Source organism: Klebsiella sp. CSG-1 (assembly GCF_056521145.1).
The window spans coordinates 457,953-509,334 of record NZ_JBWNLD010000004.1; the positions used below are offsets into that span (position 1 = coordinate 457,953).

The following is a 51,382-nucleotide window of genomic DNA, read 5'->3' on the forward strand; positions in this document are numbered from 1 at the left end:
CCGAGAATCAAGGGATTATCCGTGCAGGCGTTCAGCTCGGTGTTAATTTGCCGCTCGGCATGAGCGAACTGATCGCGGCAGGCGCCGTGCACCTGCGGCATAGAACGCAGACTGAGCGCATCCTGGGTGCGTATCCCCTGGCTGGCGCTCAACAGCGGGCTATCGGCCAGCAGCTGACGTAATCGGGCTCCGCTCTGCTGCATTCCAGGACTGGCCTTCAATGCCAGGATCTCGGCGTCAAACGCCACGATTTGTCCGCGCAGAGCTTCAAAACTCATTGCGCCGGTGACATCGGCCCAGTCCAGCAGTTGGCTGGCATCGTCGAGGGCCAGACAGGCCATCCCGGTCATACACGGCGTCCCGTTGACCAGGCTTAATCCCTCTTTCGCCCCTGGCGAAATGGGGGCAAGTCCCGCCTGTGCCAACGCGTCGGCAGCCGGTACCACCCGCCCCTGCCAGCTCACCTCGCCGATCCCCATCAGCGCCAGACCGATATGCGCCATATGCGTCAGATAGCCCACCGAACCTTGCGAGGGCACCTGCGGCGTGATTTGCTGATTCAGAAAGGCGAGCAGCTGGTGCACGATGGCGCAGGAAATCCCGGATTTGCCATGGCTGTAGTTGGCGACGGCGGCGCACATAATGGCCCGCGTCTGCGCGTCGTCCAGCAGAGGACCGACGCCGCAGGCGTGGCTCAGCAGCGTATTGCGCGATAGCTGGCTCAGCTGCTCTTCGGGCAGAGTGATATTGCACAAGGCCCCGAGGCCGGTATTAATCCCGTAGGCTATCTGCCCCGCGTCGATAATATGCTGAACAATCGCCCGCCCCTGTGCGATGCGCTCCCAGGCGCCGGCGCTGAGCGCCAGTTGCGCCTGGCCTCTGGCGACCTGCACGACATCCTGCCAGCATAACGGGGCGTCGCCCCACAGCACCTGTTGATTCATACGGATTGTCCTGGTTGATGATGGCTGGAGATAAACTGTTGAAAACGCGGCGACCCATGCGCGCCGAAAAGCGCCTCCGGCGGACCGTCGCAGTCAATGGTGCCTTGATGCATAAACACCACGCGGTTGGAGACATGGCGGGCAAACCCCAGCTCATGCGTGACCACCAGCATCGTGCGCCCCTCTTCCGCCAGGCTACGCATCACTTTCAATACTTCCCCCACCAGTTCCGGATCTAACGCCGAAGTCGGCTCATCAAAGAGCATGACCTCCGGATCCATCGCCAGCGCCCGGGCTATCGCTACGCGCTGTTGCTGACCGCCAGAAAGCTGGGCCGGGTAAAAATCCTTGCGGTTCAGCATGCCGACGCGGTCAAGCAGCTGTTCTGCCTGTTCAATACACTCCTGCTTGCTGCGCTTCAGGACATAATGCGGCCCTTCAATCACGTTTTGCAGCACCGTCATATGCGACCACAGGTTAAAGCTTTGAAACACCATCCCCAGCCGCGAACGCAGACGTTCTATCTGCTTAGGGTTGGCCGCTAGCCGGTGGCCGCGCGCATGGTGCTTCATCTCAATGGTTTCACCCCCCACGCTGACCACGCCCGCATCGGGTGTTTCCAGCAGGTTGATGCAGCGCAAAAGCGTACTCTTACCTGAACCGCTGGCGCCCAGAATCGAGATCACATCGCCTTTTTGCGCCTGGATAGAAATCCCCTTCAGCACATCAAGTGAACCAAAGGATTTATGGATATCGCTGACGGACAGCGTCACGGGACGGGGATCGTGCATACTATTCTCCTTTGGTGGCCGGTTTGAGTGCTACGGTGGCAGGGGTTTGCCGGGTATGCGGCGTCAGATGACGCTCAAGCAACGCATAAAGCTGCACGATGATAAAGTTGAGCAGCAAATAGATAACCGCGGCGCAGAGAAAGACCTCCATCGTCCGGTAGGTTCTCTGGATAATTTGCTGCGCCACGCCGGTCACATCCCACACCGTCACCAGACTGGCCAGCGCGGTGGATTTCACCAGCAAAATCGCCTCGGTCGAATAGGCCGGCAGCGCATAGCGCAGCATCACCGGGGCGATGATGCGTCGCAGCAGCAGAAAACGGGACATCCCGCAGGCCTGTCCGGCTTCAATCTGACCAGAGGGCACCGCCAGCAGCGCGCCGCGCAGGATTTCAGCGGTGTAGGCGGCGGTGCACAGCGCCAGCGCCAGCACCGCGCAGATAAACGGCTCGCGCAGCAGCGGCCACAGAAAACTGTGGCGAATCACGCCAAACTGTCCCAGTCCGTAATAGATAAGAAACAGCTGGATCAGCAGCGGCGAACCGCGAAACAGCAGAATATAGCCTTTAGCAAAACTGCTGAGTAGCGGCCAGCGGCTCATGCGCAGCGCCAGAACCCCCACCGCCAGTACACCGCCGCAGAGAAAAGAACAGATAAACAGCCCCAGCGTAACCGGCAGCGCGGCGCAGAGCTTCAGGAACGTATCGCTGAGAAACGCAACGTCGATAAACATAAACTCTCCTTAAGCCTGAGCCGCGGCGCGACGCAGCCAGGCGCGATTCAGGCGAAGTTCCGCCCGAATAAACGCCCGGTTGGACACCAGGGTGAGTATCAGGTAGCAGCCGCCGCCAATCACATAGAACAGGAAGTATTCGCGGGTGGAGCCAGCGGCAATCTGGCTGGCGCGCATTAACTCCGCAATCCCCGTCACCGAGACCAGCGCCGAATCTTTGAGGCTCATCTGCCAGACATTTGACAGCCCAGGCAGCGAATAGCGGGCAATCTGCGGTAGCATGATGCGCTGAAAAATCCGCCAGCGCGGCATGCCGATTGCCGACGCCGCCTCGACTTCACCGGGCATCAGCGCCAGGCGCGCCGCGCGGTAAACTTCAGCCTGATAAGAGGCGGAAATTAAGCCGATAGCCAGCGAGCCAATCAGAAACGGCGGCACCTCAATAAAGCCATCGGCGCCAAACAGCTGACCAATCGCCGAAACCAGTCCAGAACCGCCAAAATAGAACAGGTAAATGACCAGCAGTTCAGGAATGCCGCGGAAGACAACCGAATAGGCGGAGCCTAACCAACGCACGGGGGCGTGTGGCGACAGCTTTGCTGCGGCAATCATGCCGCCGACCACCGCGCCGACCGCTAACGCGGCGAGAGACAACAGCAGCGTGGTCAGCGTCGCGCTCAGAATGAGCGTGCCCCAACCGTTCTCACCAAAACTCAGCAGACTAAGCATCTTCAACCTCACTTATGGCGTGACATCGCTTTTAAACCATTTTTCGCTCAGCTTTTTCACCGTTCCGTCCGCCAGCGCGGCCTGAATCGCGGTATCCAGCTTCGCTTTTAAATCGGCATCGGCGTGACGAACGCCCATCGCTTCGCCCTCGCCCCAGATGGGGCCACTCAGCTGCGGGCCGCTGAAGTTAAGGTTGCTGTTTTCCGGACGCGCAAGCGTGGTGTTGGCGAAGGTAATATCGTCGAAGACGGCATCAATACGTTCGGCCTGGAGATCCAAAATAGCGTCCGCTGAATTGCTGTATTCCCGAATATCGGCCACATCTTTGAAGTATTTGTCGATGAACGGGGTATACACGGTGCCGGAAGCGATACCGATCGTTTTTCCTTTCAGGGCCGCTTTTAATGGCGCAATCGCCGCCTGAATCTCTTTTTCATCATCGTTAAGCTTGATGGTGTGGTTGGCCCCGCTCGCCGGCGGCAGCAACGTGCCTTTTACCGCGATAAATGACGCCGGTGTTGCGGCGTAGGGGATCGTGAAGGAGACCACCTGTTTTCTTTCCGGCGTAATGACGATGGCATCCATAATCACATCGTATTTTCCGGCGTTGAGTCCGGCGATCATTCCGTCCCAGTTTTGCACGACCAGCTTGCACTCCATGCCCATGCGCTGGCAGAGATTGGCCATCAGTTCCGGTTCGAAGCCGCTGAGCTTGCCGCCCGGCAGCGTCAGGTTCCAGGGTTCATAACCCCCTTCCGTTGCGATGGTGATGGACTTCCACTCTTTGGCATTGGCCGAACTGCCGCAGAGCAAGAGTCCTGAAAACAGGGTTGTCAGACAGACCTGGCGAAAAGTGATGCTCTGCTTCATGATAATTCTCCTGATTTCATTTAAGTCATGCCGCTCTGGCGGTGCCAGCCGGGCGTAAAATTCAGATGACAGAGCATGTATATACAAGCATTGACAAATCAGCACACCCTCCTGATGATGGATTTGTGAGCTGCACTGTAAATAATTTGTGATCGAATTGAAAACCATGTGTAGCCAAAACTTTACACAAAGCGACAAGGCGATGGTGAAACTGCGATGATAACTCCCTTTAACTTCTCTTCCCTGCCGAGGACTCCGTGGAAAAACGGCGGCGGCGAAACGCGTGAAATTGTCAGCGTGCCCTCGCCTGACTCCGATGCCCCGTTTCTTTGGCGAGCCAGCGTGGCCACGCTGGAGAACGACGGACCGTTTTCCCGGTTCAGCGGTATTGACCGGGTCATTACCTTAATTGAAGGGCAGCCGCTCTGGCTGCGCGGCGACGGGATTCATCATCATCTGAGACGCTGGGAGCCGTGGGCATTTTCCGGCGAATGGGCGCTGGGCAGCGAAGGCATTGCCGCGCCGGGGCTGGATTTTAACATTATGACGCAACGTACCCGCGCGGCGGCGCAGGTCAGCGTAGTCTCCGGCGAACAGCATCCCGGCAGCGAAGGCATTGCCTGGGTACTTCAGGGATACTGGCAGCTTGCCGGCGAACGCTATGACGCGCGCTCAGGGCTCTGGTGGCAGAGTCAGTCGCCCGGCGCCCTGATTCCGCTCTCGCCTGATGCCCGGCTTCTGCTGGCCGGCATAACCCGTCGTTAGCCGACTCAACGCCGGGTAAGAGGCGTAAAACGAGCCTGATATCCGGTGATATACTGGAGTGTGTCCGGCCGTCATTACGCGTTAAGGCACGAAAATATCGTGACACAAGGGGTCGTCAGTGGGATATAATTCTCGGCTAAATTTGAGTTATTTTGAAATAACAACCTTAACCCCATGATTGTTAAAGTAAAAATAAGCAATAACGATAAGGATTAAAGCTATGGGTTTTCTTTCCGGTAAGCGCATTCTGGTCACTGGCGTTGCCAGCAAACTGTCCATCGCCTACGGTATTGCGCAAGCAATGCACCGTGAAGGGGCTGAACTGGCGTTCACCTATCAGAACGAAAAACTGAAAGGTCGTGTGGAAGAATTTGCTGCGGCACTGGGTTCTGACATCGTACTGCCGTGCGACGTGGCTGAAGATGAGAGCATCGACTCTCTGTTCGCTGAACTGACTAAAGTCTGGCCGAAATTTGACGGCTTTGTTCACTCAATCGGCTTCGCGCCGGCTGATCAGCTGGACGGCGACTACGTCAACGCGGTCACCCGCGAAGGTTTCAAAATCGCTCACGATATCAGCGCCTACAGCTTTGTGGCGATGGCGAAAGCCTGCCGCGGTATGCTGAACCCGGGTTCCGCCCTGCTGACGCTCTCCTACCTGGGCGCAGAGCGTGCGATTCCTAACTACAACGTTATGGGTCTGGCAAAAGCCTCTCTGGAAGCGAACGTGCGCTACATGGCGAACGCGATGGGTCCGGAAGGCGTGCGCGTCAACGCCATCTCTGCGGGTCCAATCCGTACGCTGGCAGCTTCCGGCATTAAAGATTTCCGTAAAATGCTGGCGCATTGCGAAGCGGTTACCCCGATTCGCCGTACCGTGACTATCGAAGACGTGGGTAACAGCGCAGCCTTCCTGTGCTCCGACCTGTCTGCCGGTATCTCCGGTGAAGTCGTTCACGTCGATGGCGGTTTCAGCATCGCGGCAATGAACGAGCTGGAACTGAAATAAGTTCCGTTCCCTCCTCACCCCGTGAGGAGGGATTGCCATCGCGGCATCCCGCTCTTCCCTGCATTCCCTGCATTCCCTGCATTCCAGAGACCTACATTCACCCCTGTTATTCCAAACAGCTATTTGTTAGCACGTATCAATATTTTCTCCCGCTTCAGGGTTACGCCAGGATAGTTATGCATATATGGCCCACGGAAGTGCGGCTCGCCACATACCGATCAAGGAACGCCCATGGAGCAACGCCGCGTTTATGGCAAAAACCACTGGTATCATGAAACCCAGTCAACAATCTGCCCGGTGGATGTGCTGCCGCTCGTCCCTGAAGCCGCCCATGTCGAAGATCGCTTTTTACTCGATCTGACGTTACCGGAAGAGTGGCTGCGCGCGCATGCGGGCTGGCTGGCCCCAGCGCGATGTCTGGCCGATGCGCTCTTCCCTGCCTCCGTCGTCGTCAATCGCCTACAAACCGTTAGCGCTTATGACCGTCTGAGCACGGCGCTGACCGTCGCTCAGGTGTATGGCGTGCAGCGGCTGTGTAATCACTATGCCGCCCGACTGGCGCCGCTGCCGGGACCGGACTCTTCACGTGAGAGCAACCGCCGGCTGGCGCAAATGACCCAATATGCCCGCCAGCTGGCCGGTTCGCCTTCGGTCATTAACACCCTTTCCCGCAGCCAGCTGGATGAGGTCGGATTAACCAGCCGCGATATGATTCTCATTAATCAAATTGTGGGCTTTGTCGGTTTCCAGGCGCGCGCAATTGCCGCGTTTCACGCCAGCCTCGGCTTTCCGGTGCGCTGGATGCCCGGCATGCCGCAGCAGGAAGATGCGCCGGCAGACGATTTTACGATCGGTCAGTTGACCTGGACACCTGACATCAACGATACCGATCTCCGCTATGCCAATGACGAGCGCCAGGCGCTGCTGGCCGACTGGCTACCGCATCCAGGTCTGTCTGAGCTGGCGCCGCTGCTTGCGGCCCACGAAACCATACTCAAAGCCCAGCACCAATTACTCGCCCAGTTGAGCGTGAATCAGCCTTTTGCTTCGCTGGTGGCGCTGATGACCGCGCGCATTAACGGTAGCGCCAGCTGTTTTAACGCCTGGGCTGAAACCGGGTCAGTTTCCCCGCTGCTTACTGAGACGTTACGCAACGATGAGCGCGCGCCAGAAGCCTGGGAACAAAGCCATCCCACCGAGCGCATCATCTTGCAGGCGGTACAGCTTTTAACCCGGGCGCCCGACCGTTTCAGCGCGGCGCAATTAACGCCCCTCGCTGAACATGGGCTTTCCCATGCGCAGATTATCGATATTCTGGCGTGGAGCGGCGTGTGTGGCTGGATGAATCGTCTGAAAATCGCCCTCGGGATGGTTCGTCAACAGACGTAAAATGCCAAACATCGCTTGCTGCAACAGGCATTATCGCGTAAAAATGTCAGCCGCTCTTTTAGCCACGAAAATACCTAATTATGTTTCAGGACAACCCGCTGCTAGCGCAGCTTAAACAGCAACTGCATTCCCAGACTCCTCGTGTTGAAGGGGTCGTTAAGGGGACGGAAAAAGGTTTTGGCTTCCTCGAAGTTGATGCGCAGAAAAGCTACTTTATTCCGCCGCCGCAAATGAAAAAAGTGATGCATGGCGACCGCATCAGCGCCGTGATCCACACTGAAAAAGAACGTGAAAGCGCCGAGCCGGAAGAGTTGATTGAACCTTTCCTGACCCGTTTCGTCGGTAAAGTGCATAAGAAAGATGACCGACTGTCGATCGTTCCCGATCATCCGCTGCTGAAAGACGCCATACCCTGCCGCGCCGATCGTAGCGTGAGCCATGATTTTAAAGAGGGTGACTGGGCCGTTGCTGAAATGCGCCGTCATCCGCTGAAAGGCGACCGCGGCTTTTATGCCGAATTAACCCAGTTTATTACCTTCAGCGACGATCATTTCGTTCCGTGGTGGGTTACCCTGGCTCGCCACAATCTGGAAAAAGAAGCCCCGGACGGCGTTGCGACCGAGATGCTGGATGAAGGTCTGGAACGTCGTGACTTAACGGCGCTGGACTTCGTTACCATCGACAGCGCCAGCACCGAAGATATGGACGATGCGCTGTATGTCGAAGCCGCCGCCGACGGCACGCTGCATTTGACCGTAGCGATTGCCGATCCGACCGCCTGGATTGCCGAAGGTAGCAAACTGGACAAAGCAGCAAAAATTCGCGCCTTCACCAACTATCTGCCGGGCTTTAACATCCCGATGTTGCCGCGCGAGCTGTCTGACGACCTGTGCTCTCTGCGCGCCAACGAAGTGCGTCCGGTCCTCGCTTGCCGCATGATCCTGACGGCTGACGGCACGATTGAAGACGATATCGAATTCTTCGCCGCGACCATTGAGTCAAAAGCCAGACTGGCCTACGACAACGTCTCTGACTGGCTGGAAAACACCGGCAGCTGGCAGCCTGAGAGCGAGTCTATCGCTCAGCAGATCACACTGCTGCAGGATGTCTGTCTGCGCCGCAGCGAATGGCGTAAAACCCATGCGCTGGTGTTCAAGGACCGCCCGGACTACCGTTTCGTGCTGGGTGAGAGAGGCGAGGTGCTGGATATCGTTGCCGAACCGCGCCGCATCGCCAACCGCATCGTCGAAGAGTCAATGATTGCGGCAAACATCTGCGCGGCCCGCGTTCTGCGCGACAAGCTGGGCTTTGGTGTCTATAACGTGCATACCGGCTTTGATCCGGCCAACACCGAACAACTGGCCACGTTGCTGAAGACCCACGACGTCCACGTTGATCCGGTTGAAGTGCTGACGCTCGACGGTTTCTGCAAACTGCGTCGCGAGCTTGATGCCCAGCCGTCGGGTTTCCTCGACAGCCGCATTCGTCGCTTCCAGTCCTACGCGGAAATCAGCACCGAACCGGGTCCGCACTTCGGCCTTGGCCTTGAAGCCTATGCCACCTGGACCTCACCGATTCGTAAATATGGCGACATGATTAACCATCGTCTGCTGAAAGCGATCATCAAAGGTGAAACGGCAACGCGTCCGCAAGATGAGATTGCCGTACAGATGGCCGAGCGCCGTCGCCTGAACCGCATGGCCGAACGCGATGTTGGTGACTGGCTGTACGCCCGCTATCTGAGCCCGCAGGCAGGTACCGATACGCGCTATGCCGCGGAAATTATCGATATCAGCCGGGGCGGAATGCGCGTTCGCCTGGTGGATAACGGCGCCGTAGCCTTTATCCCGGCGCCGTTCCTGCACGCCGTTCGTGATGAGCTGGTCTGTAGCCAGGAAAACGGTACCGTGCAGATCAAAGGCGAGACCGTCTACAAAGTTACCGACGTCATCGACGTCAAGATTGCCGAAGTCCGGATGGAAACCCGCAGCGTCATCGCGCGTCCGTTCGCCTGATAGCCGTCTTCAGCGGCTCCCGTTATCAGGGGCCGCTTATTTTTCTCCCGCGTGGTCTGATATTGTCCCGTTTTCCCTCGTTTTCCTGACTATCTATCGCAGATGATTTACGTTGTGCGTTTTTTTCTCTTCTCTTTTTCATCTGTTTTTTGCATCATTGATTTCATTCGTTTTTGTAACCAGGATAATGCTATGTCTGATCTGAATGCCCGCCTGCTCGCCCAACGTATCGATACCGTGCTGGATATTCTGGTTGCCGGCGATTATCACTCTGCGATTCATAATCTGGAGATCCTCAAAGCGGAACTTCAGGCGCTTTCTGCCGATGAGCCGGAAGCGAAACCCGGCCAACCCAAAGCGCCCTGGGAAATCTGATCGCCCATATCGCCACAATCGATCAATGATGTCGATTGTCAGCTAAAATAGCCCCCTAACTGTGATGTTGCTATGAACGCCCGACAACAAAGTATTTTACAAATGGTCATCGATAAAGGCCGCATGAGCGTGGCCGATCTCGCGAAAATGACCGGTGTCTCTGAAGTGACGATTCGTCAGGATTTGAATTTACTGGAAAAGCAGAGCTATCTGCGCCGGACGCATGGTTTCGCCGTACCGCTGGATAGCGAAGATGTCGAAACCCGTATGATGACCCATTTCTCGATCAAACGTGAACTGGCTACGCGCGCCGCTGAGCTGGTCAACGCCGGTGAGACGGTATTTATCGAAAACGGCAGCTGCAACGCCCTCCTCGCCCGTACGCTTGCCGAGCGCGGCGACATTACCATCATCACCGTCAGCAGCTATATTGCGCATCTGCTTAAAGAGACGCCTGGGGAGGTCATTCTGCTCGGCGGAATCTACCAGAAGCGCAGCGAAAGTATGGTCGGCCCGCTCACGCGGCAGTTTATTCAGCAGGTCCACTTCAGCAAAGCATTTATTGGCATCGATGGCTGGCAGCCGGAAACCGGGTTTACCGGCAGGGATATGATGCGCGCGGATGTGGTCAATGCGGTCCTTGAAAAGGGCTGTGAGGCGATTGTCCTGAGCGACAGTTCGAAGTTCAGCGTCGTGCACCCTTATCCGCTCGGTCCGATGGCGCGTTTTAGCCGCATTATTACCGACAGCAGTCTGCACGATGATGCCCGCCAACAGCTGACAGAAAGCGGGCTCACCGTCGATATTGTCAGTTTTTCCTGAATTCATCCCGACTTTCTTTTTCACCCGGCGTTTTTTCTACCCCGCCGCCCACTCGCGTGGGCGCAGGCCGCATGAAGCCCTGTCTGAGAGTTTTCCGAGACCGCAATTAAGAGTTTTTACCTGCCGGTAAAATTAAAAAAAAGTAGAATTAATGTTAGCGATATAACAGGAAGTGACTATCACCCGCGTGATTAAAGTAACACCTGCGCAACTTAAGTTTCATGGAATAGCCCTTAAAATCTGGCATCACGCTATGCTTTAAGGAAGTTGTATCCATGAATAGATTATTCAGGAGAAAATTATGATGACTTCAATGAGCAAAAAAATGGCTGCAGCTGTTCTGGCCGTTACCGTAGTAATGTCTCTGAGCGCATGTTCCAACTGGTCCAAACGCGATCGTAATACCGCAATCGGTGCCGGCGCGGGCGCACTCGGCGGCGCAGTATTAACCGATGGCAGCACCCTGGGCACCCTGGGTGGCGCAGCGGTTGGTGGGATTATCGGTCACCAGGTTGGTAAATAAGGCCTGAACCGGATCAACGATAAAAATAATCCGCATCGGTAGACTTACAGACTTACGCACCGGCTAAAAATCAAGGCCACGGTATTTACCGTGGCCTTGTTGTTCATTAACCGCCGGCCAGCTTAACTTTCATGCCTTTGGCTTCCAGCAGTGATTTAAGCAAATCACGCTTATCGCCCTGAATTTCAATTACGCCATCTTTCACCGACCCGCCGCAGCCGCACTTCTTTTTCAGCTCAGCGGCCAGTTTTGCCAGCGCATCATCATCCAGGTCGATACCGACGATCAGGCATACGCCCTTCCCCTTACGGCCGCTGGTCTGACGCTGAATGCGCACCACGCCATCGCCTTTAGGGCGCTCAACCACCGCCCTGGGTTCGTCAATACGGCCGCTTTCCGTCGAATACACCAGGCGACTATTGGAATCGGTCATTATGCCCCCTTAGTCAGTGACGCATTGATACTGCGTAAGGTCGCCGCCGGGTCCGCAGACTGAGTCACCGGACGACCAATCACCATATAGTCTACGCCGGCTGCCTGCGCCTGTTCCGGCGTCATGATGCGACGCTGGTCTCCGGCATCGCTGCCCTGCGGGCGAATTCCGGGCGTCACCAGCTTAAAGGCCTGCCCCAGCTCCTGCTTGAAGCGCGCCGCTTCCTGCGCAGAACAGACCACGCCGTCCAGCCCGCAGCGCTGCGTTAACGCCGCCAGTTTTGCCGCATGATCGGCGGGAGAAAGCGTGATACCAAGATCCTGGAGATCGCTGGCTTCCATGCTGGTCAGGACGGTCACGGCAATCAACAGCGGCGCATCCTGGCCAAACGGGAGCAGCGCTTCGCGGGCTGCGGTCATCATTCGCGCACCGCCAGAGGCATGAACATTGACCATCCAGACGCCCAGTTCTGCCGCAGCGGCTACCGCGCGCGCAGTGGTGTTCGGGATATCATGAAATTTCAGGTCGAGGAAGACCTCAAAACCACGCTGATGCAAGTCGCGAACAAACTGTGGCCCCAGCAGCGTAAACATCTCCTTGCCCACCTTCAGGCGGCAGTCGCGTGGATCAATGCGGTCAACAAAGGCCAGCGCTTTGTCGCGGTTATCATAATCGAGCGCAACAACAACGGGAGAGGATGTGACAACGCGAGGCGAAGATGAAGCAGTAGACGTCATGACCAGACCTTAATTGTTGATGGGCGCCGTTTTGGCGCAAAAAAGGTAAACGGGCAGCATTCTACCTGCGATGAAGGGAAATTGACAGGCTGCTTTTTGCCGCCTGCCGGGCGATGGCAGCGCTGGCGTTACAGGGAGCAAGTGTTAAAAACCGATAAGTATGTTGTAACTAAAGTGCGTTTTTTTAAAAAACTATTGTCCGTCGAGACCGCGAATCGGTTTAATCGTTGACCACGAACGGCAGGACGGGCAGTGCCAGTACAGGGTATGAGCGGTGAAGCCGCACTTTTGACAGCGGTAGCGCGGTTTACTGCGGACCTGCTCCCCCACCATATTGCGCAGCACGCCAAGGCTCTCCTTCGCGCGCCCCTCTTCGGCTTCATTGAGGTGGTAGTCCATCAGCTTATGGAAGACCCGCATCGTCGGATGTCGCTCCAGCTGACGAGTAACATAGCTCTGCGCAGCCTCCACGCCTTCGCGCTGTTCGAGAATTTGCGCCAGCATCAGCTCCGCGGTTGCCCCGGTGTTTTCATCAACGCAGCGGCGCAGGAAGAGCTCCCATTCATCGGGTTTACCCAGCTGCTGATAGCAGGTCTGCAGCATGTCGAGCGTTTCGCCCACCAGCTCTTTATCCTGATTGATGACCCGCTCCAGGCTCTCTACCGCTTTTGCGTAATCGCCCTTCTCCATCCATACCCGGCCCATCATAATCGACACGCGGGCGCTGTTGCGGTCAGCCGCGGCCCCTTTTTTCAGCAGCGACATCGCTTTATCCATATCGCTGTTCGCCATCTGCTGCAGCGCGAGCTCGCACCAGAAGTTGGCAATATCACCCCGGTGTTTTTCTTTACCCAGCTTCACTAACCGCTCGGCAACATCAATAGCCGATTGCCAGTCGCTGGTGGCCTGATAGATTTGCAGCAGCTGCTGCAGCGCGCTGAGGCGAAAATCGGTCTCATCCACCAGCTGCTTGAACATATCTTCCGCGCGGTCGTAAAGACCGGCGGCCATGTAGTCGCGCCCCAGTTGCTGAACGGCCAGCAGCCGCTGATCGTAGGTCAGCGAGGCGCTTTCCATCAGGCTCTGGTGAATACGGATAGCCCGGTCAACCTCACCGCGGGAGCGGAACAGGTTACCCAGCGTCAGGTGGGCCTCAACGGTACCGGTATCCTCTTTCAGCATGTCGAGGAACAGATCCACCGCTTTATCCTGCTGGTTGCTCAGCAGGAAGTTTACCCCGGTCACGTAGTCACGCGACAGGCGGTTAGCGTCGTCCTGTTTGGACTGTTGTGCACTTCTGCGCCCCATATACCATCCGTAAGCAGCGGCAACGGGCAAAAGCAGAAACAACAACTCCAGCATAAATGATTATTCCTTCACCGCAGGAACACCTGCGTCGGCCGGCGCGGCGTTGGTGGGCGCAATCTGATGTTCAAGACGCTTGATTTTACGTTCAGCGCGAACCAGAGAAACGCGAACCCGCAGCCAGAAAAGGCCGCAAATCAGCCAGCCAATAGCAAACCCTGCGGCAAAGAGCACTGCCAGCAACGTCGAAATACGGAATTCACCCTGCGCGAGCAAATAGTTGAACGTGACCAGTTGATCATTCTGTGCACCTAACGTCACGGAGATGACGAAGATGGCTAATACCAGTAAGAAAATCAGTAAATATTTCACACTACTTCCCGTTTTGTGGGTTGAGCGAAAAAATCCCGCGTTCAGCCCTATAAAGTATCATTTTCGCTGCAGCGGTGAAATGGAAAAGCATGACACCCTGTCAGGATATGCGTCCGTCTGGCGCGAAAATCAACGTTATCCCTGATTTATCGTCCGTGTCTTAATCTCCTGCGCCTCTTCTCCCGGCGGCGTAAGCGGACCGCACAGCCGCTGGGTGAGCCAGGTGGCCAGCGTCACCAGCAGCCCGGAAATAAGCGTGGCGACCAGCAAATCTTGCGGCCAGTGCATGCCAAGCGCCAGGCGGCTGCCCATTACGGCCGTCGCCCACGTCAGCAGCGCGGCGATGGTCACCCAGCGTCGCCGCGGCCACAGCAGTCCGACACCCAACAATGCCCAGCTGGCTGCAAACATCGTATGCCCGGACGGAAAAGCAAAACCGGTCTCTTTCTGCCAGTGCTTGCGCAGGAATCGAGGAATATCCTGCTCTTGCGCCAGCTGCTCATGCACCAGTTTAGCGCGTTCTTTGCGTTTTAACGCGTAGAATTGATCGACCGGCACCTGACGGGTCTTTTCCAGCCAAACCACAAAAGGACGCGGCTCCTGTACCTGCTCTTTGATCCAGGATTTTATGCCCTGCCCCAGCAGAATCGCCGCCCCCAGAATCACAAACAGCATCACCGCGGCGCGCAGACGAAAACGCAGGCACCACAGAAACCAGCCGCATAAAACCGTATGGGTGATGATGCCCCACGGCTGGGTCACGCTTTCGGTCACCCAATAGAGCAGTTTTAACCACGCTTGCGGAAGGTCTGGCTGCCACTTCCAGCCGGATACCCACACCATGCCGGGCATAATCATAAGCAATGCCGCACCGATGGCGGTTCGTCTGGCGATCGACAGCATCTTATCTCCTTATCTCTTCTTCCGACTATCATAACGGAAAGTGGTGCGTTTGTGCGCTTTACGCGCAGGCAGCCGTGCGTAATTAGGAGAACGTCGCGCCACTGTGGCAAAATAGCGCCAAACAGAAAGCACATTCAGGTGCTGACAGAATCTGGAGAATCACATGCAGCTTAAACGTGTGGCAGAAGCCAAACTGCCAACCCCCTGGGGCGATTTCCTGATGGTGGGATTTGAAGAACTGGCAACCGGGCAGGATCATGTCGCGCTGGTCTTCGGCGATATTTCGGGCCAGTCCCCCGTCCTTGCTCGCGTACATTCTGAGTGCTTAACGGGCGACGCCCTTTTTAGTCTGCGTTGTGATTGCGGTTTTCAGCTCGAAGCGGCGCTGTCGCATATTGCCGAAGAGGGGCGCGGTATCCTGCTGTACCATCGTCAGGAAGGCCGCAACATTGGCCTGCTGAATAAAATTCGCGCCTATGCGTTGCAGGATCAGGGCTATGACACCGTGGAAGCCAACCATCAGCTGGGCTTTGCGGCAGACGAGCGCGACTTTACGCTGTGCGCAGATATGTTCAAACTGCTCCACGTCGACCAGGTGCGTCTGCTGACCAACAACCCGAAAAAAGTGGAAATTCTCAGCGAAGCCGGGATTAATATCGTTGAACGCGTGCCGCTGATTGTCGGGCGCAACCCGAAAAACGCCCACTATCTGGACACCAAGGCCGCCAAAATGGGGCATCTGTTGAATAAATAAATCGGCAGAAATGAAGGGCCAGCGCTTGCTGGCCCTTTTTTTTACAGCATGTTGCGAATCACATAATGCAGAATACCGTCATTCTGATAGTAGGTCAGTTCGGTGGCGGTATCGATGCGGCAACGGCAGTGGATCACCTCTTGTGTACCGTCCGTCCGCGTCAGGGTCACCGGAACCGTCGCGCCAGGCTGCAAGGCCTGCAGATTGCTGATATCTATCCGCTCCTCGCCGTTCAGCCCCAGCGTTTTACGCGTGACGCCCTGCGGGAACTCCAGCGGCAGGATCCCCATCCCGATCAGGTTGGAACGGTGAATACGCTCGAATGATTCGGCGATCACCACCCGCACGCCCAGCAACCGCGGGCCTTTCGCCGCCCAGTCGCGGCTGGATCCTGAGCCGTACTCTTTCCCGGCCACCACCGCCAGCGGGATCCCCTCATTTTTATAGCGCATTGCCGCGTCATAAATCGCCATCGGCTCGCTGCCCGGCAGATGTCGGGTCATCCCCCCTTCCACGCCCGGCACCATTTCGTTGCGAATACGGATGTTGGCAAAGGTGCCGCGCATCATCACTTCATGGTTGCCGCGGCGGGAACCGTAGGAGTTAAAGTCAGCGCGCGCGACGCCGTGTTCCTGCAAATAGCGTCCGGCCGGGCTGTCCTGCTTGATACTCCCGGCAGGAGAAATGTGGTCAGTGGTGACCGAATCGCCGAGCATCGCCAGAATACGCGCGCCGTGAATATCTTCCACCGGCTCAGGCTGAACCCCCATCTCGTCAAAGAATGGCGACAGGCGAATATAGGTCGAATCCTCCTGCCAGTCGTAAGTATCCGAGCGATCGACGTGAATGGCTTTCCATTCTGGCGTTCCTTCAAACACCTCCGCGTACTCTTTGTGGAACATGTCGGTTGTGACCTGCTCAACCGCCTGGGCGATCTCAAAGCCGCTCGGCCAGATATCCTTCAGATAGACCGGCTGACCATTTTTGCCGGTGCCAAGCGGATCGCGGGTCAGATTGACGTTCATATTCCCGGCCAGGGCGTAGGCCACCACCAGCGGCGGTGATGCCAGCCAGTTGGTTTTCACCAGCGGATGAATACGCCCTTCGAAGTTACGGTTACCGGACAGCACCGCGCCGACGGTTAAATCCCCTTTTTTGATCGCCTCTTCGATCGGTTCCGGCAGCGGGCCGGAGTTACCGATACACGTGGTACACCCGTACCCGACCAGGTTGAAACCCAGCGCATCGAGATACGGCGTCAGCCCGGCGTGGGCCAGATAATCGGACACCACTTTAGATCCTGGCGCCAGAGAGGCTTTAACCCACGGTTGCGGCTTCAGTCCCAGCTCAACGGCTTTTTTGGCCAGCAGGCCGGCGGCCATTAGCACGCTGGGGTTGGAGGTGTTGGTGCAGGAAGTGATGGCGGCAATCGCCACCGCGCCGTCGGGCAGCGAATATTGCTGTCCGTTCAGCGTATAGTCGACCGGCTGGCGCTGTTTTTGCGTCAGGTTAACCTCCAGCTCGCTGCTGGCGGCGAAGGCTTTCGGCACGTCGCCAAGCGCCACGCGGTCCTGCGGCCGTTTTGGCCCGGCGAGACTCGCTTCGACAGTTCCCATATCCAACGCCAGGGTACTGGTGAAGACCGGCTCATCGCCCGTCTGACGCCACATTCCCTGCGCTTTGGCATAGGCTTCCACCAGTGCCACCTGTTCATCGCTGCGCCCGCTCAGACGCATGTAGCTGAGGGTTACCGCATCAATCGGGAAGAAGCCGCAGGTGGCACCGTACTCAGGCGACATATTGGCGATGGTCGCGCGGTCGGCCAGCGGGAGCGAATCCAGGCCATCGCCGTAAAACTCAACAAACTTACCCACGACGCCGTGCTGACGCAGCATCTGGGTGACGGTGAGCACGAGATCGGTGGCGGTAATGCCTTCACGGAGCTTACCGCTCAGTTTAAAGCCCACCACATCCGGGATCAGCATCGAGACCGGCTGACCCAGCATTGCGGCTTCCGCTTCAATACCGCCGACGCCCCAGCCCAGCACACCCAGGCCGTTGATCATCGTGGTATGTGAATCGGTACCGACCAGCGTGTCGGGCCAGGCAACCCATTCGCCATTTTGCTCTTCGCTCCAGACCGCTTTGCCAAGGTATTCGAGGTTAACCTGGTGGCAAATGCCGGTACCCGGCGGCACGACGCTGAAGCGGCTGAACGCCTGCTGTCCCCAGCGCAGGAAAACATAACGCTCGTGGTTGCGTTCCATCTCAAGACGGACGTTTTCTTCAAACGCATCGTCATTGCCGAAGCGATCGACGGTGACCGAGTGGTCGATAACCAGGTCCACCGGCGACAGCGGGTTGACCTTCGCCGTATCGCCTCCCAGGCGTTTGACCGCCTCACGCATTGCCGCAAGATCCACCACCGCGGGTACGCCGGTAAAATCCTGCATCAGCACGCGCGCCGGACGATAGGCAATTTCCCGGTCAGCATGAGCGTGTTCAAGCCAGCCTGCCAGCGCATGAATATCTTCGGCGGTGACCGAGTCACCGTCCTGCCAGCGCAGCAGATTCTCCAGCAGAACTTTAAGCGATTTGGGCAAACGGGTCAGATCGCCCAGTTCTTTAGCGGCCAGCGGCAAGCTGTAGTAATGGTAGGTTTTATCTTTGACCTGTAGCGTATCCTTACTGGCTGCTCGTAGGGTTGACGACATAGCTCCTCCTTTATCACAGGGATGGCATGCCCTGATCCTCCTCAGGGTTAATATTAAAGATAACACATACCAGGCATAACACTTTGATAACAACCCAAATTGCTAAAATCGGTAAAATCACCAGGGACAGAAAAGCTGAATAACAACAGGGGAGAATGTTGAAAGAGATTGATGGATCGGATAGAGAGCGGATGAAATTTATACGAGAGAGCAAAAGAAAAAGAACTAATCGCCGGTGGATTGACGATTAGTTCAACAGAATGGATTATTGATGAAAAAAAACCGTGGCGAAATAACTCCTCCTTGTTGCCGTTAGTATATTAAAGTGAATAATTCGTTGCGATTTCTCCGTCATAAAAATGACATATATTCATATTCAGAAAATGCAGGCTCAGCTGATGATCCAAACGTTACAGACGACGAGCGCGATGATACTCCAGAACATCGCCAGCCCAAGAATGACGGCACTCCAGGCCCTACTCCTTAACACAGGATCAATCTCCGTTTTGTCACTTTCCTGTGACATCGCAAACTTCATATAATCGATATCACTAATCATTTTATCACCACCAATCGCTAAAATTATCAGGTACGATTAAATCTTAATTATGGCTGTTCGATTAATCCAGTTAATTCTCTTAGAAATGGATATCTTTGACCATTATTTTGATCGCGATAGGTATATTTGAAATTGTGGTACGAGGAGTTAACGAAAATTGTGATTTATACGAGGTTTAGCGCTTCGATTATCGGCCATAATAGGTTTTGGCATCCCCGCAAGGATGCCATTATTATTTATAAGTCTACTTTTCTGGCAGTTTAATATCTTTGAACATCGCCTCGATATCTTCATTCGAGCGCAGAGCCACCGCGGTATCCACCACATCTCGCGTCAAATGCGGCGCAAAACGCTGAATAAAATCATACATATAGCTGCGAAGGAAGGTGCTGCGGCGGAAACCTATCTTCGTGGTGCTGTGGCTGAAAATACCGTTAGCATCAAGCTTCACCAGGTCGGGATCGGAGACCGGATCCACCGCCATGCTGGCAATCACCCCGACGCCAAGGCCAAGACGGACGTAGGTTTTGATAACGTCAGCATCGGTGGCGGTGAAGACGATACGCGGCGTCAGCCCGGCGCGGTTAAAGGCGGTATCCAGCTCGGAGCGGCCGGTAAACCCAAAGGTATAGGTGACCAGCGGGTACTGGGCCAGCTCTTCAATCGTCACCGAACCCCGGGAGGCCAGCGGATGTTCAGGCGTCACGACAATCGAACGGTTCCAGTGATAGCACGGCAGCATGACCAGATCATCATAGAGATGCAGCGCTTCGGTGGCGATCGCGAAATCAGCATTCCCCTTTGACACCGCTTCCGCAATTTGCGTCGGCGATCCCTGATGCATATGCAAAGAGACGCGCGGGTAGCGCTCAATAAAGCCTTTTATCACCCCGGGTAACGCATAGCGGGCCTGAGTATGGGTGGTGGCCACATACAGCGAGCCTTTGTCGGGCCAGGTATGTTCGCCGGCGACCGACTTAATCGCATCGACCTTCGACAGAACTTCGCGGGCGATGCGGATGATCTCCTGACCTGCCGGCGTCACCTGAGTTAAATGTTTGCCGCTACGGGCGAAAATCTGAATACCGAGCTCATCTTCCAGCATGCGTACCTGCTTGCTGATACCGGGCTGTGAGGTATACAGGCCTTCGGCAGTCGAGGAGACATTCAGATTATGGTTAACAACCTCAACGATGTAGCGGAGCTGCTGTAGTTTCATGGCTGATATCCGTTAACGCGTAAAATGAATTCGTTCATACACTTTACGTTCAGGCCGCCTGCCGGCAAGCTGCACGTTTGCCGTCCCTGCGACTCGCCGTTATGGCGCCACAAAGCATCCTGAACACGATGATGTATAAGACGATTTAATAATAAAAAAGAGATTAGCTATAACCACTATATCATTTATATCTACAGTGTATAGATACTAACGAAAAATAATAAGCTGGTTATAAGGCCGCCGTCCGGCGTCAGAGGATGGCGAATAAGGCAGGAAAATCAGTGAGAAAAAGGGCCGCATCGCGGCCCTTCACGGAGAGAACTACGCTTACTTCTTCGCTTCAGTCCATTTACCGTCGATATAGAAGGCGGACCAACCGGTCGCTTTGCCCTCTTTCTCTGACGCTACGTACTGCTGCTTAGTTTTACGGCTAAAACGCACCAGCGTTTTGTTACCGTCGGGATCCTGCTGCGGCGCGTCGGCCAGATAACGCAGTTTCTCCGGCAGACGATCGCGGAAGCGATACAGCTCTTCCACCAGCGGCGCACGCGTTTCACGCGATTTCGGGAAGGTGTTTGCCGCAAGGAAAACACCTGCCGCACCATCACGCAGAACAAACCAGGCGTCCGACTTCTCACACGGCAGCTCCGGTAACGGAACCGGATCTTCCTTCGGCGGAGCGACTTCGCCGTTACGCAGAATTTTGCGCGTATTCTTACATTCGTCGTTGGTGCAGGCCATGTACTTACCAAAACGCCCCATTTTCAGGTGCATTTCAGAACCACATTTTTCACACTCAACCACCGGGCCGTCATAACCCTTGATGCGGAACTCGCCCTCTTCGATCTCATAGCCATCGCAGGTTGGGTTGTTACCACATACGTGCAGCTTGCGCTTAGGATCGATAAGGTAGCTGTCCATCGCCGTACCGCACTTCTGGCAACGACGCTTGGCACGCAGCGCGTTGGTTTCGGCATCGTCGCCTTCCAGCACGTTGAGCACTTCGTTTTCCGGCACCAGGTTAATGGTGGTCTTGCAGCGTTCTTTCGGCGGCAGCGCATAGCCTGAACAGCCCAGGAACACCCCGGTGCTGGCCGTGCGAATCCCCATCTGACGACCGCAGGTCGGACAGTCGATGCTGGTCAGCACCATCGGGTTCGGCTGCATGCCCCCCTCTTCCGGATCCTTCTCCGCCGTTTCCAGCTGAGTCGTGAAGTCACCGAAGAAGTGGTCCAGTACCTGACGCCACTCGGCCTGGTGATTCGCCACCTGATCGAGGCGGTCTTCCATTTGCGCGGTAAAATCGTAGTTCATCAGATCGCGGAAGTTCTCTTCCAGACGATCGGTGACAATCTCACCCATTTTCTCGGCATAGAAGCGGCGGTTTTCCACCCGCACGTAGCCGCGATCCTGAATGGTCGAAATGATCGACGCATAGGTAGACGGCCGGCCGATACCGCGTTTTTCCAGCTCTTTGACCAGCGATGCTTCGCTAAAGCGCGCAGGCGGTTTGGTAAAGTGCTGTGCCGGGGTCAGTTCGACCAGGCTCAGGCTCTCGCCCTGGTTGACGACCGGTAAGGTCCGATCTTCATCGCCTTTACGCAGCGCCGGCATCACTTTGGTCCAGCCGTCAAAACGCAGGGTACGACCGCGCGCTTTGAGTTTAAAGTCGCCGGCTTTCACGGTCAGCGTGGTGGAATCGTACTGCGCCGGCGTCATCTGACAGGCAACAAACTGGCGCCAGATCAGCTGATACAGTTTCAGCGCGTCGGCTTCCATCCCTTTAAGGTCTTCGGCCATCACGTTCACGTCAGAAGGACGAATCGCTTCGTGCGCTTCCTGTGAGTTTTCTTTGCTGGCGTACTGGTTGGCGTTCTCTGGCAGATATTTTTTGCCGAAGTTATCGCCGATATAGCCGCGAACCATACTCAGCGCATCCTGGCTCAGGTTCGTTGAATCGGTACGCATATAGGTGATGTAGCCGGCCTCATAGAGGCGCTGCGCCATCATCATGGTTTTCTTCACCCCGAAGCCCAGGCGGGTGCTGGCTGCCTGCTGCAAGGTCGAGGTAATAAACGGCGCGCCAGGCTTGCTGCTGGTCGGTTTGTCTTCACGCTCCAGCACGCTGTAGCTGGCTTTCTCCAGCAGCGCAACGGCAGCCATGGTTTCATCGCGGTTAACCGGACGGAACGGCTTGTCGTGCTGATGCGTCACCTGCAGCGGCAGAGCATCGCCACCCGGCGTGGTGGTGCTGGCGTCGATTTCCCAGAACTCTTCCGGCACGAACGCTTTAATTTCGCGTTCACGCTCCACGACCAGGCGTACAGCAACCGACTGGACGCGACCTGCGGACAGACCGCGGGCAATTTTTTTCCACAGCAGCGGGGAAACCATATAGCCCACGACGCGGTCCATAAAGCGACGCGCCTGCTGAGCGTTAACGCGATCAATATTCAGCTCGCCCGGCTTCTCAAAAGCCTGACGAATCGCATTTTTGGTGATTTCGTTGAACACCACGCGGCTATAGCGTTTTTCATCTCCACCGATCACTTCCCGCAGGTGCCATGCAATGGCTTCCCCTTCGCGGTCAAGGTCGGTTGCGAGATAGATGTGGTCGGCTTTTTCCGCCAACTGCTTGAGTTCTGAAACTACCTTTTCTTTACCCGGAAGTACTTCATACTGAGCATCCCAGTCATGCCATGGGTCTACACCCATACGATTGACCAGAGCGCTACGTTCATCCTTTTTAGGCTTTTTAGCCCCTTTGGTGGAGGTAGAGTCGGCGCTCTTTTTGGAAGCTGAGCCACTGGTCGGCAAATCGCGGATATGACCCACGCTGGATTTCACCACGTAGTCATTACCCAGATACTTATTGATCGTTTTGGCTTTTGCCGGGGACTCAACGATAACGAGAGCTTTACCCATATTCACCTTTACCTAATTTGATTCATCCAGGAATACATCGCACATTTTGATTCACCATCCACTGACGACGTACGTCAAATGTTGCGACGCCGTCGATGGATATCAACCCTCTGCACGTCCAGTTTCACATCCATAAAACCAGATAGCTGAGTTTACTGACTTTTGCTCGTCAGGTGACATAGCACGAAGAATTTTTGGCCGAATGTCAAGCAAATCTGTTGCCAGATCGCCGAAAGCGTCACACTGTACCTGATAAAATTCGTTACGCAACTTTATTAGCATGCAAAAGCAAATCCTGCCAGTAAAGTCCTGTTTCTTAGAGCTTTGCCATTAACCCTGTACTCTGAATGGAAAATTTGCCCCATCTCGCCGCGCGGCGTAAACTACCGGACGAAGAATTACAGGAGTCACTTATGCAAGGTACAACCCAACCTATCGATCGCCAGTCGCTGCTTGAAATAGCCAACAAACTCATTCGTGAACATGAAGATACGCTAGCCGGGATCGAAGCTACTGACGTCGCTCAGCGTAACGGCGTTCTGGTATTCAGCGGCGAGTTTTATCTTGATGAGCAAGGCCTGCCGACGGCGAAGAGCACGGCGGTATTCAATATGTTCAAATACCTCGCGCACGCGCTGTCAGAAAAATACCATCTGACCGATTAAGCCCTCTTATATTTAGCGGGCATAAAACGCCAACGCGAGGCAGTTGCCTCGCGTTGTTTTGTTCACCTGCGCTGATTACATCAGCGGCTTTTCCCCTCGCTGCCACCAGCGTAGCAGCAGACGGTCGGCGCTTTCGGCGGCGCTACCGGTAAAACGGTCGAGCATTTTTTTACGTTGCTGGTAACGAACGCCGATGACATCATGATTGTCGATCAGCCCCAGAAGCAGTTCGTCACTGGTTTCGACCAGGTCCACCAGCCCTTTCTCCAGCGCCTGAACGCCGTACCAGTGTTCACCGGTAGCAACGGCCTCAATATCCAGCGAAGGCCGCATTTCGTGGACAAAATCTTTGAACAACTGATGAGTCTCATTCAGGTCTTCACGGAACTTACGCCGACCTTCGTCAGTATTCTCACCCAGCATCGTTAAGGTCCGTTTGTACTGCCCGGCGGTATGCAGTTCAATATCGATATCTTTGTTCTTCAGGAAGCGATGCAGGTTAGGGATCTGCGCAACCACGCCGATAGAGCCCAGAATGGCGAACGGCGCAGCCACGATTTTGTTCGCCACACAGGCCATCATGTAACCACCGCTGGCCGCGACTTTATCCACCGCTACGGTTAAGGGTATTTGCTTATCGCGCAGACGCTGCAGCTGTGATGCGGCGAGGCCATAACCGTGGACCACTCCACCGGGGCTTTCCAGACGGAGGATCACCTGATCGCGCGGTTTCACCGCCGCCAGGATTGCGGTGATCTCTTCGCGCAGGCTGGCGACTTCGTGGGCGTCCATACTGCCTTTGAAATCCAGCACCCAGGCACGCGGCTTGCTGTTTGGCTCCGTAGACCCGAGCTTAGCCCGCGCCCTGGCCGCTTTCGCCTCCTGCTTGTGCTTTTTCTTTTGCGCTTTGTGCCACACTTTTTGCTGCGGACCATCAAGCAGCGCGACCGCCAGCTCTTCCCGCATCTCTTTGTATTGCTCGCTGAGATTGGTTACCCGCAGTTCCCCGCGCTGTTTCTTCCGCTGGGTCAGGTTAACGATGAGGGCGGTAATAACCGCAATGGCGACGACAACGGTCGCGATTTTGGCCAAAAACAGGCCATATTGAGCAAGTAATTCCACGTATTCACCTTGTGCAAACCACTGACGTTGAAGCACAGTGTACATCAGCCCGCGTGACGAAGTCTCTGCGCTTTGTGTGGTGCGCGAGGCCCCTTCCCGTTTTTTTCAGCGACGATGAAATCGTTGCAAGATGTTCATTCCGCAAAGAGTTTCCCTTTCGCTGATTGCAATGCCCGGCTGTTTCAGGCATAAAACGCAAAAGTATGAGACCGAATACAACGCGCGATCGTCAGCAGATTGCCTAAGGAGTCGCCGTGCACTATCAACCGCAGCATCATTTATTAAAAGATCGCATTATCCTGGTTACCGGCGCCAGCGACGGTATCGGCCGCGAAGCCGCATTGACCTATTCCCGCTACAGCGCAAGCGTTGTGCTGGTCGGACGTAACGAAGAGAAACTGCGCAGCGTGGCGCAGGAAATAGACCAGGCCGGCGGGCTTCCGGCACGTTGGTTCACGTTGGATCTGTTAACCTGCACGCCGCAGGAGTGCCAGCAGCTGGCACAGCAGATCGCCGTCCACTACCCGCGCCTCGATGGCGTACTGCACAATGCCGGTTTGCTGGGCGATGTCTGCCCGATGGATCAGCAAAAACCGGAAGTCTGGCAGCAGGTGATGCAGGTCAACGTCAACGGCACCTTTATGCTGACCCAGGCACTGCTTCCTTTATTACTCAAGTCGGAGTCGGGTTCACTGGTCTTCACCTCTTCCAGCGTCGGCCGCCAGGGACGCGCTAACTGGGGCGCCTATGCGGCCTCCAAGTTTGCCACAGAAGGGATGATGCAGGTGCTGGCCGAAGAGTACCAGAGCCGTCATCTGCGGGTTAACTGTATCAATCCCGGCGGAACGCGCACCAAAATGCGCGCCAACGCTTTCCCGACGGAAGATCCGCAAAAGCTCAAAACCCCCGCCGATATTATGCCGGTTTATTTATGGCTAATGGGCGATGACAGCCGTCGCAAGACGGGAATGACCTTCGATGCCCAGCCAGGGCGTAAACCAGGAATTGCACAATGAGTGATGAACGCTACCGTGAACGCCAGCAGCGGGTAAAAGACAAAGTTGATGCCCGCGTGGCGGCAGCGCAGGAAGAACGCGGCATTGTTATCGTGTTCACCGGTAACGGAAAAGGCAAAACGACGGCCGGTTTTGGTACCGTCACCCGCGCTATCGGGCATGGAAAAAAAGCGGGCGTCATCCAGTTTATCAAAGGCACCTGGCCCAACGGCGAGCGTAACCTGCTGGAACCGCACGGCGTAGAGTTTCAGGTGATGGCCACCGGGTTTACCTGGAATACCCAGGATCGTGAAAGCGATACGGCGGCCTGCCTTGCCGTCTGGGAACACGCGCAGCGGATGCTGGCCGACGAATCCCTGGATATGGTGCTGCTGGATGAGCTGACTTACATGGTGGCGTACGACTATTTGCCGCTTGAGACGGTACTCACCGCGCTGCGCAATCGCCCGGTACAGCAGACGGTGATTATCACCGGACGCGGCTGCCATCGGGAGATTATCGAGCTGGCCGATACCGTCAGCGAACTGCGGCCGGTTAAACACGCATTCGATGCCGGTATCAAAGCCCAGATGGGGATTGATTACTAAGCGTCAGCCGCTCCAGCAGCGCATGATTCAGCGGCAGACACAGGCAATCCTCCCCCAACGCCAGCGCGCTTTCAATCATGTTCTGCCGCGAAACAAAGCGCTTACGGTATTCCGTAGGCGTCAGACCACAGTATTTATTGAAGGCGGCAATCAGGTACTTATGTTCCTGAAAGCCGCAGCTGTGGCTGATTTCGGTAATTGGCGTACGGGTATCGCGCAGCAGCGTTCTCGCCTTATTCAGCCGGACCAGGGTGAGATACTCTTTGAAATTATGCCGGCTGACCTTTTTGAACAGGCGCGAAAACCATGAATAGCTCATACCGCTATGGTTCGCCACCTCGCTCAGGGTCAGCGGCTGGTCGAAGTGCTGATTAATAAAATCGATCCCTTTCTTGATCATCGCCTCTTCGCGCAGTGAACTCTCCACCTGGGTGGCCGGTTCTCCGGCCTGTACCAGCGCATCGAGCAGCAGATAGGTCATCGCGATACGCTGGAACGGCGCGCGATTATCAATCAGTTGAGCCAGCAGGTCGCAAAGGCACTGCTGTACCTGTCGGTCTGCCGCGCTCTGGCGGCGCCCTCGAGTACACCAGGTCAGAACCGGCGCCGGGTGCAGCTCATCGAACAGACCGGGGGAAAACTGGACGGTCACCAGCGAACTCCCCGCCGCTTCCGCACGCAGCGAGTGCACCGCCTCGGCGTTGATATAGAGCATGTCCCCCTCAACCATCTCAACGCTTTGCTGGCCGACGACAATAGAAAACCGCCCGCTCAGAACGGTGATAAGCTCTGGCGCCGGGTGCCAGTGAGGTTCGCAGTAGCGCACCTCGGCCGCAAAGACATTTAGCTTTTCAGCATCAAAGGCAATCAGCTCATAGCCACTGTTCGCCGTATGGCGCCCGGTCTCTGTCGCCGAACGTGGATGTGTCACGGAAAATGGAAACACGCATCATCTCCTGTCACGGGACGATTATTCCGTCCCTTTAAGCGCGGCATTCAGCTCATCGCGGTCAATATCAAGCGCTAAAAACTCCGTCAGCGCGATCAGCAGCCCGCAGAACAGGTCCGGTGCCAGTTGGATCAGTCGTTCGCGGATTTGCGCCGGCGGCCGCTGACTCTTACGGGCAATCAGCGCCACCACCCGCGCGAACGCCTCCGGCTGCTGGATTAACTGCTGCAACGAATTATCATCACGTAGCGGGACATAGCGCGGCGGACAATCTACCTCGACTTCCGCACTCAGCGCCTGATCGCGAGAGGAGCTACCCAGCCGAATCTGCCAGCGCCCCGGCGTCACCACCCAATCCGCCAGCCCTGGATGATAGCAGGCAAGCTCAGCGACCGGCAGCTGCAGCGTGACGCGGCGAGTTTCTCCGGCTGCGAGCGACACCTTACAGAACCCTTTCAGCGCCTGCTCTTCACGAATCAACTCCCCGACCGGCGCGCTGACGTACAGCTGCACGATCTCTTTGCCTTCGCACTCGCCGCAGTTGGTCAGATCGAAAGAGACGGTGAGGGTCTCATCAGCCCCGACGCGCGACGCCGAAAGCCGGATATCGCGATAGGCAAATCGGGTGTAGCTCAGGCCGAAGCCAAACGGAAACCGCGGCGTCATGCGGCGTTTATCATAATAGCGATAGCCGACAAACAGTCCTTCGCCATAATGATGACGCAGGTTTTCCCCGGGATAATGCAGCCAGGCGGGCGTCTCTTCAAGGCTGTCAGGTACTGTGACCGTGAGTTTGCCGCAGGGATTACGTTTACCGAACAAAATCTCGGCCACCGCCCGGCCCATCCCCTGCCCGGCGAAGAAGGTTTCCAACAGCGCTTTGCACTCAGAGATCCACGGCATCACCACCGCATCGCTGTTCGCCAGCACCACCACGATATTGGGCTGAACCGTTGCCACTTCCCGAATCAGCTGCTCATGTACCGCCAGAATGTTCAGATCCTGACGATCGCCGTTTTCACCGTCTTCGCCGACGGCGGTACTGACAAAGATAATCGCCACGTCCGCCGCCTGAGCTACCGCTCGCGCTTCTGCCAGCGCCTGCGGGTCGCTACGCAGGTCGTCCGGGGCGCCAATGGCCCAGGAGATGCTAAAATCATCCCCGGCGAGGTCAAAAATTTCATCGAGCGGGCGATCCAGCAGCCAGGGCACCGTGGTCGCGCAGCCCGATCCCTGAATCACCGGTTCCTGCGCCGGTTTGCCGAGAACGGCAATCCGGCGGGTGCATTCCGCCCGCAGCGGCAGCAGGTTATCGTCATTCTTCAGCAGGACGATAGATTCTGCCGCCAGCTGCTGCGCCAGCGCATGATGCGCCGGGAAATCGGCCTGCGTCTGCGGGCGACGATGGCGCTGAACCTTATCCAACAGCGTCAACATCCGCAGACAGGCGCGATCGACAACCGCCATCGGCACTTCACCGGCGTGAATGGCCGCCAGCAGCGTCTGCTTGTCGCGGCGGGTTTCCGGCATCGCCAGATCGTTCCCCGCCAGCAGAGATGCCGGCCGGTCTTTAATGCCATACCAGTCGGACATCACCAGCCCATCGTAGCCCCACTCATCGCGTAATACCTGGGTGAGTAAAAAAGGATCCTGCGATGTCTGCACGCCATTAAGCCGGTTATAGGAGGACATCACCGTCCACGGGCGGGATTTGGCGATGGCCCGCTGAAAACCGGCCAGATAGATTTCGCGTAGCGCCCGTTCGTCGATGATCGAATCCATTTCGGTACGCCGGTATTCAGAATTATTCGCCGCAAAGTGTTTCAGACTGGCGCCAACCCCTTCCTGCTGCAGACCGTTGATTAACGCTGCGGCGATATCCCCGCTGACTACCGGGTCCTCGGCATAGTATTCGTAGCCTCGTCCGGCCAGCGGCGTACGGCGAATATTGATCCCCGGTCCCAGCAAAATCCCTACGCCCATTTGCTGACATTCGCGTCCCAGCGCCTGCCCCATCTGATACACCAGGTCTACGTCCCAGCAGCAGGCCAGGCTGGATCCGTTGGGGAAACAGGTCGCCGGCAACGAAGGACTGAACAGCGCTTCGCTACCGCCCTTTGCCGCAGGCTCTTCCCCGTTGACCCGGTCAGCGGTCTGCGTGATCACCGAGATAAAGTCGTCCATACTCCATTTTTCGTCGCCGTCGATCTGCGCGCTGCTGTAGCGCACGCCGTAGGTGCCGTCGGTCATCACGATATCATCGATGCCATGCTGTGGCAGGGATGCCGTCCGCCACAGCCCGCTCCCGGTCAACAGCGCAACTTTCTCTTCTGCGGTCATCGCCGCGATAAGGGTATTCAATTCGGTATTCATCTCTGGCTCCCTGAGGTTAAAGCGCATTCTGTTTACGCAGGCTAATTTTGTGAACAATCTCGCGATACGTTTTTTCATCCAGCGAGTAACATCCGACAAATATCGCGCTGATGGCAAACATTGCCCCGGGGAATAACGTCATCAAAATATTAATCCCGTTAATTGCGCTGGCACTAATATTGCCGGCATCATATTGATAGTAGTCCAGCATCCAGCCCGCGCAGCCGCCGCCGATTGCCATCGCAATTTTGGTAATAAAGTTAAAGAAACCATAAATTGCGCCTTCGGTACGTACACCATGATGCCACTCGGCATATTCCACGGTATCCGCAATCATTGACCACATGGCTACAAAACCCATCCCCAGCGTAATACTGTAGAGACACACCCCGGTCATAATCAGCCACAGGTTATGCCCGGCAACAAAATACTGCATCAGCACCCCAAAAATGCCGATTAGCAGCGCCACCAACGCCATTTTCTTTTTACCCATCAGCGCTATCGCTTTTTCTGAAATAACGGTGCCGACAATATAGGCGCCAGACTGAATCAGGAAAAAGGTGGCGGTATAGCCTTCACTGCCGATAATGTACTTAATAAAATAGATCGCAATCGCCATCCACACGGTATAGGCAATATAGAAGAATACCGTAAACAGCGATAAATTAAGCAGCGGCGCATTCCCCATCACCGCCCGCAGCATTTCCCGCAGCGATGGCGCAGGAGTCTCTTCCTCTTCACCCACCCGTTCACGGGTCATGCCGAAACAGGCGAGGAACAAAAAGGTTGCCAGCAGCGCAAAGCAAGAGACCGCGAAGACATACCCTGATTGCTTATCGGTGAAGGGCGAGATCAGCATATCAGCGGTGGTTGAAACAATGAGATAACCGACAATCGCCAGCACAAACCGATATACCGACAGCGATGAACGAGATGCTTCATGTTGCGTCAGACGATTGGTTAGCGCCGAATAGGGGGTGTTGACCGAGGTATATGCCAGGCAATACAGCGTATAAGAGATCAGCGCAAAATAAAATTTCGCTTCACCACCGAAGGGGACAAAGCACAACACCGTTAAAAAACCTAACGGTATCGCCCCATATAATAACCAGGGACGCAGTTTGCCATATCGGCTGTGCGTTTTATCAATCGCAAAACCGATCAAAATATTAAAGATGGCATCAATGACCCGGGCTATAACAAATATCAGACTGGCCTGCACCGCGCTGATGCCGTAAATATTGGTATAAAAAAACAGTAAGAACAGAGAGACAAAGCCGAAAGATAAATTGGAAGCAAAGTCACCAAAGCCGTAACCTATTTTCTCTTTCACGCCGATAACCACATAGCTTGCCGATAACTTTCCTGCTGTATCCATTTTTTGGCTACCTGTTTTTGTAATCAGTGTCGACAGTATATGGTGATAGCAGAAACCGTACTTTGCGTTATTTGTCCGGGCGTTTCCTGTTTTTTGTCTTTATGCAGAAGTGTGAAAGGAATCACATGCAAGGAGGGTAGCGCAGAGAAATCCGGCGGGTGCCCGCCGGATTTAATCAGATTAGCCGTTGCTACGGCTGCCGCCCGAACGGCGGTTGTTGCTGTTCCCCACCTGGGAATGGCGTTTCACCGCGCGACGAATTTGATTCGCCTTCATGCGGCGGCGATCTTTCTCTACCGCGACTTTCGAGGTGGTTTCCGCAGGCAGTTCAACCAGCTCACGCAGGTAGTTGGTTTGCGCCAGATCCAGCTCGGTATAACCGCCGCGTGGCAGGCCTTTCGGCAACGGAATATCGCCGTAGCGAACGCGAATCAGGCGGCTGACCTGCACGCCAACCGCTTCCCACAGGCGGCGCACTTCACGGTTGCGCCCTTCGGTCAGCGTGACGTTGTACCACTGGTTAATCCCTTCGCCACCGGCAAACTTAATCGTTTTAAACGCCGCCGGGCCGTCTTCCAGCTGCACGCCGCGAGACAGCTGACGCAGTTTGTCGTCATCAACCTGACCGAACACACGCACGGCATACTCACGTTCCACTTCGCGGCTCGGGTGCATCAGACGGTTTGCCAGTTCGCCATCGGTCGTGAACAGCAGCAGACCGCAGGTGTTGACGTCCAGACGCCCCACCGCAATCCAGCGCGCGCCGCGCAGTTTCGGCAAACGGTCAAACACCGTCGGGCGGCCTTCCGGATCGTTACGCGTACAGAGTTCGCCTTCCGGTTTGTAATAGGCCAGGACGCGGCAAATCTGCTCAGCGGACTCTTTCACCGAAATCAGATGACCATCGATACGAATTTTTAAACCAGGAACCACTTCTACACGATCGCCGAGGGTGGCGACTTTACCATCGACGCTGACGCGGCCAGCTTCGATTTTAGATTCAATTTCACGGCGGGAGCCGTGGCCAGCGCGGGCCAGCACTTTCTGTAATTTCTCGCTCATTGAGCTTCCTTAAGGTGTCGCCTTCCCAGGCGTCTGGTATACTTTATAAAACAACAGGTTAATAAATTCCATCACCTGTTGTTGGGTCAATACTTTTGTCCCGAAGGGGCACCACAGCCGACGCCTGATAACCGTCACGACTGAGACACGCCTGCAAACGTGGTCGCACATATTACACTAACTTCGAAATGAATGCTTCTTCAGGTTATATTCGCCCCGACTGCGGGTATTAGCGGTCACAGATGGGCTGCATTTATTATGCACCACACGCGGCCATTTATCCCTGTCCCACATCGAAATCCTGCGCAATGCAGAAATAAAATGGCGCAAATTCGTCGCCCGTCAATTCTGTCCGCCGGACCACTCGACCAACAGCATGGCAATCTCCCCTCTGAGACTGCGGCGTCCGGTCACCGCCTCAACGCTCCCGCTGCCGGTAATAATGCTGCGCGAGCGTTTGCCTGATCCTTTCCGGCGCGTCTCCCTGACGCATCAATGTCAACAGCGTCTGCATGATCGGTAAAACGTGGCGCAGATGCAGCATGTAGCCGTCGCAGAAATAATTCTTATTGGGTTGTCCATCGTCGGAAAGTGAGAAACGGTGTTTCGGACAGCCGCCGTTGCAAAGCGGACGGAACGAACAGCTAAGGCATTCGCGGCCGAGGTGGGTCCGCTTACGTTGGGCAAAGGCGATATTCTGCGCCGAGTTAACCAGCGCGGAGAGACTATTGTGGTTGATGTTGCCCAGCTTATGCTCGGGATAAACGAAATGGTCGCAGGAATAGATATCGCCATTGGACTCCACAATCAGATTGTCGCCACAGGTTTCGTTCATCACGCAGGAGCCGGATCTGCCAGCCATTTTTGCCAACGTCTGCTCGAAGTTCATCACGAAAACGCTTCCCATATCGTCTTGTACCCAGCTATCGAAGATAGCGTTGAGGAAGCGCCCGTACGCGTTGGCCGCGACCGACCATTCTGTCACCCGGCACTGCGCGGAAAAATCAGGGGAAATCAGCGTCAAACCGTTGGCATCGGGCTGTGCGGCTCGCCGTTCCACCAGCGGAATAAACTGCATATAGCGACTGCCGATCTGCTTAAGAAAGCGGTAGATTGCCAACGGCCGTTTGACGTTTTCCGCATTCACCACCGTCAAAGTATTGAACTCCACATGGTGCCGCTTCAGCGCCTCCAGGCCGCGGATAACGGCGTCAAAGGTGCTTTTCCCGGCGCGCGTCCGGCGATACGCATCGTTGCTGAGACGATCGCCGTCGAGAGAGAGACCAACGAGAAAACCGTGCTGTTTCAGGAACCGGGCCCAGTCATCATCAAGGTTAATTCCGTTGGTCTGAAAAACATTGCTGATGCGCTTCCCGCCGCGGTAGCGCTCCTGTAATCGCAGCGCCTCGCGGAAAAAGTCAATCCCGAGCAGGGTCGGCTCGCCGCCCTGCCAGTGAAAATCAACCGTTGGCGCAGGTTGGCTGGCGATATTTTTCCGCACGTAGTTTTCAAGCGTCGCGCCGTCCATTTTCCAGTGGGCCTGCCGCTGCGGATAGAGCCGCTGCTTTTCCAGATAGTAGCAGTAGGTGCAGTCGATATTGCACACCGCTCCTGACGGTTTTGCCATCAGCTGGAAGCGATTGATATGATGACTCATAGCCCGAGATAACTGATAACCGCGGGTTTCGCCGGTTCGCCGCTGCGCGTCGTCACCCCATCCAGCCAGCTATCCAGCAGCTGCGGACGGCGTTTTAACTCTTCGCGCGCCGCCTCCTGCGCCGTTTGCTGCTGGTCCAGCATACGGGCGATCACCGCGTTTTCCAGCCCGACGTCAAAGGTCAGTTGACTATAAAAGCGATTCAGATTCGGACATTCAGCAGCAAAATTCTTGCGCGTCACCGTATTCACCGTAGCGCTGCCATAGTGGGCGCCAAAGTACTTGTCGCCGCCGCTCAGGTAGACCAGCCTGAAGCGTGTATTCATAGCGTGCGGCTCCCAGCCCAGGAACGCGATCCACTGTTGACGTTCCACCGCGCGCGCCACCTGCGCCAGCATGCCGCTTTCGCTGGACTCCACCAACGTCCAGTTTTGCAGGGCGAAATCATGCGCGTCGATCATCTTCTTCAGACTGAGGTTAGCCGGCGCCCCGGGGGCAATGCCGTAAATTTTATGGCCGAACTTATCAGCAAATTTTTGCAGGTCGGCGAAGTCTTTTACCCCTGCGGCGGCGACGTAATCCGGTACGGCGAGCGTGAAGCGCGCGGCCGGGAGATTGCTGCCGAGCACCTTAATCGCGCCATCGGCGGTGAACTTACCGATCACCGGCGCCTGCGCGGGCATCCAGTTGCCGAGGAATACGTCAACCTGGCCGGTTTTCAGCCCCTGAAACGCCAGCGCCACCGACAGGTTTTGTACTTTTTGCCGATAGCCCAGCGCATTCAGTATCGTCCCGGAAAGGGCATTGGTCGCCGCAATATCGGTCCAGCCCGGATCGGACTGTGTGACGGTGGCGCAACGCGCGTCATCGGCGGCGAAGCCACTCAGCGGCAACCAGCCGGCGGCCGCCAACAGCATCAGTCGGGTCATGCGTTTCATTTTCATTATCATTCCTGGTGTTTCGCGGGAGAAGGATAGCGAGCGAACGCCTCTTGTTCATCCAGCGTTTGATGGTTACGGATATAGCGTGTCGATGCGCGCTGAAACGGCTGATAGTCCCAGTCTGGAATGGCATCCCGTCCGGCGACCTGGGTTAAAAACAGGCGTTTTTGCTGACTGGCGAGCACCTGGTGATAGAGGGCATCAAGATCCCAGCGCGCCGCGATTTCATCGACGAACGCCTGCGCGACCGCTTGATAATTGTTATTCGTCGCCAGATTCACCCGCTCGTGGGGATCGTCGCGTAAATTGAACAGCTGCGGCGTCTCACTGACTGAATGAATATATTTCCACTCCCCCCGGCGAAACATCAGCATCGGCCCAAGCGCGCCTTCGGCCAGGTATTCGCTCACCGCCCCGTCCGGCCCGGGTAGCCCCTGTAAATGCGGCACCAGACTGTTGCCATCCAGCGGAGCGATAGCCTGCGCTTTGCGATCTTCGCCGCTGGCAAGCTCGACAAGCGTAGGCAACAGATCCACCAGCGAGACGCTTTCGCTGACCCGACGGGGCGCGAAGCGCGTGGGGTTATGCACGATAAACGGCACGCGTACGGCGTTCTCGAAGAAGTTCATCTTGTACCACAGGTCACGTTCGCCGAGCATTTCGCCATGGTCGGCAATCACCATAACCACGGTATTTTCGGCCAGCCCCGTTTCTTCGAGGGTGCGCACCATTTCACCAAAGCAATCATCAACGTAGGCCAGAGCGCCGTAGTAGGCATGACGGGCGCGCCGAATATGCTCATCGTGGATTAAGCCCGGTTCCAGCTGATACATGGCGCGCATCCGCGCCGAATGCGCATCGTCTGCAATATCGTTGCCGCGCGTAACCGGCATATCGATGTCATCTGGCGAAAAACGATCGAGGTAGCGTTTGGGGATCGCGAAAGGATCGTGGGGATGCGTGAGCGACAGGAGCAGCATAAACGGCTGTTCATCGGGGCGACGGGCGGCGTCATACAAGCGCTGGCGGGCGAGGAATAAGGCCTCATCATCAAAATCAAGCTGGTTGGTACGCACGCACTCGCCTGCTTCCAGCACCGAACTCATGTTGTGATACCAGTCGAGTCGGCGTTCAGGATGTTTCCAGTCCGGCGTCCAGCCAAAATCGGCGGGGTAAATGTCCGTCGTCAGCCGTTCGTCAAAACCGTGCAGCTGATCGGGGCCGCAAAAGTGCATTTTCCCCGACAGCCAGGTGCGGTAGCCCTGTTCGCGCAGATAATGGCAAAAGGTTGGCGAGTCGGCATGGAACTCGGCGGCGTTGTCATACACCTGATTACGGGAAATATACTGCCCGGTCATCAACGATGCACGCGATGGCGCGCACAGCGGACTGTTGCAATAGGCGGAATCAAATACCACCCCTTCGCGAGCTAATTTATCTATATTTGGCGTCAGACTAACGTTATTGCCATACGCTCTTAAGGCGCTGGCCGTTAACTGATCGGCCATCAGAATAACGATATTCGGTTTATTTATAAGCATGACCTTTCCGCACAGTAAAATAATTAATAAAACGTGTTAGCCTTATCTCATGTATCAACAGGCCCTGTGAAGGGGCTATTTTTTTATCATGACATAAGGTGAATTTATGGCAGGAAAATTACAGCTTCCGCCTTTACAGGCGCTAGTGGTATTTGAAGCGGCGGCGCGTTTAGGTAATTTTACCGCCGCCGGAAATGAACTCGGACTATCGCAGCCGGCGGTCAGTCAGCGTATTCAGATGCTGGAGAATCTGATTAATTCACCGCTATTTGAACGCCGTCATCGCGGCGTCCAGCTCACCGAATCCGGCAATAGTCTGTATCTGATCGTCCGCAGTAGCCTGCTGGAAATCAGCGAGCAGTTTGAACGCACGCGTCTGCAGCGCAATGTCCTGCGTATCGATACCGATATGGGGTTTGCCAGCTACTGGCTCTTACCCCGCATGGAGAGGCTGCAAGCGTTAATTCCGGGGGTGGAGGTACAGATAACCACTTCGCCCAACGACTATAACTTTCGCGATAGTAACGCGGATCTGGCGATCTATTTTGGCCACGGAAACTGGCCCGGAACGCAGAGCCAGCGGCTGTTCCCTGAGATTGTCATTCCTGTTTGCAATCAAAAGATTAAGCAAGAAATGGCGTCGGTCTCCACCCCCGAATCTCTGCTGGATTATCCCCTGCTGAAGCTGCCGGAATCCCGGCCCCAGCGCTGGATGACGTGGGACGACTGGTTCCGCCAGCATCAGGTATCCGGGCAAAATCATGCCGCCTCCCGGACGTTCAACGCCTATTCCCTGGTGATCCAGGCGGCGCTGGAAGGCCAGGGGATCGCCCTCGGCTGGCAGCCGCTGATCGCGCCGTTTCTTGCCAGTAAACAGCTGGTGCAATGCGGGCCGATGCACCGTACCGAACGGGGCTATTATCTGATTTCCGCCAATGCTAAACCGGTCTCGGCGCAGCAGGAAAAAGTCAAAGCATGGTTATTGGATGAAGCCTGGAGTTTTCACGCTTCCGGTCATCTAATACCAGAAAATAAATAAGCTAAGACAGAAAACGCATATTGATTTGACGAAATAGATTAGCGCGCTCGACGGTTTTATATGTTAGTTTTTTAACGCCACCCTAAAATAAACACGATGCCATGTTACAACCTATATTTGAGTTACAATCCGTTAATAAAAATTATTATTCCAGCGATAATACACGTTTTTTCTTAACAGCGCCAAAAAGCGCGGCGATTAATGCCTTGAGCGATATCAATTTAGAAATATATCGCGGAGAGATTTTTGTCATTGTCGGTCTTTCCGGCTCCGGTAAGTCGACATTGCTGCGCACGCTTAACCACCTGCTCCCGGCCAGTTCCGGCTCGGTGATTTTCCAGGGTAAAACGCTTTCCGCGCTGCGGGAATCCGAGCTGATCGCCCTGCGCCGCCGCCATATCGCCATGGTTTTCCAGTCGTTCGCGCTGTTTGATGAACGCAGCGTACTGGATAACGTCGCGTTCGGCCTTGAAGTAGCCGGCGAATCCCGGGATCTGCGCTACCGAAAAGCGAACGAGATGCTGGCAAAAGTCGGGCTTGCCGACGTTGCCGAACAGTACCCGCCTCAGCTCTCCGGTGGCATGCAACAGCGGGTCGGGCTTGCGCGCGCGCTGGTCATGGACCCCACCGTGCTGTTAATGGATGAAGCATTTTCCGCGCTCGATCCGATTATTCGCCGTGAAATGCAGACGCTGCTGCTGTCGCTACAGGCACATTCCCGGCGCACCATCGTCTTTGTCACCCACGATATGGAAGAGGCGCTGCGCCTCGGAACGCGGATTGCGATTATGGAAAAAGGCAGGCTGGTGCAGGTTGGCACCGCGGAAGAGCTGATAAACGCGCCGGCGACCGCGTATGTGCAACACTTTTTCTCCGGGGTCGACGTTTCGCGCTGGCAGCTGGCCGAAAGCTATGCCGATATCTGGACAACGCGTCAGGAGCCATCATGAGCTACCCCCTCGATTTTAGTCGTCAGATTGACGATGCAGTACAACGCCTGCTGGCACACGCCGGCGGTGGCTTTGACGGTTTTGCCGGGGCTATCGACCGCTTTGCCGGGGGCCTTGAGAGCGTGATAAATGCGCTTTCGCCGTGGGGGCTGGTGATCATCGCGGTCTGGCTGGGCGCATGGCGGATTGGCAAAGGTTTTGCGCTGTTTGCCCTGCTTGCTTCGCTGTATATCATTTACAGCGGCTACAGCGAGCACGCTGCGGTGACGCTGGCGCTGACCCTGTCATCAACGTTTTTCAGCCTGCTGATCGGCATTCCACTCGGGATCTGCAGCGCGCGACGCGCGGCTACCGGCAGGATCATTCGCACGGTGCTTGATTTTATGCAGACCATGCCCGCCTTTGTGTACCTGATACCCGCGACGATTTTGTTCGGGCTTGGCCGCCCGCCGGGGATCTTCGCGACGATTCTGTTTTCTATGCCGCCGGTGGTGCGTCTGACCGATTTAGGTATTCGCCAGGTCAACGCTTCGCGCATCGAAGCGGGCATCGCCTTTGGCTGCACGCCGTGGCAGTTGCTGTGGAAAGTGCAGTTGCCCGCTGCGCAGCCCTCGATTATGGCCGGCATAAACCAATCGATCATGATGGCTATGTCGATGGTGATTATCGCGTCGATGGTCGGGGCCGGCGGGCTGGGTAACGATATTTTGAGCAGTATCCAACAGCTGGAAATTGGCACTGGCCTACAGAGTGGTTTCGTGGTGGTGCTGATTGCCATCCTGCTGGATCGGCTGTCGGCAAGCTTTGCAAGACGCGACGGCCCCCCTGGCGCCAGAAAGACGATGCTTCACGGGCTGTTTCGACTCAGAGCGAAATAGCGCGGCAGTCCTGCATCAGGAATGGGGCAAGCCCATCGCGACCCCGGCTGCCGGGGTCGCGATGCTGCCGGGGAATACGTAGTCCGTTACTGGAACGGTTTAACGTCGCCGACGCCTTCACGCAGCACGACCGGCGCGTCTTCGGTCAGGTCGATGACGGTGGTAGGCTGCTGGCCAAGATAGCCGCCGTGGATAATCAAATCCACCAGCTTCTCCAGCCGGTCTTTGATCTCTTCCGGGTCGGATTCGGTGAATTCGCTACCGGGCAGCATCAACGAGGTCGACAGCATCGGTTCGCCGAGCGTCTCCAGCAGCGCCTGGGCTATCGGGTTCGACGGCACGCGCATCCCGATGGTCTTACGCTTCTCCTGCAGCAGGCGACGCGGTACCTCTTTGGTCCCCTTGAGGATAAAGGTGTAGTTACCCGGGGTGTTATTTTTTATCAGGCGAAACGCCACGTTATCGACAAACGCGTAGGTCGACAGCTCAGACAGGTCGCGGCACATCAGCGTAAAGTTGTGGCCATCAGGCAACTGACGAATGCGGCAAATACGCTCCATCGCGCCTTTATCTTCAATCTTACAGCCCAGCGCGTAACCGGAATCGGTGGGATAAACGATCACCCCACCCTTACGCACAATCTCCACCGCCTGGTTAATCAACCGTGCCTGCGGGTTGTCCGGATGGATATAAAAAAACTGGCTCATACTTCCCTCTCAATTTTATTCTGCGGCCGTTTCCCAGCTGTGCCAGATCCCTTCTACGCCAGCGGGTAGCCAAAGTTTGCGGCCCAGTTCGATCCACGGACAAGGCTGATGAAAATCAGATCCTTGTGAACCCAGAAGACCAAACTGCACGGCGTACGCGGCAAGCTGCGTACGTTCATGGGGCGCCTGCTGGCATTGCGCCAGTTCCATCGCATCGCCACCCTGCTCGCTGAAGTGGGCCAACAGCCGTTTTAGCCACTTGGCGGAGAGGTCGTAACGCCCGGGATGGGCGATAACCGCTTTGCCGCCAGAATGATGAATGACATCAATCGCTTGTTTTATTGTACACCACTGCGGCGGAACGTATCCGGTTTTCCCGCGGGCGAGATATTTTTTAAAAACATCGGCAATATTGCTGGCATAACCGGCTTCCACCAGGAAGCGCGCGAAGTGTCCGCGGGTTACCGCGCCGCCGTCAGCAAGCTTCATGGCCCCCTCCCAGGCGCCTGGAATCCGCGCTTTCTCCAGCCGCTCGGCGATCATCTGTGCGCGCAGCTGGCGACGCGCCTTCTGCTCTTCCAGAAGCGCGCTCAGTGCCGGGTGCACAATATCAATATTCAAACCGACAATATGAATCTCGTGGTTTTCCCACAATGTTGAAATTTCCACCCCGGTTACCAGCGTGAGCGGTAAACCGGCGCGGGCGATTTCGGCACGCGCGGCGGGAATCGCCGCCACGGTATCGTGGTCGGTAATCGCCAGGGTCCCGACGCGCATCTGGTGAGCGCGATGAACCAGTTCTTGCGGAGTCAGCCGCCCGTCAGAGGCGGTGGTGTGGCTGTGCAGATCGTAAATCACTGCGTAATGGGTGTCGCTCAAAGAGACTCCTGCTGGACATGGACTTAAATTAGCGCATTATCATAACGACTCGCGGAGAAAATCTGCAAACAGGGGTTGACTTTATTCCTCTGGACTAGTTAACTAGTACGCAAGTTCACATGAAGGGGTATCACGATGAAAACGCAATTTATCACTCTGCACGGCTGGTGGCGCACCTCCTGATATCGGGCGGCGTGATCGCGTTTTGCACTCAGCATACAGATACCCGGCCCGCCAATGAGCGGGCTTTTTATTGGACAAATTATTATACCGAAAGGCGAGAACAATAATGCAAACATCAAAACCGGCACTCGAGCTTCTCACCAGCGACGCCATCTATCGCGAAAACCCCACGGCGCTGTTTCACCAGCTGTGCGGCGCTCGCCCGGCCACGCTGCTGCTGGAATCGGCGGATATCGACAGCAAAGACGATTTAAAAAGCCTGCTGCTGGTAGACAGCGCGCTGCGCATCACCGCGCTAGGTGACACTGTCACTCTGCAGGCGCTTTCTGCTAACGGCGCGGCCCTGCTGGATTTACTGGATAATACTCTGCCTTCGGGCATCGACAATCAGCGCCAGCCCAATAGCCGGATCCTGACCTTCCCGCCTGTCAGCGCGCTGCTGGATGAAGATGCCCGCCTGTGCTCTTTATCCGTCTTTGACGCCTTCCGTCTGCTGCAGGAACTGGTCACCGTTCCGCCGGACGAGCGCGAAGCGATGTTCTTTGGCGGCCTGTTTGCCTATGACCTGGTAGCCGGTTTTGAAAATCTGCCGCCGCTGGAAAGCGACACCGCCTGCCCGGACTACTGTTTCTACCTGGCCGAAACCCTGCTGGTTATCGACCACCAGACCAAAAATACCCGTATCCAGTCGAGCCTGTTCACCCCGCTGGAGAGTGAAAAACAGCGTCTGACCCAGCGTATCGCCCAGCTTCGCCAGCAGCTTAACGAGCCGCCTGCGCCGCTGCCGGTGACTAAAGTTGAATCGATGACCTGCGACTGCGATCAGAGTGATGAAGAGTACGGCGCGGTGGTACGCAAAATGCAGCGCGCCATTCGCGCCGGTGAAATCTTCCAGGTGGTGCCGTCCCGCCGCTTCTCTCTGCCCTGCCCGTCGGCGCTGGCGGCCTACGACGTCCTGAAAAAGAGCAACCCAAGCCCGTACATGTTCTTTATGCAGGATAACGACTTCTCTTTATTTGGCGCATCGCCAGAGAGCTCGCTGAAATATGACGCCCTAAGCCGCCAGATTGAGATCTACCCGATTGCCGGTACCCGCCCACGCGGCCGCCGCGCCGACGGATCGCTGGATCGCGACCTCGACAGCCGTATCGAACTGGAAATGCGCACTGACCATAAAGAGCTTTCCGAGCATCTGATGCTGGTTGACCTGGCGCGTAACGACCTCGCGCGAATCTGTACGCCGGGCAGCCGCTACGTCGCCGACCTGACCAAAGTTGACCGCTACTCCTTTGTGATGCACCTGGTGTCCCGCGTGGTTGGCGAACTGCGTAGCGACCTCGACGTCCTGCATGCCTACCGCGCCTGTATGAACATGGGCACCCTGAGCGGCGCGCCGAAGGTTCGCGCCATGCAGCTTATCGCCGCCGCCGAAGGCAAACGCCGCGGCAGCTACGGCGGCGCGGTGGGCTACTTTACCGCCCACGGCGACCTCGATACCTGCATCGTGATTCGTTCTGCCTATGTGCAGGACGGCATCGCCACCGTCCAGGCTGGCGCCGGTATCGTTCTGGATTCAGTGCCTCAGTCCGAAGCGGATGAAACCCGCAATAAAGCTCGCGCGGTGCTGCGCGCAATCGCTCAGGCCCACCACGCTAAGGAGACTTTCTGATGGCCGACATCCTGCTGCTCGATAATATCGACTCTTTTACCTACAACCTCGCAGACCAGCTGCGCGCGAACGGCCATAACGTGGTGATTTACCGTAACTCGGTGCCGGCGCAGACCTTAATTGAGCGCATTGGTACCATGGATAATCCGGTGCTGATGCTCTCTCCGGGCCCGGGGACCCCCAGCGAAGCGGGCTGCATGCCGGAGCTGCTGACCCGGATGCGCGGCAAACTGCCGATCATCGGTATCTGCCTCGGTCATCAGGCCATTGTTGAAGCTTACGGCGGCTACGTCGGCCAGGCTGGCGAAATCCTGCACGGCAAAGCCTCCAGCATCGAACATGACGGCCAGGCGATGTTTGCCGGGCTGACCAATCCGCTGCCGGTAGCGCGTTATCACTCGCTGGTGGGCAGCAATATTCCGGCCGGGCTGACCATTAACGCCAACTTTAACGGGATGGTCATGGCGGTGCGTCATGATGCCGACCGCGTCTGCGGCTTCCAGTTCCATCCTGAGTCGATTCTCACCACCCAGGGCGCACGTCTGCTGGAGCAGACCCTGGCATGGGCGCTGCAGAAACTCGAGCAGACCAACGTGATTCAGCCGATCCTCGAGAAGCTGTATCAGGCCGAAACCCTGAGCCAGCAGGAAAGTCACCTGCTGTTCTCTGCGGTGGTGCGGGGAGAAGTGAAACCCGAGCAGCTGGCTGCCGCGCTGGTGAGCATGAAGGTGCGCGGTGAACAGCCGCAAGAGATTGCCGGCGCCGCCACCGCCCTGCTGGAAAACGCCGCGCCGTTCCCGCGTCCGGACTACCTGTTCGCCGATATCGTCGGTACCGGCGGCGACGGCAGCAACAGCATTAATATTTCCACCGCCAGCGCCTTTGTGGCGGCGGCCTGCGGCCTGAAAGTCGCCAAACATGGCAACCGCAGCGTATCGAGCAAGTCGGGCTCTTCCGATCTGCTGGCCGCGTTCGGTATCAACCTGGATATGAATGCCGACAAGTCCCGCACCGCGCTGGATGAACTGGGCGTCTGCTTCCTGTTTGCGCCGAAGTATCACACCGGTTTCCGCCATGCGATGCCGGTTCGCCAGCAGCTGAAAACCCGCACGCTGTTCAACGTGCTCGGGCCGCTGATTAACCCGGCGCATCCGCCGCTGGCGCTGATTGGCGTCTACAGCCCGGAACTGGTGCTGCCGATTGCCGAAACCCTGCGCGTGTTGGGCTACCAGCGGGCTGCGGTAGTCCACAGCGGCGGTATGGATGAAGTGTCGCTGCATGCGCCGACGGTAGTCGCTGAGTTGAATAACGGGGAAATCAAAAGCTATCAGCTGACGGCCAATGACTTTGGTCTCACGCCTTACCATCAGGAACAGCTGGCTGGCGGCACGCCGGAAGAAAACCGTGACATTCTTACGCGCTTGCTACAAGGTAAAGGTGAAGCCGCTCACGAAGCCGCCGTCGCCGCCAACGTCGCTATGCTGATGCGCCTGTACGGGCACGAAGACCTGAAGGCCAACGCTCAGCAGGTGATCGACGTGCTGCGCAGCGGAGCGGCCTATGACAGAGTGACCGCATTAGCGGCAAGAGGGTAAATAATGCAGACCGTTTTAGCAAAAATCGTTGCCGACAAAGCGATTTGGGTAGAAGACCGCAAACAACAGCAACCGTTAGCCAGTTTTCAGAATGACGTCGTCCCGACTCAGCGTAATTTTTACGATGCGCTCGCCGGTACACGCACCGCGTTTATTCTGGAATGCAAAAAAGCGTCTCCGTCGAAAGGACTGATTCGCCAGGATTTTGACCCGGCGACCATCGCCGGCGTCTATAAAAATTATGCCTCGGCCATCTCCGTCCTGTGCGACGAGAAATATTTCCAGGGCAGCTTCGACTTTCTGCCGATCGTCAGCGCCATCGCGCCGCAGCCGATTCTGTGCAAGGATTTCACCATCGATCCTTACCAGATCTACCTGGCGCGCTACTACCAGGCCGACGCCTGCCTGCTGATGCTGTCGGTGCTTGACGACGACCAGTATCGCCAGCTTGCCGCCGTGGCCCATAGCCTGAACATGGGCGTGCTGACCGAGGTCAGCAATGAAGAGGAGCTGGAGCGCGCCATTGCGCTGAAGGCCAAAGTGGTCGGGATTAACAACCGCGACCTGCGCGATATGTCGATTGATCTGAACCGCACCCGCCAGTTGGCGCCGCGCCTGGATCATGATGTGACGGTTATCAGCGAATCCGGTATTCATACTTACGCCGAAGTGCGCGAACTCAGCCATTTTGCCAACGGTTTCCTGATCGGTTCCGCCTTGATGGAACAGGCGGATCTCGATGCCGCCGTGAAGCGCGTGCTGCTCGGCGAGAATAAAGTCTGCGGCCTGACCCGGCCTCAGGATGCACAGATCGCCTGTGAATCCGGCGCAATTTATGGCGGGCTGATTTTTGTTCCCTCCTCGCCGCGTGCCGTGAACGATGCCCAGGCGAAAGAGATTATTCAGTCCGCTCCGCTGCGCTACGTTGGCGTCTTCCGTGACGCGCCCATCGAGGCGGTCGCCGCCCGGGCAGAACAGCTTCCGCTGGCGGCGATTCAACTGCACGGTAGCGAAGATCAGACCTATATTGACGCGCTGCGTGCGGCCCTTCCGGAGTCGGTGCAAATCTGGAAAGCCCTCAGCGTCAGCGACACGCTACCCTCACGTCACTTCACCCATGTCGATAAGTATGTTTTCGATAATGGCCAGGGCGGTAGCGGCCAGCGTTTCGACTGGACGCTGCTGCAGGGCCAGGACCTGCGTAATGTCATTCTGGCAGGCGGCCTGGGTGCCGATAACTGTGTAGAAGCTGCGAAAAGCGGCTGTGCCGGACTCGATTTCAATTCAGGCGTAGAGTCGCAGCCGGGTATTAAAGATCCCAGCAAACTGGCTTCGGTGTTTCAAACACTGCGCGCATATTAAGGAGCAATAATGAGCACTTTACTTAATCCCTATTTTGGCGAATTTGGCGGTATGTATGTCCCGCAGATTCTGATGCCTGCCCTGCGCCAGCTGGAAGAAGCGTTCGTCAGCGCGCAGAAAGATCCGGCGTTTCAGGCGGAATTTACCGATCTGCTGAAAAACTACGCCGGTCGTCCCACGGCGCTGACTAAATGTCGTAACCTGACCGAAGGGACCTGCACCACGCTGTATCTGAAGCGCGAAGATCTGCTGCACGGCGGCGCGCACAAAACCAACCAGGTGCTGGGTCAGGCGCTGCTGGCTAAACGAATGGGTAAAACCGAAATTATCGCCGAAACCGGCGCCGGCCAGCACGGCGTAGCATCCGCACTCGCCAGCGCTCTGCTCGGTCTGAAGTGCCGCATCTATATGGGCGCAAAAGACGTCGAACGCCAGTCGCCAAACGTGTTCCGCATGCGTTTAATGGGTGCCGAAGTGATTCCGGTGCACAGCGGTTCCGCCACGCTGAAAGATGCCTGTAACGAAGCGCTGCGCGACTGGTCTGGTAGCTACGAGACCGCGCACTATATGCTCGGTACCGCGGCGGGCCCGCATCCGTTCCCGACCATCGTGCGTGAATTCCAGCGCATGATTGGCGAAGAGACCAAAGCGCAAATTCTCGAAAAAGAAGGTCGTCTGCCGGATGCGGTTATCGCCTGCGTCGGCGGCGGATCCAACGCTATCGGGATGTTTGCTGACTTTATCGATGAAACCAACGTCGGTCTGATCGGCGTCGAACCTGCGGGTCACGGGATTGAAACCGGTGAACACGGCGCGCCGCTGAAGCATGGTCGCGTTGGCATCTACTTCGGTATGAAGTCACCGATGATGCAAACCGCAGACGGCCAGATTGAAGAGTCCTACTCCATTTCCGCCGGTCTGGATTTCCCATCCGTTGGCCCGCAGCACGCTTTCCTCAACAGCACCGGCCGCGCGGATTACGTGTCGATTACCGATAACGAGGCCCTGGAGGCCTTTAAAGCGCTCTCCCGCCATGAAGGGATTATTCCGGCTCTGGAGTCCTCTCACGCTCTGGCGCATGCGCTGAAAATGATGCGCGAAAACCCGGAAAAAGAGCAGCTGCTGGTGGTTAATCTGTCCGGTCGCGGCGACAAAGACATCTTCACCGTACACGATATTCTGAAAGCGCGAGGGGAAATCTGATGGAACGTTATGAGACGCTGTTTGCACAACTGAAAACCCGCCGGGAAGGCGCGTTCGTTCCCTTCGTCACCCTCGGCGATCCGAACCCTGAGCTGTCGCTAAAGATCATCGATACGCTGATTGAAGCCGGCGCCGACGCCCTGGAGCTGGGGATTCCGTTCTCCGATCCGCTGGCGGATGGCCCGACGATTCAGGGCGCAACCCTGCGCACCTTTGCCGCTGGCGTTAACCCGGCGCAATGCTTTGAAATGCTGGCGGCGATTCGCCACAAGCACCCGACTATCCCGATTGGCCTGCTGATGTATGCCAACCTGGTATTCAGCCCTGGTATTGACGAGTTCTATGCCGAGTGCGCACGCGTCGGCGTCGATTCGGTGCTGGTCGCCGATGTCCCGATTGAAGAGTCCGCCCCGTTCCGTCAGGCGGCGCTGCGCCATAATATCGCGCCGATCTTCATCTGCCCGCCGAACGCCGATGATGACCTGCTGCGCCAGATTGCCTCCTGGGGCCGCGGCTATACCTACCTGCTGTCACGCGCTGGCGTTACCGGAGCGGAAAACCGCGCCGCGCTGCCGCTGCACCACCTGGTGGAAAAACTGGCCGAATATAACGCCGCGCCGCCGCTGCAGGGCTTTGGCATCTCCGCGCCGGAGCAGGTGACCGCTGCACTTGAAGCCGGTGCGGCCGGGGCGATTTCCGGTTCGGCGATCGTGAAAATTATCGAGCGCAACGTTAACGATCCGCAGACCATGCTGGCCGAGCTCAAAGCATTCGTGCAGAGCCTGAAGGCGGCGACGCGCTAATCGAACGCGGCATACGGTAACGGCTTTAAGCGAAAAGCCGTTACTAGCGCTGTTTACCCACTCCATCCAGCGCTTCCATCACGGGACTCAGCAGGTAACTCAGGATTGTTCTGCGTCCCGTTTTTATTTCACCGGTAACCTGCATCCCCGGTTCAAGAAGTTTTTCCTCTCCCTCCACCATCAACGTTCGCTGTTTCAGGGAAATCACCGCCCGATAAACCAACCCCAGCTCCCGATCTTCAACGGCATCGGCCGAGACCTGCCGAAGTTCACCCGTCACCCACCCATAGCGGGTGAAGTCAAAGGTACTGATTTTCACCGCCGCCTTTTGCCCGGGCCTTAGAAAACCGACGTCCTGGTTCCTGACCATGACTTCCGCTACCCGTTCACCGCTATCGGGAACGATCTTCAGCAGCTCCTGCGCCGGCTCCACGGCGCCGTCGGCATCCCTGAAGACCAAAGACTCCACCGTTCCGCTAACCGGCGCGCGCAACAGGTATTGTGCGCTCAGGGACTGGAGCTGATTGAGCTTGGTTTCCAGCACCCGGTTTTCATCGCTGCGCTCCGCGCTCTCTTTGGCAAGGGCATGGGTTTTATCGGCCGTTCTGGCCTGCGCTTCTTCATCTATCTGATGGAGGCTGTCACGCACCTCCTGTGCGCGGGTTTCTGCGGCCACCACCCGATGGCGGGACTCGGTATATTTTTTCCCGCTCTCCAGCAGGCTGTCCCGACTGGTGAGCTTCTTCTGATACAGCGCTTCCAGCGCCTGATATTGTTCTCTGAAAAGCGGCAGCAAATTTTCAGCCAGCGCTTTTTCCACCTGTCCCTCGGCCAGCTGCGCCAGCAGAACCGCTCTTCGGCTGTCAAACACCGCTTTTTCACGGCGATCCGCCTCGATTTCCGCCGTTAGCCGTAACGCCGCCTGTTCAGCCAGCGCAACATCCTCTTGTAGATAGGCGGGAGGAAGCTGAGCGGTAACGCTCCCCTGATGATAATAACGGTTAAGCAATGTCAGACGCGCAATATGATACCGGTTAATACGCTGGCGCAGCCGGTTCTCTTTGATTTGCGCCTGCAAATGACCGTCGTTAAATTTGATCAGCGGCTGGCCCTGGGCCACGTGCATCCCCTCCCGCACCATCACCGCCGCGACTTCAGCGGTGACCGCGGCATTCACCGGGCGCGACAGTTCGCTCACCACGATTTTCCCCTGCGTCACGGCAACAATATCAACCTTACCCCAGGCTGCCCATAAGAGCGCCGCGGACATCGTCAACATCACGCACCAGATGATGCCCCTGCCCGCAGGCGAAGGCGGCGTATCCTGAACCTCCAGCACCGCGGGGAGAAATTCCCGGTAACGCTTCATCCGGTCATCCCCTGCTGTAGCGCATATAAACGCGCGTACAGACCATTCCCGGCAAGCAGCGCAGCATGCGTTCCCTGCTCGCCGATCGCGCCGCTTTCCATCACGATAATACGGTCGGCCAGCCGAACGGTGGATAAGCGGTGGGCGATAATAAATACCGTCCTCCCCCGACAGATTTCCGCCATATTGTGGTGAATAATCCGTTCAGATTCGTAGTCCAGCGCGCTGGTGGCTTCATCGAGAATCAATACTTTCGGGTCAGTTATCAGCGCACGGGCAAGGCCGATACGTTGTTTCTGCCCGCCGGAAAGTTGCCCGCCGTGTTCGCCAACCGGTGTGTCATAGCCCATCGGGAGTTCACTGATAAACTCATGGGCGCCGGCCAGCGCGGCAGCGGCCATCACCTGCTCCTGCGAGGCATCGGGTACGGCAAGGGCGATATTTTCCCGCAGGGTGCCGGAGAAAAGCTGAGTTTCCTGTAACACGACGCCAACCTGACGGCGCAACCATTGCGGATCGGTATGAGCGATATCCGTGCCATCGATAAATATCTGACCTACCGAGGGTAAATACAGCCTTTGCATCAGTCTCGCCAGCGTACTCTTACCCGAGCCCGAGCGCCCTACGATGCCAATAACCTCGCCTGGTCGCACGGATAGCGTCACGCTGTTCAGCACCTGAGCGCCGCCGGGATGGTAGGCAAAGCTGATCCCGGCGAACCTTACCGCCCCCTGCATTTGGGCGAGAGCGATGCCGCTCGCAGGCTGTTGCTCGGTCGGCATATTCAGAATATCCCCCAGCCGTTTGATGGAAACCGAGACCTGCTGTATGTCCTGCCATAGCTGTACGAAGCGCAGCACCGGCGCGGTAACCTGGCCGGCAAACATGTTAAAGGCAATCAGCGCGCCGACCGTCATGTCGCCCTGAATAACCTGCTGCGCGCCGTACCACAGGATCGCCACGCTGGTTGCCCGGCTAATAAAGCGGGAAATCTGCCCGGCTATATTCCCCAAATTCTGCGTTCTGAAGCTGCTACTGACAAAAGCGGCGATTCGGGTATCCCAGCGACGGACCATATGATGCTCAACCGCCATCGCTTTCAGCGGCTCGATCGCCGTGATGCTCTCCACCAGAAAAGCCTGATTCTGCGCTCCCTGACGAAACTGTTCGTTGAGACGACGGCGCAGAGATGGCGTGATAACCGCCGATAAAATGGCGTAAAAAACCAGCGAAATGATGACGATAAGAGTCAATGGGATACTGTAGAACGCCATGACGACGAAAAAAATCACCATAAAGAGCAGATCGGTACAAAGCGTCAGAGCGCTGCCGGTGAGAAATTCCCGTACCGTTTTGAGTTCGTGAACCCGTGCTACGGTAACGCCTGCCTGCCGTTCCTTAAACCACGCCAGCGGCAGCGCCAGAAGATGACGAAAGAGCAATGAGCTCAAGGTGACATCAATTCTTTGCGCGGTATGTGCCAGCTGGTAAGTTCGGAGTCCATCCAGCACGACTTCAGCAACGGTAATACAGAGCATTCCCAGCGCCAGGACGTCCAGCGTCGTCAGACTCTGATGGGCCAAAACCTTGTCGACCACAACCTGGAAAAAAAGGGGGGTGATTAATGCCAGCAATTGAATAAAAAATGAAGCCAGCAAGACTTCACCAACCAGCCTGCGATACTGCATAAATGCCTGCCAGAACCAGCGCAGATTGAACTCGTTGGCCAGCTTTTCCACAGAGAAGCGTTGGCTAAATAAAAAACCGCCGACCCTGGCCCCCTCCACAGGCGAGTACACGGAGGATTGCGGCCGATCGATCTCCTGAACCAGCCATTGCCCGTCCTTAACCGCCAACAACACGCTATATCCCCGATCGGGTAAATGAACCAGCGCCGGCAGAGGTAAGCGAGAGGTGACGTGCAGGCGGGGATAGTAGCGACAACGAAAGCCACAATGGCGGGCCGCACGCACCAGTTGCAGGGTGATGTGATGTTCCGCATCGACAAAGAATTGCTCACGCAGGGCGCGGATATTCACCGCCGTACCGTGGTAGCGGGCAATCAGCCGCAGCCCCTGCCATAGATTATCATCCGATGACATAACGCAGCTCCACTAATAGCCAACGGCTGTTCGCCAGTTTTCCGCCGTCGTTTGCGCGGTAGCCAGCGGTATAGCCACCCCGGCATCGTCCGCATCATCAACGTCGCCCGAGGCCAGAAACTGGCAGATCTCCTGCTTCAACAGCGCGATGTCTGCCGTGCTTTCCGCGGTGTCCATGACCGGTAAAGGAATATTGTGTTCGATATAATTCAGCACATCCTCCGGCAGCCATAGCGTGTCGTCGGCGAAGACAATCTGCTCCACCTGATAGCTGTCCAGACTGAAGTAACCCCGGATAATCACGCTGTCCGCCCGGTCGCGGAAGTTGAGCACCAGACTGTCATAGCCCTGTACCCGCTGCCGGGAGAGCACCGCCTGCTCCGCCAGCAGCCCCTCCCCGAGCCGCAGCGTGTCCGTCCCGCTGCTCTCGATAATCGTGTCCTGCCCGTCTCCGGCGTTAAAGAAG

The 51,382-nt window shown here is 56.5% G+C and carries 46 protein-coding genes and 1 other annotated feature (1 of these 47 running past the window's edge); of the genes, 19 read left to right on the top strand and 27 right to left on the bottom strand.

The window, feature by feature from the left end:
• The 5 genes in view from AC007G_RS13075 to AC007G_RS13095 are tightly spaced (at most 12 nt apart) and all read right to left on the bottom strand, a layout consistent with a single transcriptional unit that may run on beyond the window.
• Window positions 1–944, bottom strand: the 5' portion of a protein-coding gene (locus AC007G_RS13075) for an HAL/PAL/TAL family ammonia-lyase (protein WP_032700161.1). The gene continues 559 nt to the left of window position 1, outside the view; only the first 944 of its 1,503 coding nucleotides appear in the window; its start codon is at window positions 942–944; its stop codon lies off the left edge, out of view.
• Window positions 941–1,735 (bottom strand): ABC transporter ATP-binding protein, encoded by a 795-nt coding sequence (locus tag AC007G_RS13080; protein WP_032688094.1) that lies wholly within the window; start codon window positions 1,733–1,735, stop codon window positions 941–943. The genes AC007G_RS13075 and AC007G_RS13080 overlap by 4 nt, the downstream gene beginning before the upstream one ends.
• 1 nt (window position 1,736) lies before the next feature.
• Window positions 1,737–2,468: an ABC transporter permease gene (locus AC007G_RS13085; RefSeq protein ID WP_142631110.1), complete on the bottom strand. Its 732-nt coding sequence runs from the start codon at window positions 2,466–2,468 to the stop codon at window positions 1,737–1,739.
• A 9-nt stretch (window positions 2,469–2,477) separates the two neighbouring features.
• On the bottom strand, window positions 2,478–3,197 hold the full coding sequence (locus AC007G_RS13090; protein ID WP_479466609.1) for an ABC transporter permease: 720 nt from the start codon (window positions 3,195–3,197) through the stop codon (window positions 2,478–2,480).
• Between the two features lie 12 nt (window positions 3,198–3,209).
• Entirely contained in the window at window positions 3,210–4,067 is an 858-nt protein-coding gene (locus tag AC007G_RS13095) for a transporter substrate-binding domain-containing protein (RefSeq protein ID WP_032700162.1), read from the bottom strand.
• A 216-nt stretch (window positions 4,068–4,283) separates the two neighbouring features.
• On the opposite strand from AC007G_RS13095, the gene AC007G_RS13100 reads away from it, so the two are divergent.
• The 7 genes from AC007G_RS13100 (at window position 4,284) to osmB (ending at window position 10,965) form a co-directional block, all read left to right on the top strand.
• The gene (locus AC007G_RS13100; RefSeq protein WP_064793110.1) at window positions 4,284–4,832 is read left to right on the top strand and encodes a HutD/Ves family protein; all 549 of its coding nucleotides are present in this window, start codon (window positions 4,284–4,286) and stop codon (window positions 4,830–4,832) included.
• A gap of 220 nt (window positions 4,833–5,052) precedes the next feature.
• The gene (fabI, locus tag AC007G_RS13105; RefSeq protein WP_004861084.1) at window positions 5,053–5,841 is read left to right on the top strand and encodes an enoyl-ACP reductase FabI; all 789 of its coding nucleotides are present in this window, start codon (window positions 5,053–5,055) and stop codon (window positions 5,839–5,841) included.
• A 231-nt stretch (window positions 5,842–6,072) separates the two neighbouring features.
• Complete coding sequence (locus tag AC007G_RS13110; protein WP_128320105.1) at window positions 6,073–7,230, top strand: carboxymuconolactone decarboxylase family protein; 1,158 nt, start codon at window positions 6,073–6,075, stop codon at window positions 7,228–7,230.
• 80 nt (window positions 7,231–7,310) lie between these two features.
• On the top strand, window positions 7,311–9,245 hold the full coding sequence (locus tag AC007G_RS13115; RefSeq protein WP_142631111.1) for an exoribonuclease II: 1,935 nt from the start codon (window positions 7,311–7,313) through the stop codon (window positions 9,243–9,245).
• Window positions 9,246–9,437: 192 nt separating this feature from the next.
• On the top strand, window positions 9,438–9,620 hold the full coding sequence (locus AC007G_RS13120) for a YciZ family protein (protein ID WP_004861074.1): 183 nt from the start codon (window positions 9,438–9,440) through the stop codon (window positions 9,618–9,620).
• 72 nt (window positions 9,621–9,692) lie between these two features.
• A complete protein-coding gene (gene yciT / locus AC007G_RS13125) occupies window positions 9,693–10,442 on the top strand; it encodes a DNA-binding transcriptional regulator YciT (RefSeq protein WP_142631112.1) in 750 nt (249 codons plus the stop codon).
• Window positions 10,443–10,746: 304 nt separating this feature from the next.
• Window positions 10,747–10,965 (top strand): osmotically-inducible lipoprotein OsmB, encoded by a 219-nt coding sequence (gene osmB, locus AC007G_RS13130; protein WP_032688354.1) that lies wholly within the window; start codon window positions 10,747–10,749, stop codon window positions 10,963–10,965.
• A gap of 106 nt (window positions 10,966–11,071) precedes the next feature.
• Here osmB and yciH read toward each other — a convergent pair whose 3' ends face one another.
• From yciH to pgpB, 5 genes are all read right to left on the bottom strand, one after another.
• The gene (gene yciH, locus AC007G_RS13135; protein ID WP_032688103.1) at window positions 11,072–11,398 is read right to left on the bottom strand and encodes a stress response translation initiation inhibitor YciH; all 327 of its coding nucleotides are present in this window, start codon (window positions 11,396–11,398) and stop codon (window positions 11,072–11,074) included.
• On the bottom strand, window positions 11,398–12,135 hold the full coding sequence (gene pyrF / locus AC007G_RS13140; protein ID WP_032695883.1) for an orotidine-5'-phosphate decarboxylase: 738 nt from the start codon (window positions 12,133–12,135) through the stop codon (window positions 11,398–11,400). The genes yciH and pyrF overlap by 1 nt, the downstream gene beginning before the upstream one ends.
• 192 nt (window positions 12,136–12,327) lie before the next feature.
• Window positions 12,328–13,497 carry a lipopolysaccharide assembly protein LapB gene (gene lapB, locus AC007G_RS13145; RefSeq protein ID WP_032688106.1) on the bottom strand — a complete coding sequence of 390 codons (1,170 nt, stop codon included), beginning with the start codon at window positions 13,495–13,497 and terminating at the stop codon, window positions 12,328–12,330.
• Between the two features lie 6 nt (window positions 13,498–13,503).
• On the bottom strand, window positions 13,504–13,812 hold the full coding sequence (locus tag AC007G_RS13150) for a LapA family protein (protein WP_004861050.1): 309 nt from the start codon (window positions 13,810–13,812) through the stop codon (window positions 13,504–13,506).
• Window positions 13,813–13,947: 135 nt separating this feature from the next.
• A complete protein-coding gene (gene pgpB / locus AC007G_RS13155; RefSeq protein WP_032688108.1) occupies window positions 13,948–14,715 on the bottom strand; it encodes a phosphatidylglycerophosphatase B in 768 nt (255 codons plus the stop codon).
• 163 nt (window positions 14,716–14,878) lie between these two features.
• Here pgpB and ribA point away from each other — a divergent pair, with 163 nt between their 5' ends.
• Complete coding sequence (gene ribA, locus AC007G_RS13160; RefSeq protein WP_004861045.1) at window positions 14,879–15,469, top strand: GTP cyclohydrolase II; 591 nt, start codon at window positions 14,879–14,881, stop codon at window positions 15,467–15,469.
• A 41-nt stretch (window positions 15,470–15,510) separates the two neighbouring features.
• Here the strand turns inward: ribA and acnA are convergent, their stop codons facing one another.
• The 4 genes from acnA to topA form a co-directional block, all read right to left on the bottom strand.
• Window positions 15,511–18,183, bottom strand: coding sequence for an aconitate hydratase AcnA (gene acnA / locus AC007G_RS13165; protein WP_142631113.1), 2,673 nt, complete (start codon window positions 18,181–18,183; stop codon window positions 15,511–15,513).
• Window positions 18,184–18,574: 391 nt separating this feature from the next.
• Window positions 18,575–18,742, bottom strand: coding sequence for a YmiA family putative membrane protein (locus tag AC007G_RS13170; protein WP_071999999.1), 168 nt, complete (start codon window positions 18,740–18,742; stop codon window positions 18,575–18,577).
• Window positions 18,743–18,986: 244 nt separating this feature from the next.
• Entirely contained in the window at window positions 18,987–19,961 is a 975-nt protein-coding gene (cysB, locus tag AC007G_RS13175) for an HTH-type transcriptional regulator CysB (RefSeq protein ID WP_004861036.1), read from the bottom strand.
• 327 nt (window positions 19,962–20,288) lie between these two features.
• Window positions 20,289–22,886 carry a type I DNA topoisomerase gene (gene topA / locus AC007G_RS13180; protein ID WP_032688111.1) on the bottom strand — a complete coding sequence of 866 codons (2,598 nt, stop codon included), beginning with the start codon at window positions 22,884–22,886 and terminating at the stop codon, window positions 20,289–20,291.
• 413 nt (window positions 22,887–23,299) lie between these two features.
• On the opposite strand from topA, the gene AC007G_RS13185 reads away from it, so the two are divergent.
• Window positions 23,300–23,551, top strand: a complete 252-nt coding sequence (locus AC007G_RS13185) for a YciN family protein (RefSeq protein WP_004861030.1) — start codon at window positions 23,300–23,302, stop codon at window positions 23,549–23,551.
• A gap of 75 nt (window positions 23,552–23,626) precedes the next feature.
• Here AC007G_RS13185 and sohB read toward each other — a convergent pair whose 3' ends face one another.
• The gene (sohB, locus tag AC007G_RS13190) at window positions 23,627–24,673 is read right to left on the bottom strand and encodes a protease SohB (protein ID WP_142631114.1); all 1,047 of its coding nucleotides are present in this window, start codon (window positions 24,671–24,673) and stop codon (window positions 23,627–23,629) included.
• 254 nt (window positions 24,674–24,927) lie between these two features.
• On the opposite strand from sohB, the gene AC007G_RS13195 reads away from it, so the two are divergent.
• Both AC007G_RS13195 and cobO read left to right on the top strand, forming a co-directional pair.
• A complete protein-coding gene (locus AC007G_RS13195) occupies window positions 24,928–25,689 on the top strand; it encodes a YciK family oxidoreductase (protein WP_032688112.1) in 762 nt (253 codons plus the stop codon).
• Window positions 25,686–26,276, top strand: coding sequence for a cob(I)yrinic acid a,c-diamide adenosyltransferase (gene cobO / locus AC007G_RS13200; protein WP_032688113.1), 591 nt, complete (start codon window positions 25,686–25,688; stop codon window positions 26,274–26,276). Before AC007G_RS13195 ends, cobO begins: the two co-directional genes overlap by 4 nt.
• Here cobO and AC007G_RS13205 read toward each other — a convergent pair.
• From AC007G_RS13205 to betC, 7 genes are all read right to left on the bottom strand, one after another.
• Window positions 26,248–27,222, bottom strand: a complete 975-nt coding sequence (locus AC007G_RS13205; protein WP_032688114.1) for a helix-turn-helix transcriptional regulator — start codon at window positions 27,220–27,222, stop codon at window positions 26,248–26,250. The two genes, cobO and AC007G_RS13205, sit on opposite strands and share 29 nt — an antisense overlap.
• Window positions 27,223–27,246: 24 nt before the next feature.
• On the bottom strand, window positions 27,247–29,598 hold the full coding sequence (locus AC007G_RS13210) for a beta-glucosidase (protein ID WP_136895336.1): 2,352 nt from the start codon (window positions 29,596–29,598) through the stop codon (window positions 27,247–27,249).
• A 16-nt stretch (window positions 29,599–29,614) separates the two neighbouring features.
• The gene (locus tag AC007G_RS13215) at window positions 29,615–30,976 is read right to left on the bottom strand and encodes an MFS transporter (protein ID WP_479466610.1); all 1,362 of its coding nucleotides are present in this window, start codon (window positions 30,974–30,976) and stop codon (window positions 29,615–29,617) included.
• Window positions 30,977–31,156: 180 nt separating this feature from the next.
• Complete coding sequence (rluB, locus tag AC007G_RS13220) at window positions 31,157–32,038, bottom strand: 23S rRNA pseudouridine(2605) synthase RluB (RefSeq protein ID WP_004861010.1); 882 nt, start codon at window positions 32,036–32,038, stop codon at window positions 31,157–31,159.
• Window positions 32,039–32,456: 418 nt separating this feature from the next.
• Window positions 32,457–33,695 (bottom strand): anaerobic sulfatase maturase, encoded by a 1,239-nt coding sequence (locus AC007G_RS13225; RefSeq protein WP_142631116.1) that lies wholly within the window; start codon window positions 33,693–33,695, stop codon window positions 32,457–32,459.
• The gene (gene choX, locus AC007G_RS13230; protein WP_228724100.1) at window positions 33,692–34,639 is read right to left on the bottom strand and encodes a choline ABC transporter substrate-binding protein; all 948 of its coding nucleotides are present in this window, start codon (window positions 34,637–34,639) and stop codon (window positions 33,692–33,694) included. The genes AC007G_RS13225 and choX overlap by 4 nt, the downstream gene beginning before the upstream one ends.
• 2 nt (window positions 34,640–34,641) lie before the next feature.
• Window positions 34,642–36,177 (bottom strand): choline-sulfatase, encoded by a 1,536-nt coding sequence (gene betC / locus AC007G_RS13235; RefSeq protein WP_032695876.1) that lies wholly within the window; start codon window positions 36,175–36,177, stop codon window positions 34,642–34,644.
• Window positions 36,178–36,283: 106 nt separating this feature from the next.
• On the opposite strand from betC, the gene AC007G_RS13240 reads away from it, so the two are divergent.
• From AC007G_RS13240 to AC007G_RS13250, 3 genes are all read left to right on the top strand, one after another.
• Window positions 36,284–37,216, top strand: a complete 933-nt coding sequence (locus AC007G_RS13240; protein WP_142631117.1) for a LysR substrate-binding domain-containing protein — start codon at window positions 36,284–36,286, stop codon at window positions 37,214–37,216.
• Window positions 37,217–37,422: 206 nt separating this feature from the next.
• Window positions 37,423–38,166, top strand: coding sequence for an ATP-binding cassette domain-containing protein (locus AC007G_RS13245; RefSeq protein ID WP_223306618.1), 744 nt, complete (start codon window positions 37,423–37,425; stop codon window positions 38,164–38,166).
• Entirely contained in the window at window positions 38,163–39,044 is an 882-nt protein-coding gene (locus AC007G_RS13250) for an ABC transporter permease (RefSeq protein WP_047664741.1), read from the top strand. The genes AC007G_RS13245 and AC007G_RS13250 overlap by 4 nt, the downstream gene beginning before the upstream one ends.
• 86 nt (window positions 39,045–39,130) lie before the next feature.
• On the opposite strand, the gene AC007G_RS13255 is transcribed toward AC007G_RS13250, so the two are convergent.
• Window positions 39,131–39,751, bottom strand: a complete 621-nt coding sequence (locus AC007G_RS13255; RefSeq protein WP_032695873.1) for an L-threonylcarbamoyladenylate synthase — start codon at window positions 39,749–39,751, stop codon at window positions 39,131–39,133.
• 15 nt (window positions 39,752–39,766) lie between these two features.
• Complete coding sequence (gene rnm / locus AC007G_RS13260) at window positions 39,767–40,630, bottom strand: RNase RNM (RefSeq protein ID WP_073554156.1); 864 nt, start codon at window positions 40,628–40,630, stop codon at window positions 39,767–39,769.
• 159 nt (window positions 40,631–40,789) lie between these two features.
• Window positions 40,790–40,885 (top strand) — a sequence feature (Trp leader region).
• 34 nt (window positions 40,886–40,919) lie between these two features.
• Between rnm and AC007G_RS13265 the strand changes: the two genes are divergently transcribed.
• The 5 genes from AC007G_RS13265 to trpA are packed head-to-tail and all read left to right on the top strand — an operon-like array spanning window position 40,920 to window position 47,445.
• Complete coding sequence (locus AC007G_RS13265; RefSeq protein ID WP_032688127.1) at window positions 40,920–42,482, top strand: anthranilate synthase component 1; 1,563 nt, start codon at window positions 40,920–40,922, stop codon at window positions 42,480–42,482.
• Window positions 42,482–44,077, top strand: a complete 1,596-nt coding sequence (gene trpD, locus AC007G_RS13270) for a bifunctional anthranilate synthase glutamate amidotransferase component TrpG/anthranilate phosphoribosyltransferase TrpD (protein ID WP_032688128.1) — start codon at window positions 42,482–42,484, stop codon at window positions 44,075–44,077. The genes AC007G_RS13265 and trpD overlap by 1 nt, the downstream gene beginning before the upstream one ends.
• 3 nt (window positions 44,078–44,080) lie before the next feature.
• Entirely contained in the window at window positions 44,081–45,439 is a 1,359-nt protein-coding gene (gene trpCF / locus AC007G_RS13275; RefSeq protein ID WP_032688129.1) for a bifunctional indole-3-glycerol-phosphate synthase TrpC/phosphoribosylanthranilate isomerase TrpF, read from the top strand.
• A gap of 9 nt (window positions 45,440–45,448) precedes the next feature.
• On the top strand, window positions 45,449–46,642 hold the full coding sequence (trpB, locus tag AC007G_RS13280) for a tryptophan synthase subunit beta (RefSeq protein ID WP_142631119.1): 1,194 nt from the start codon (window positions 45,449–45,451) through the stop codon (window positions 46,640–46,642).
• Window positions 46,642–47,445: a tryptophan synthase subunit alpha gene (gene trpA / locus AC007G_RS13285; protein WP_142631120.1), complete on the top strand. Its 804-nt coding sequence runs from the start codon at window positions 46,642–46,644 to the stop codon at window positions 47,443–47,445. The genes trpB and trpA overlap by 1 nt, the downstream gene beginning before the upstream one ends.
• Window positions 47,446–47,488: 43 nt before the next feature.
• Here the strand turns inward: trpA and AC007G_RS13290 are convergent, their stop codons facing one another.
• The 3 genes from AC007G_RS13290 to AC007G_RS13300 form a co-directional block, all read right to left on the bottom strand.
• Entirely contained in the window at window positions 47,489–48,814 is a 1,326-nt protein-coding gene (locus AC007G_RS13290; protein WP_479466611.1) for an HlyD family type I secretion periplasmic adaptor subunit, read from the bottom strand.
• Complete coding sequence (locus AC007G_RS13295) at window positions 48,811–50,916, bottom strand: type I secretion system permease/ATPase (protein WP_142631122.1); 2,106 nt, start codon at window positions 50,914–50,916, stop codon at window positions 48,811–48,813. Before AC007G_RS13295 ends, AC007G_RS13290 begins: the two co-directional genes overlap by 4 nt.
• 12 nt (window positions 50,917–50,928) lie before the next feature.
• On the bottom strand, window positions 50,929–51,382 hold a 454-nt coding region (locus AC007G_RS13300), incomplete at its 5' end, for a calcium-binding protein (RefSeq protein WP_479466612.1).

Excerpts from the sequence above, each read along its gene's own strand:
- AC007G_RS13080 (WP_032688094.1), bottom strand. The coding sequence starts at position 1,735 with ATGCACGATCCCCGTCCCGTGACGCTGTCCGTCAGCGATATCCATAAA.
- AC007G_RS13085 (WP_142631110.1), bottom strand. The coding sequence starts at position 2,468 with ATGTTTATCGACGTTGCGTTTCTCAGCGATACGTTCCTGAAGCTCTGC.
- AC007G_RS13090 (WP_479466609.1), bottom strand. The coding sequence starts at position 3,197 with ATGCTTAGTCTGCTGAGTTTTGGTGAGAACGGTTGGGGCACGCTCATT.
- AC007G_RS13095 (WP_032700162.1), bottom strand. The coding sequence starts at position 4,067 with ATGAAGCAGAGCATCACTTTTCGCCAGGTCTGTCTGACAACCCTGTTT.
- AC007G_RS13100 (WP_064793110.1), top strand. The coding sequence starts at position 4,284 with ATGATAACTCCCTTTAACTTCTCTTCCCTGCCGAGGACTCCGTGGAAA.
- fabI (WP_004861084.1), top strand. The coding sequence starts at position 5,053 with ATGGGTTTTCTTTCCGGTAAGCGCATTCTGGTCACTGGCGTTGCCAGC.
- AC007G_RS13110 (WP_128320105.1), top strand. The coding sequence starts at position 6,073 with ATGGAGCAACGCCGCGTTTATGGCAAAAACCACTGGTATCATGAAACC.
- AC007G_RS13115 (WP_142631111.1), top strand. The coding sequence starts at position 7,311 with ATGTTTCAGGACAACCCGCTGCTAGCGCAGCTTAAACAGCAACTGCAT.
- AC007G_RS13120 (WP_004861074.1), top strand. The coding sequence starts at position 9,438 with ATGTCTGATCTGAATGCCCGCCTGCTCGCCCAACGTATCGATACCGTG.
- yciT (WP_142631112.1), top strand. The coding sequence starts at position 9,693 with ATGAACGCCCGACAACAAAGTATTTTACAAATGGTCATCGATAAAGGC.
- osmB (WP_032688354.1), top strand. The coding sequence starts at position 10,747 with ATGACTTCAATGAGCAAAAAAATGGCTGCAGCTGTTCTGGCCGTTACC.
- yciH (WP_032688103.1), bottom strand. The coding sequence starts at position 11,398 with ATGACCGATTCCAATAGTCGCCTGGTGTATTCGACGGAAAGCGGCCGT.
- pyrF (WP_032695883.1), bottom strand. The coding sequence starts at position 12,135 with ATGACGTCTACTGCTTCATCTTCGCCTCGCGTTGTCACATCCTCTCCC.
- lapB (WP_032688106.1), bottom strand. The coding sequence starts at position 13,497 with ATGCTGGAGTTGTTGTTTCTGCTTTTGCCCGTTGCCGCTGCTTACGGA.
- pgpB (WP_032688108.1), bottom strand. The coding sequence starts at position 14,715 with ATGCTGTCGATCGCCAGACGAACCGCCATCGGTGCGGCATTGCTTATG.
- ribA (WP_004861045.1), top strand. The coding sequence starts at position 14,879 with ATGCAGCTTAAACGTGTGGCAGAAGCCAAACTGCCAACCCCCTGGGGC.
- acnA (WP_142631113.1), bottom strand. The coding sequence starts at position 18,183 with ATGTCGTCAACCCTACGAGCAGCCAGTAAGGATACGCTACAGGTCAAA.
- AC007G_RS13170 (WP_071999999.1), bottom strand. The coding sequence starts at position 18,742 with ATGATTAGTGATATCGATTATATGAAGTTTGCGATGTCACAGGAAAGT.
- cysB (WP_004861036.1), bottom strand. The coding sequence starts at position 19,961 with ATGAAACTACAGCAGCTCCGCTACATCGTTGAGGTTGTTAACCATAAT.
- topA (WP_032688111.1), bottom strand. The coding sequence starts at position 22,886 with ATGGGTAAAGCTCTCGTTATCGTTGAGTCCCCGGCAAAAGCCAAAACG.
- AC007G_RS13185 (WP_004861030.1), top strand. The coding sequence starts at position 23,300 with ATGCAAGGTACAACCCAACCTATCGATCGCCAGTCGCTGCTTGAAATA.
- cobO (WP_032688113.1), top strand. The coding sequence starts at position 25,686 with ATGAGTGATGAACGCTACCGTGAACGCCAGCAGCGGGTAAAAGACAAA.
- AC007G_RS13210 (WP_136895336.1), bottom strand. The coding sequence starts at position 29,598 with ATGAATACCGAATTGAATACCCTTATCGCGGCGATGACCGCAGAAGAG.
- AC007G_RS13215 (WP_479466610.1), bottom strand. The coding sequence starts at position 30,976 with ATGGATACAGCAGGAAAGTTATCGGCAAGCTATGTGGTTATCGGCGTG.
- rluB (WP_004861010.1), bottom strand. The coding sequence starts at position 32,038 with ATGAGCGAGAAATTACAGAAAGTGCTGGCCCGCGCTGGCCACGGCTCC.
- AC007G_RS13225 (WP_142631116.1), bottom strand. The coding sequence starts at position 33,695 with ATGAGTCATCATATCAATCGCTTCCAGCTGATGGCAAAACCGTCAGGA.
- choX (WP_228724100.1), bottom strand. The coding sequence starts at position 34,639 with ATGAAAATGAAACGCATGACCCGACTGATGCTGTTGGCGGCCGCCGGC.
- betC (WP_032695876.1), bottom strand. The coding sequence starts at position 36,177 with ATGCTTATAAATAAACCGAATATCGTTATTCTGATGGCCGATCAGTTA.
- AC007G_RS13240 (WP_142631117.1), top strand. The coding sequence starts at position 36,284 with ATGGCAGGAAAATTACAGCTTCCGCCTTTACAGGCGCTAGTGGTATTT.
- AC007G_RS13250 (WP_047664741.1), top strand. The coding sequence starts at position 38,163 with ATGAGCTACCCCCTCGATTTTAGTCGTCAGATTGACGATGCAGTACAA.
- AC007G_RS13255 (WP_032695873.1), bottom strand. The coding sequence starts at position 39,751 with ATGAGCCAGTTTTTTTATATCCATCCGGACAACCCGCAGGCACGGTTG.
- AC007G_RS13265 (WP_032688127.1), top strand. The coding sequence starts at position 40,920 with ATGCAAACATCAAAACCGGCACTCGAGCTTCTCACCAGCGACGCCATC.
- trpD (WP_032688128.1), top strand. The coding sequence starts at position 42,482 with ATGGCCGACATCCTGCTGCTCGATAATATCGACTCTTTTACCTACAAC.
- trpCF (WP_032688129.1), top strand. The coding sequence starts at position 44,081 with ATGCAGACCGTTTTAGCAAAAATCGTTGCCGACAAAGCGATTTGGGTA.
- trpB (WP_142631119.1), top strand. The coding sequence starts at position 45,449 with ATGAGCACTTTACTTAATCCCTATTTTGGCGAATTTGGCGGTATGTAT.
- trpA (WP_142631120.1), top strand. The coding sequence starts at position 46,642 with ATGGAACGTTATGAGACGCTGTTTGCACAACTGAAAACCCGCCGGGAA.
- AC007G_RS13290 (WP_479466611.1), bottom strand. The coding sequence starts at position 48,814 with ATGAAGCGTTACCGGGAATTTCTCCCCGCGGTGCTGGAGGTTCAGGAT.
- AC007G_RS13295 (WP_142631122.1), bottom strand. The coding sequence starts at position 50,916 with ATGTCATCGGATGATAATCTATGGCAGGGGCTGCGGCTGATTGCCCGC.